At 65.2% G+C, this 56,190-nt stretch carries 57 protein-coding genes, 1 tRNA gene and 2 pseudogenes (1 of these 60 only partly in view); 36 read left to right on the top strand and 24 right to left on the bottom strand.

All coding sequences use genetic code 11. The annotated features are described in order from the left end of the window. Together CH276_RS27590 and CH276_RS27595 are read right to left on the bottom strand one after the other, a co-directional pair. On the bottom strand, window positions 1-945 hold a 945-nt coding region (locus CH276_RS27590; RefSeq protein WP_141214793.1), incomplete at its 3' end, for a DUF222 domain-containing protein. Between the two features lie 80 nt (window positions 946-1,025). Beyond that, complete coding sequence (locus CH276_RS27595; protein WP_094629241.1) at window positions 1,026-2,009, bottom strand: LysR family transcriptional regulator; 984 nt, start codon at window positions 2,007-2,009, stop codon at window positions 1,026-1,028. Between the two features lie 78 nt (window positions 2,010-2,087). Here CH276_RS27595 and CH276_RS27600 point away from each other — a divergent pair, with 78 nt between their 5' ends. After that, a complete protein-coding gene (locus CH276_RS27600; protein WP_094629242.1) occupies window positions 2,088-2,504 on the top strand; it encodes a DUF5997 family protein in 417 nt (138 codons plus the stop codon). Here the strand turns inward: CH276_RS27600 and CH276_RS27605 are convergent. From CH276_RS27605 to rhtB, 3 genes are read right to left on the bottom strand one after another with little or no spacing between them, the layout of a single operon-like run. Next, window positions 2,501-2,884 (bottom strand): YchJ family protein, encoded by a 384-nt coding sequence (locus CH276_RS27605; protein ID WP_094629243.1) that lies wholly within the window; start codon window positions 2,882-2,884, stop codon window positions 2,501-2,503. The two genes, CH276_RS27600 and CH276_RS27605, sit on opposite strands and share 4 nt — an antisense overlap. Then, window positions 2,881-3,027 (bottom strand): hypothetical protein, encoded by a 147-nt coding sequence (locus tag CH276_RS28685; protein WP_155290785.1) that lies wholly within the window; start codon window positions 3,025-3,027, stop codon window positions 2,881-2,883. Before CH276_RS28685 ends, CH276_RS27605 begins: the two co-directional genes overlap by 4 nt. Before the next feature lie 11 nt (window positions 3,028-3,038). Continuing rightward, complete coding sequence (rhtB, locus tag CH276_RS27610; RefSeq protein ID WP_094629244.1) at window positions 3,039-3,665, bottom strand: homoserine/homoserine lactone efflux protein; 627 nt, start codon at window positions 3,663-3,665, stop codon at window positions 3,039-3,041. Between the two features lie 81 nt (window positions 3,666-3,746). Between rhtB and CH276_RS27615 the strand changes: the two genes are divergently transcribed. The 12 genes from CH276_RS27615 to hisI all read left to right on the top strand — a co-directional run bounded on the left by CH276_RS27615 (window position 3,747) and on the right by hisI (window position 12,720). Further along, on the top strand, window positions 3,747-4,214 hold the full coding sequence (locus CH276_RS27615; protein ID WP_032394344.1) for an SRPBCC family protein: 468 nt from the start codon (window positions 3,747-3,749) through the stop codon (window positions 4,212-4,214). Between the two features lie 21 nt (window positions 4,215-4,235). Then, window positions 4,236-4,754, top strand: a complete 519-nt coding sequence (locus CH276_RS27620; protein WP_094629245.1) for a DinB family protein — start codon at window positions 4,236-4,238, stop codon at window positions 4,752-4,754. An 89-nt stretch (window positions 4,755-4,843) separates the two neighbouring features. Beyond that, entirely contained in the window at window positions 4,844-6,196 is a 1,353-nt protein-coding gene (hisD, locus tag CH276_RS27625; RefSeq protein WP_094629246.1) for a histidinol dehydrogenase, read from the top strand. Further along, window positions 6,193-7,323, top strand: a complete 1,131-nt coding sequence (locus tag CH276_RS27630; RefSeq protein WP_094629247.1) for a histidinol-phosphate transaminase — start codon at window positions 6,193-6,195, stop codon at window positions 7,321-7,323. The genes hisD and CH276_RS27630 overlap by 4 nt, the downstream gene beginning before the upstream one ends. Next, window positions 7,320-7,943 (top strand): imidazoleglycerol-phosphate dehydratase HisB, encoded by a 624-nt coding sequence (hisB, locus tag CH276_RS27635; protein ID WP_032394340.1) that lies wholly within the window; start codon window positions 7,320-7,322, stop codon window positions 7,941-7,943. The genes CH276_RS27630 and hisB overlap by 4 nt, the downstream gene beginning before the upstream one ends. Window positions 7,944-8,004: 61 nt before the next feature. Next, window positions 8,005-9,123, top strand: a complete 1,119-nt coding sequence (locus tag CH276_RS27640; protein WP_094629265.1) for an MFS transporter — start codon at window positions 8,005-8,007, stop codon at window positions 9,121-9,123. Further along, on the top strand, window positions 9,120-9,749 hold the full coding sequence (hisH, locus tag CH276_RS27645) for an imidazole glycerol phosphate synthase subunit HisH (protein ID WP_094629248.1): 630 nt from the start codon (window positions 9,120-9,122) through the stop codon (window positions 9,747-9,749). The genes CH276_RS27640 and hisH overlap by 4 nt, the downstream gene beginning before the upstream one ends. After that, complete coding sequence (locus CH276_RS27650; protein WP_032394338.1) at window positions 9,746-9,952, top strand: hypothetical protein; 207 nt, start codon at window positions 9,746-9,748, stop codon at window positions 9,950-9,952. The genes hisH and CH276_RS27650 overlap by 4 nt, the downstream gene beginning before the upstream one ends. Window positions 9,953-10,008: 56 nt before the next feature. Continuing rightward, window positions 10,009-10,743, top strand: coding sequence for a bifunctional 1-(5-phosphoribosyl)-5-((5-phosphoribosylamino)methylideneamino)imidazole-4-carboxamide isomerase/phosphoribosylanthranilate isomerase PriA (gene priA / locus CH276_RS27655; protein WP_032394337.1), 735 nt, complete (start codon window positions 10,009-10,011; stop codon window positions 10,741-10,743). Window positions 10,744-10,750: 7 nt separating this feature from the next. Beyond that, window positions 10,751-11,581 (top strand): inositol monophosphatase family protein, encoded by an 831-nt coding sequence (locus CH276_RS27660; RefSeq protein ID WP_032394336.1) that lies wholly within the window; start codon window positions 10,751-10,753, stop codon window positions 11,579-11,581. Next, a complete protein-coding gene (gene hisF / locus CH276_RS27665) occupies window positions 11,578-12,351 on the top strand; it encodes an imidazole glycerol phosphate synthase subunit HisF (RefSeq protein ID WP_032394335.1) in 774 nt (257 codons plus the stop codon). Before CH276_RS27660 ends, hisF begins: the two co-directional genes overlap by 4 nt. A 15-nt stretch (window positions 12,352-12,366) precedes the next feature. After that, the gene (hisI, locus tag CH276_RS27670; protein ID WP_094629249.1) at window positions 12,367-12,720 is read left to right on the top strand and encodes a phosphoribosyl-AMP cyclohydrolase; all 354 of its coding nucleotides are present in this window, start codon (window positions 12,367-12,369) and stop codon (window positions 12,718-12,720) included. Here the strand turns inward: hisI and CH276_RS27675 are convergent. Together CH276_RS27675 and CH276_RS27680 are read right to left on the bottom strand one after the other, a co-directional pair. Further along, complete coding sequence (locus tag CH276_RS27675) at window positions 12,711-13,217, bottom strand: MarR family winged helix-turn-helix transcriptional regulator (RefSeq protein WP_094629250.1); 507 nt, start codon at window positions 13,215-13,217, stop codon at window positions 12,711-12,713. The genes hisI and CH276_RS27675 overlap by 10 nt on opposite strands. Window positions 13,218-13,400: 183 nt before the next feature. Continuing rightward, a complete protein-coding gene (locus tag CH276_RS27680; protein ID WP_094629251.1) occupies window positions 13,401-13,862 on the bottom strand; it encodes a peroxiredoxin in 462 nt (153 codons plus the stop codon). A 56-nt stretch (window positions 13,863-13,918) separates the two neighbouring features. On the opposite strand from CH276_RS27680, the gene CH276_RS27685 reads away from it, so the two are divergent. The 13 genes and pseudogenes from CH276_RS27685 (at window position 13,919) to CH276_RS27740 (ending at window position 30,648) form a co-directional block, all read left to right on the top strand. Further along, a complete protein-coding gene (locus CH276_RS27685) occupies window positions 13,919-15,487 on the top strand; it encodes an anthranilate synthase component I (protein ID WP_045194974.1) in 1,569 nt (522 codons plus the stop codon). Beyond that, complete coding sequence (locus tag CH276_RS27690; protein WP_094629252.1) at window positions 15,484-16,149, top strand: TIGR02234 family membrane protein; 666 nt, start codon at window positions 15,484-15,486, stop codon at window positions 16,147-16,149. The genes CH276_RS27685 and CH276_RS27690 overlap by 4 nt, the downstream gene beginning before the upstream one ends. 79 nt (window positions 16,150-16,228) lie before the next feature. Next, complete coding sequence (gene trpC / locus CH276_RS27695; protein WP_032394329.1) at window positions 16,229-17,038, top strand: indole-3-glycerol phosphate synthase TrpC; 810 nt, start codon at window positions 16,229-16,231, stop codon at window positions 17,036-17,038. 134 nt (window positions 17,039-17,172) lie between these two features. After that, window positions 17,173-18,444, top strand: a complete 1,272-nt coding sequence (gene trpB, locus CH276_RS27700; RefSeq protein ID WP_045199662.1) for a tryptophan synthase subunit beta — start codon at window positions 17,173-17,175, stop codon at window positions 18,442-18,444. After that, a complete protein-coding gene (trpA, locus tag CH276_RS27705; protein ID WP_032394328.1) occupies window positions 18,441-19,244 on the top strand; it encodes a tryptophan synthase subunit alpha in 804 nt (267 codons plus the stop codon). Before trpB ends, trpA begins: the two co-directional genes overlap by 4 nt. Beyond that, entirely contained in the window at window positions 19,241-20,263 is a 1,023-nt protein-coding gene (gene lgt, locus CH276_RS27710) for a prolipoprotein diacylglyceryl transferase (protein ID WP_094629253.1), read from the top strand. Before trpA ends, lgt begins: the two co-directional genes overlap by 4 nt. A gap of 192 nt (window positions 20,264-20,455) precedes the next feature. Further along, window positions 20,456-20,746, top strand: a pseudogene (locus CH276_RS29385) (hypothetical protein); the annotation flags it as partial. A gap of 142 nt (window positions 20,747-20,888) precedes the next feature. Further along, on the top strand, window positions 20,889-21,152 hold the full coding sequence (locus CH276_RS29390; RefSeq protein ID WP_235387202.1) for a TM2 domain-containing protein: 264 nt from the start codon (window positions 20,889-20,891) through the stop codon (window positions 21,150-21,152). Window positions 21,153-21,333: 181 nt separating this feature from the next. Next, window positions 21,334-21,828: pseudogene (locus CH276_RS29340) on the top strand (NINE protein); the annotation flags it as partial. Window positions 21,829-22,095: 267 nt separating this feature from the next. Next, window positions 22,096-26,679, top strand: coding sequence for a glutamate synthase large subunit (gltB, locus tag CH276_RS27725; protein ID WP_094629266.1), 4,584 nt, complete (start codon window positions 22,096-22,098; stop codon window positions 26,677-26,679). After that, entirely contained in the window at window positions 26,672-28,177 is a 1,506-nt protein-coding gene (locus tag CH276_RS27730; protein WP_094629255.1) for a glutamate synthase subunit beta, read from the top strand. Before gltB ends, CH276_RS27730 begins: the two co-directional genes overlap by 8 nt. Window positions 28,178-28,299: 122 nt before the next feature. Further along, window positions 28,300-29,718, top strand: coding sequence for a pyruvate kinase (gene pyk / locus CH276_RS27735; RefSeq protein ID WP_082073683.1), 1,419 nt, complete (start codon window positions 28,300-28,302; stop codon window positions 29,716-29,718). Then, on the top strand, window positions 29,719-30,648 hold the full coding sequence (locus CH276_RS27740) for an acyl-CoA thioesterase (RefSeq protein WP_094629256.1): 930 nt from the start codon (window positions 29,719-29,721) through the stop codon (window positions 30,646-30,648). Here the strand turns inward: CH276_RS27740 and CH276_RS27745 are convergent. Next, window positions 30,614-31,132 carry a DNA-deoxyinosine glycosylase gene (locus tag CH276_RS27745; RefSeq protein ID WP_045194985.1) on the bottom strand — a complete coding sequence of 173 codons (519 nt, stop codon included), beginning with the start codon at window positions 31,130-31,132 and terminating at the stop codon, window positions 30,614-30,616. The two genes, CH276_RS27740 and CH276_RS27745, sit on opposite strands and share 35 nt — an antisense overlap. 57 nt (window positions 31,133-31,189) lie before the next feature. On the opposite strand from CH276_RS27745, the gene CH276_RS27750 reads away from it, so the two are divergent. Then, a complete protein-coding gene (locus CH276_RS27750; protein WP_141214795.1) occupies window positions 31,190-31,393 on the top strand; it encodes a hypothetical protein in 204 nt (67 codons plus the stop codon). Here CH276_RS27750 and CH276_RS27755 read toward each other — a convergent pair. After that, window positions 31,369-31,989: an anthrone oxygenase family protein gene (locus CH276_RS27755; protein ID WP_254923881.1), complete on the bottom strand. Its 621-nt coding sequence runs from the start codon at window positions 31,987-31,989 to the stop codon at window positions 31,369-31,371. The genes CH276_RS27750 and CH276_RS27755 overlap by 25 nt on opposite strands. A 19-nt stretch (window positions 31,990-32,008) precedes the next feature. Here CH276_RS27755 and CH276_RS27760 point away from each other — a divergent pair, with 19 nt between their 5' ends. Beyond that, window positions 32,009-32,998, top strand: coding sequence for an AraC family transcriptional regulator (locus tag CH276_RS27760; protein ID WP_094629267.1), 990 nt, complete (start codon window positions 32,009-32,011; stop codon window positions 32,996-32,998). Here the strand turns inward: CH276_RS27760 and CH276_RS27765 are convergent. The 3 genes from CH276_RS27765 to CH276_RS27775 form a co-directional block, all read right to left on the bottom strand. Beyond that, window positions 32,983-33,714 carry an AAA family ATPase gene (locus CH276_RS27765; RefSeq protein ID WP_094629257.1) on the bottom strand — a complete coding sequence of 244 codons (732 nt, stop codon included), beginning with the start codon at window positions 33,712-33,714 and terminating at the stop codon, window positions 32,983-32,985. The two genes, CH276_RS27760 and CH276_RS27765, sit on opposite strands and share 16 nt — an antisense overlap. 3 nt (window positions 33,715-33,717) lie before the next feature. After that, entirely contained in the window at window positions 33,718-33,894 is a 177-nt protein-coding gene (locus CH276_RS28690) for a hypothetical protein (protein ID WP_176460594.1), read from the bottom strand. Between the two features lie 64 nt (window positions 33,895-33,958). Further along, a tRNA-Leu gene (locus CH276_RS27775) sits at window positions 33,959-34,035 on the bottom strand. Window positions 34,036-34,155: 120 nt separating this feature from the next. Between CH276_RS27775 and CH276_RS27780 the strand changes: the two genes are divergently transcribed. Together CH276_RS27780 and CH276_RS27785 are read left to right on the top strand one after the other, a co-directional pair. Further along, window positions 34,156-34,788, top strand: coding sequence for an ANTAR domain-containing response regulator (locus tag CH276_RS27780; protein ID WP_032394317.1), 633 nt, complete (start codon window positions 34,156-34,158; stop codon window positions 34,786-34,788). Between the two features lie 173 nt (window positions 34,789-34,961). Next, window positions 34,962-36,296: an ABC transporter substrate-binding protein gene (locus tag CH276_RS27785; protein WP_032394316.1), complete on the top strand. Its 1,335-nt coding sequence runs from the start codon at window positions 34,962-34,964 to the stop codon at window positions 36,294-36,296. Between the two features lie 144 nt (window positions 36,297-36,440). Here the strand turns inward: CH276_RS27785 and CH276_RS27790 are convergent, their stop codons facing one another. From CH276_RS27790 to CH276_RS27805, 4 genes are read right to left on the bottom strand one after another with little or no spacing between them, the layout of a single operon-like run. Continuing rightward, entirely contained in the window at window positions 36,441-37,241 is an 801-nt protein-coding gene (locus tag CH276_RS27790) for an ABC transporter ATP-binding protein (RefSeq protein ID WP_032394315.1), read from the bottom strand. Further along, window positions 37,238-38,335 (bottom strand): ABC transporter ATP-binding protein, encoded by a 1,098-nt coding sequence (locus CH276_RS27795; protein WP_094629258.1) that lies wholly within the window; start codon window positions 38,333-38,335, stop codon window positions 37,238-37,240. The genes CH276_RS27790 and CH276_RS27795 overlap by 4 nt, the downstream gene beginning before the upstream one ends. Next, entirely contained in the window at window positions 38,328-39,317 is a 990-nt protein-coding gene (locus tag CH276_RS27800) for a branched-chain amino acid ABC transporter permease (protein ID WP_032394313.1), read from the bottom strand. The genes CH276_RS27795 and CH276_RS27800 overlap by 8 nt, the downstream gene beginning before the upstream one ends. 7 nt (window positions 39,318-39,324) lie before the next feature. Further along, complete coding sequence (locus CH276_RS27805) at window positions 39,325-40,665, bottom strand: branched-chain amino acid ABC transporter permease (RefSeq protein WP_052049316.1); 1,341 nt, start codon at window positions 40,663-40,665, stop codon at window positions 39,325-39,327. A 261-nt stretch (window positions 40,666-40,926) separates the two neighbouring features. Here CH276_RS27805 and polA point away from each other — a divergent pair, with 261 nt between their 5' ends. After that, the gene (gene polA / locus CH276_RS27810; protein WP_032394312.1) at window positions 40,927-43,668 is read left to right on the top strand and encodes a DNA polymerase I; all 2,742 of its coding nucleotides are present in this window, start codon (window positions 40,927-40,929) and stop codon (window positions 43,666-43,668) included. 77 nt (window positions 43,669-43,745) lie between these two features. Here the strand turns inward: polA and trxA are convergent, their stop codons facing one another. The 3 genes from trxA to CH276_RS27825 form a co-directional block, all read right to left on the bottom strand. Further along, window positions 43,746-44,117, bottom strand: a complete 372-nt coding sequence (gene trxA, locus CH276_RS27815) for a thioredoxin (protein WP_032394311.1) — start codon at window positions 44,115-44,117, stop codon at window positions 43,746-43,748. Between the two features lie 87 nt (window positions 44,118-44,204). Then, entirely contained in the window at window positions 44,205-45,203 is a 999-nt protein-coding gene (locus CH276_RS27820; RefSeq protein WP_094629259.1) for a helix-turn-helix domain-containing protein, read from the bottom strand. A gap of 209 nt (window positions 45,204-45,412) precedes the next feature. Next, window positions 45,413-45,919, bottom strand: coding sequence for a 2'-5' RNA ligase family protein (locus tag CH276_RS27825; protein WP_094629270.1), 507 nt, complete (start codon window positions 45,917-45,919; stop codon window positions 45,413-45,415). Window positions 45,920-45,929: 10 nt separating this feature from the next. On the opposite strand from CH276_RS27825, the gene CH276_RS27830 reads away from it, so the two are divergent. Further along, window positions 45,930-47,027, top strand: a complete 1,098-nt coding sequence (locus tag CH276_RS27830) for an isocitrate/isopropylmalate dehydrogenase family protein (protein WP_094629269.1) — start codon at window positions 45,930-45,932, stop codon at window positions 47,025-47,027. A gap of 12 nt (window positions 47,028-47,039) precedes the next feature. On the opposite strand, the gene CH276_RS27835 is transcribed toward CH276_RS27830, so the two are convergent. Further along, a complete protein-coding gene (locus CH276_RS27835) occupies window positions 47,040-47,870 on the bottom strand; it encodes a class I SAM-dependent methyltransferase (protein ID WP_094629260.1) in 831 nt (276 codons plus the stop codon). Window positions 47,871-48,085: 215 nt separating this feature from the next. On the opposite strand from CH276_RS27835, the gene rpsA reads away from it, so the two are divergent. Further along, window positions 48,086-49,564, top strand: coding sequence for a 30S ribosomal protein S1 (rpsA, locus tag CH276_RS27840; RefSeq protein ID WP_027497255.1), 1,479 nt, complete (start codon window positions 48,086-48,088; stop codon window positions 49,562-49,564). A 156-nt stretch (window positions 49,565-49,720) separates the two neighbouring features. On the opposite strand, the gene CH276_RS27845 is transcribed toward rpsA, so the two are convergent. Then, complete coding sequence (locus CH276_RS27845) at window positions 49,721-49,930, bottom strand: hypothetical protein (RefSeq protein WP_032394307.1); 210 nt, start codon at window positions 49,928-49,930, stop codon at window positions 49,721-49,723. Between the two features lie 129 nt (window positions 49,931-50,059). On the opposite strand from CH276_RS27845, the gene coaE reads away from it, so the two are divergent. Beyond that, window positions 50,060-51,277, top strand: a complete 1,218-nt coding sequence (coaE, locus tag CH276_RS27850; RefSeq protein ID WP_094689140.1) for a dephospho-CoA kinase — start codon at window positions 50,060-50,062, stop codon at window positions 51,275-51,277. A gap of 45 nt (window positions 51,278-51,322) precedes the next feature. On the opposite strand, the gene CH276_RS27855 is transcribed toward coaE, so the two are convergent. Then, a complete protein-coding gene (locus tag CH276_RS27855) occupies window positions 51,323-51,868 on the bottom strand; it encodes a DUF402 domain-containing protein (RefSeq protein WP_094629262.1) in 546 nt (181 codons plus the stop codon). 77 nt (window positions 51,869-51,945) lie between these two features. Here CH276_RS27855 and uvrB point away from each other — a divergent pair, with 77 nt between their 5' ends. Next, window positions 51,946-54,108, top strand: coding sequence for an excinuclease ABC subunit UvrB (uvrB, locus tag CH276_RS27860; RefSeq protein WP_094629263.1), 2,163 nt, complete (start codon window positions 51,946-51,948; stop codon window positions 54,106-54,108). Between the two features lie 161 nt (window positions 54,109-54,269). Continuing rightward, on the top strand, window positions 54,270-55,136 hold the full coding sequence (locus CH276_RS27865; RefSeq protein ID WP_032394303.1) for an SCO6745 family protein: 867 nt from the start codon (window positions 54,270-54,272) through the stop codon (window positions 55,134-55,136). Window positions 55,137-55,142: 6 nt separating this feature from the next. On the opposite strand, the gene CH276_RS27870 is transcribed toward CH276_RS27865, so the two are convergent. Then, window positions 55,143-56,000 carry an ABC transporter permease gene (locus CH276_RS27870; protein WP_032394302.1) on the bottom strand — a complete coding sequence of 286 codons (858 nt, stop codon included), beginning with the start codon at window positions 55,998-56,000 and terminating at the stop codon, window positions 55,143-55,145. Further along, window positions 55,997-56,190 carry the final stretch of an alpha/beta fold hydrolase gene (locus CH276_RS27875; protein WP_094629264.1) on the bottom strand. Its footprint extends 2,662 nt past the window's final position, so the window shows 194 of its 2,856 coding nt (coding positions 2,663-2,856); the start codon falls outside the window, past its right edge — the gene reads right to left on this strand; the stop codon is at window positions 55,997-55,999. The genes CH276_RS27870 and CH276_RS27875 overlap by 4 nt, the downstream gene beginning before the upstream one ends.

Genomic DNA, 56,190 nt, shown 5'->3' on the forward strand with positions numbered 1-56,190 from the left:
GCAGACGCCACTCGGTGTGGGCGAATCCGGTTCGGCTGCTGCAGGATCGGGACGCGCACCGTCACTCTCGGCACCAGGGGTCGTGCTGTCCTTGCCGCCACAAGTGCTGTCGGTCTCGTCATGCACGACCGATGTCGGGTCGGCGGGGTTGTTCACTCCCGGTTTCGCAGCTTTGGAGAACAAGGCTTCGAGGTAGGCCCGTAGTTCGGGGTCGACGCAGAATTTTCCTTCGGACATTCCGTCGGCACCTTGCTCGCCGAGGTAGAAGAACGCATCCCTGCGTTTCGGTGGTCTCGGTGGCTTCCCGTCCTCGTCTTCGTCCTCGTCCTCGTCGTGGTCGCCGTCGGGATTGAGGATCGAATCCAGGTGCGCCACCAACGGTGCGAAATCGTCGGGTCGCCTGGTCGAGGCGTAGCCCGCCAGTTGTTCGTCGGCGAGCTCGCGCGTCTGCGGATCGACATCCCGGGGCAGATGGCGGAAGAATTCGCGGATCATCTGCACATGCTTGGCATCGAGCAGCCCCGCCCGCAACGCTCCCGCGGTGTGCGGCAGCAACGGCGGCAGCACTTCCCCCGAGAAGGCGGTGCGGTCACCCAACTCCGCAGCCAGACGGACCCGTGCTCCGGCTGCTCGTGGGGTGATCCGCAGCATCCACGCCACCGACGACGGCACCGATCCCGGATACACATCGAGCCCGTGCTGAGAGATCAGCTCGTTGAGCCAGGTGTACAAGTACGCGGTCAGCGACCTGGTCGCCGTTTCCATCCGTTGGATCACCGCGCGCCGGTCGGCGTTCGTCCACGACACCGACGCCTGCCCGGCCAACTCCGCGATCGCGGATTCCACTCGGTCGACCAGCGCAGACAGTTCGGGATCGGACACCTCAGGGGCGGGCGGCACCGTCTCGATGCCGTCCACCTCTGATCCGCCGTCCCCCGAAAGCATGAACGGAATCTATCGCGACCTACTGACACACTTTCGAACACACGTTCTCATGGATTCGGGGGCGGAGCGAGATGCAGACGTCAGCGACGCTTCCCGCTGCGTCGGGCGTTCGTCTTCGTCTTGGCAACGGGGCGAGCGGGTTTGGAGGGGTGCGCTTTCTTCTTCTTGACCGGTGCCTCGTCCGACGGTCCGCGTGAACTGCGGGTCGAGCGGCCGCGGACGATACCGATGAATTCCTCGATGCGGTCGTCCTCGCGTTCGGCGACCCAGGCCAGTGCAATCTGTGACTGCTCGACATCGGTCACCGGGCGGTAGACGAGGTCCTTGCGGGCATTGAATCGGGCGACCGAGTGCGGCACGATCGCCACCCCGAGCCCGGCGGCCACGTACTCGAACGTCTCGGCAACGGAATTCATCGGCGGCAGTTCCGGTCGACTCCCGGACACGAGTTCGGTTGCCACCGCTGCCCATTCGGGCACGGTCGCGGGTTCGGCGAGCAGATGCTCGTCGGCGAGATCGGTCGCGGTGACCGAATCGAATGCGGCGACCGCGTGGTCTTTCGGGACCACCACCACCTGCACTTCCTGGTACAGACCGATCGCGTTGAGCCCATCGCGATCGATCGGCGGACGAACGAAGCTCACATCGACCGTTCCGTCGCGCAGGGCCGACACCTGTGTCTGCGGCGTCGTCGCCACCACGGACAAGGTGACGTCGGGGAACCGATCCGCCCAGATGCGTGTCCACTTCGTCAGCGTCACACCTTCGGCGTATCCGATGGTGAAGGTCGTCGGCTCGGCAGCAGCGACCTGCGCGAGCTCCGAGAGCCGATCGTCCTCGGCGATCTCCACCAGGGCTCGCTCGAGCAGATCGCGGCCTTCGGCGGTGAGCTCGGTGGGGGATGCTCCGGGCACGAACAGGTCGACGCCGAGCTGTTCCTCGAGTTCCACGATCGTCTTGCTCAATCGGATCCGCGAGATTCCGAGCGACCGAGCAGCGCGCGCGAAATGCAGTTGCTGCGCCACCGCCGCGTACCAGCGCAGTGTCTGCACATCGATGTTCACGATGTCGAGCCTATGGGACGAGGAGGGCAGTGAGGGACGGTGGCGTCGAGAGCGCCGACGGCCGGATAAGCTGGTCCGGTGAGCCCGGAGAACAAACAGCAGACCATGAAGCCATTGACCGCGGCGAACAAGCTCGGCATCTACCTTCCCGCAGCACCCGAAGAATTCCAGAACTCGATGATCAGCCGGTCCGACCTGGACGCACTGCGCAGCGATCCGCCGCAGTGGTTGACCGACCTGCAGGCCAACGGCCCCTTCCCCCGCGACGTCATCGCCAAGAAGCTCGGCGTGTCCATCGCGGGGCTGGCCCGCGGCGGTGTCACCGAAGCGCTGACCACCGAGGCAATCGACGAACTCGTCGCCAGCCCGCCCCAGTGGCTCGTTCGCGAGCGTCGCACCCAGATTCAGGTGCGCAAGGATGCCGAACGCATCAAGGAAAAGCAGGAAGCGCGTCGCACCTCGGGCAACCGACCGACCAAGCTGCGCAACCTCTAACGCGAGACGATCCCGTCGAGGTAGCGCCACCGGCCGTCGATGCGGGCGAAGCGGCTGACCTCACTCATCGAGCCTGCCCCGTCGGGATGCTTGTACCGAGCTCGGAACTCGACCGTTCCCGCGTCGTCGAACATGCCACCGGCGTCGGTTGCGAGAATGTCGAGTCGATACCACCGCTGGTCGGGGTCCAATTCCAGCTCGGCCGGTGCGGTGTCGGGATGCCACGATGCGCGGAGATATGCCACATCGCCGACGGCGAACGCGGTGAATCGCGATCGCATCAGCTTCTCCGCCGTCGGCGCGCTCGCCTCCCCGCGCAGATACGGCTCGCAACAGGCATCGAACGTGTCACCACTCGAACACGGACACCGTCCGCTCACTCGTCGACAACTTCGACGGAATAGGTGCCCAGTTCGTGCTCGTCCCGTTTGCCGACGTCCTGGATCCAGGTGTTGGCCTCCAGAAGCGTGTCGAACAGTCCCAGTGGAATCGGGTCGCCGCCGAGGGCATTCTTCATGATCACGCGATATTTCCTCACGGAGTCACCCGCCGGACGGTCGCCAGAAACGTTGCGGCGGCAAAGAACAGCCCGGCGAACGTGCGATTCATCGTCTTCTGTTGACGCTGGGATTTCATCAAGCGCAACACCCGCGACGCCAGCGAGGTGTACCCCGTCATCACGAGCATGTCGACCGCGACCATCGTGGCGGCGATCAGCAGGTACTGGACGACGAGAGGCCGTGTCGGATCGAGGAACTGGGGGAGCACCGCGACCATGAAGACGACAGCTTTCGGGTTGCTGGCGTTGACGAGGAAGCCTCGGGCGAGCATCGTCGTGCCACGGTCGGCTACTGCCGGGGCGTCGGCGACCTCGGTCGGGGCTGCCCGCCACTGTCGAACTCCGAGGTAGACCAGGTATGAGACGCCGAACCATTTGATGACGGAGAAGGCCAGCGTCGAGCTCGCCAGAACGGCTCCCAGTCCGACGGCGACGACGCCGATCTGAATCAGCAGACCGATCTGCAGCCCGAAGATGTTCCAGTATCCGCGGCGCAGGCCGTAGCGGAGCCCGGTGGACATCGACGCGATGGCACCGGCGCCGGGGGAGAGACTGATGACGATGCTCGCGCCGAGAAAGGCGAGCCACACTGACCAGGACATGGGTTCATTGAACTACGGCCGTCAACTCCGATTCGGCCCGGTAGGTGTGTCGAACCGGGCGCTGTGGGGTAGACCGCGGACATGGCAGACATCAGAACCATCGACACAGGCCCGCAGCACGTCACCCGTCAGACCGAGGTGCGGGCACCGGCGTCCGAACTGTTCGACATGGTGGCCGATCCGAAGCGGCACGGCGAGCTCGACGGATCCGGCACCGTCAAGGACACTGTGCGCGGTCCCGATCGACTCAGCACCGGTGCGAAATTCTCCGTCGGCATGAAGCAGTACGGCGTGCCCTACAAGATCACCAGTACCGTCACCGAGTTCGTCGACGCCGATCGGCACAAGGTCGTCGAGTGGCAGCATCCGATGGGGCACAGCTGGCGCTGGGAGTTCGAGGAGAAGCAGCCGGGCCTGACCACGGTCACCGAGAGCTTCAAGTACGGCACCGCCAAGGTCCCGAAAATGCTCGAGCTGTTCAAGATGCCGCAGAAGAACGCGCAGGGCATCACGAGCACGCTGCACAACCTCGCTGCTCGCTACGCCTGACCCGAACCTATTCTGACCGGCATGCCGATCGATCCCGATACCAAGAACTGGACCTGGGTACTCGAGCGAGCGTGCCCGGACTGCGGGTTCGACTCGAGCGCCGTCGTGTACGACGACATCCCGGACCTCATCCGCGCCGACGTCGAGCGTTGGGAGGCGGTGCTGCAGCGCGACGACGCAGCACTGCGCCCCGACGACTCGACGTGGTCCGCGCTCGAGTACGCCGCGCACGTACGTGACGCGTACCGCATCTTCCGCACCCGGCTGGCGTTGGTGTTGGCCGAAGACGATCCCGAGTTCGCCAACTGGGATCAGGACGCCACGGCGCTGGCCGAGAACTACAACGCCCAGGACCCAGCGAAGGTGGCATCCGAACTCGGTGACGCTGCGCGCGCCCTCGCGGACGATTTCGCTGCCGTTCCGCCGGAGAACCGGCAGCGGACCGGTCGACGAAGTGATGGATCGAACTTCTCGGTCGAGTCACTGGCCGCCTACTACATTCACGACCCCATCCATCATCTGTGGGACGTGCGGGGCTGAGCCGAATTCGGTGGAACTATCCTGGGTGTTCGAACCACACTGTTTCGACCGAACCCCGGCACCGAACCGACTTCACGAAGGGGCCCACTATGCCTGCCCGCATCGAGCTCGCCCGCGTCGATCTACGCGGACGAACTCCATCCACCGCCGAACTACGCGGCGCACTTCCCCGAGGCGGAGTGGATGTCGATTCGGTGCTGCATCAGGTTCGCCCTGTCGTCGACGCCGTCCGAGAACGCGGCACCGAGGCTGCGCTCGAGTTCAGTGAGAAGTTCGACGGCGTCCGGCCGGATCGCGTTCGCGTCCCGCAGGAAGAACTGGTCAAGGCCCTCGCCGAGCTCGATCCGGATGTTCGAGCCGCCCTCGAGGTCGCCATCGAACGAACCCGTCTGGTGCACTCCGATCAGCGCCGAACCGACCACACCACACAGGTGGTGCCCGGCGGAACGGTGACCGAACGCTGGATCCCGGTCGATCGCGTCGGGTTGTACGTGCCCGGCGGTAACGCCGTGTATCCGTCGTCGGTCGTGATGAACGTGGTGCCCGCGCAGATCGCAGGCGTCGGATCTCTGGTGGTGGCGTCGCCGCCGCAGAAGAACTTCGGCGGACTGCCGCACCCGACTATCTTGGCCGCGGCCCAGCTGCTCGGCGTCGACGAGGTCTGGGCGGTCGGCGGCGGCCAGGGTGTCGCGCTGCTCACCTACGGCGGCGTCGACACCGACGGTGGCGAGTTGGCACCGGTCGATCTCATCACCGGTCCCGGCAACATCTACGTCACCGCCGCCAAACGACTGTGCCGCTCGCTCGTCGGAATCGATTCCGAGGCAGGGCCGACCGAGATCGCGATCCTCGCCGACGCCACCGCGGACCCCGTTCACGTGGCAGCTGACCTCATCAGCCAGGCCGAACACGACGTGATGGCGGCCAGCGTGTTGGTCACCGACAGCATCGAACTGGCCGATGCCGTGGACCAGGCCGTCAACGCACAGATGGCATCGACGCGGCATGCCGAGCGGGTGGCCACCGCGCTGAACGGCAGTCAGTCCGGCATCGTGCTGGTCGACGATGTCACGCAGGGATTGGCCGTGGTCAACGCCTACGCCGCCGAGCACCTCGAGATCCAGACGAAGGACGCATCCGACGTCGCAGCCCGGGTGCGCAGCGCCGGTGCCGTGTTCGTCGGAGCGTGGTCGCCGGTGAGCCTCGGCGACTACTGCGCCGGTTCCAATCACGTACTGCCGACGGCAGGATGCGCGCGCCACTCGTCCGGCCTGAGTGTGCAGACGTTCCTCCGCGGTATCCACGTGGTCGACTACAGCGAAGCCGCCCTGAAAGACGTTGCGGCGCATGTCATTGCGCTCGCCAACGCCGAGGATCTACCGGCCCACGGCGAGGCGGTGCGGCTGCGGTTCGAAGGGTTGCGTACCGGTGATGCGTCATGAGTGATGCTTTGGGACGGTCGATCTCGCTGGACGACCTCCCGCTGCGCGAGGCGCTGATCGGCAAATCACCCTACGGCGCGCCGCAGCTCACCGTGCCGGTTCAGTTGAACACCAACGAAAATCCGCACCCGCCGACGCAGGCATTGATCGACGATGTGGCCGACTCCGTTCGACTCGCCGCCGGGCAGCTGCATCGCTACCCGGATCGCGATGCCGAAGCGCTGCGGGCCGACCTGGCTCGATACCTCACCGAGCAGACCGGCTTTGCCGTCGACACCGCCAACGTGTGGGCGGCCAACGGCTCCAACGAGATTCTGCAGCAGTTGCTGCAGGCCTTCGGGGGACCGGATCGCACCGCGCTCGGATTCGTGCCGTCGTACTCGATGCACCCGATCATCTCCTCCGGGACGCAGACCGAATGGATTCCGGCCAAGCGTCGGGCAGATTTCTCTCTGGACGTCGACTACGCCGTCGGTGCGATCGAAGAACGCAGGCCCGACGTCGTGTTCGTCACCAGCCCCAACAATCCGACGGGCCACAGCATCGACGAGGCGGATCTACGCCGAATCCTCGATGCCGCACCGGGAATCGTGGTGGTCGACGAGGCCTACGCGGAATTCTCCTCCGCTCCCAGTGCCATCGGGCTGATCGAGAGCTACCCCGGCAAGATCGTGGTCAGCCGAACCATGAGCAAGGCGTTCGCGTTCGCCGGTGGTCGGTTGGGATATCTGGTGGCTGCCCCGGCCGTAGTCGACGCAATGTTGTTGGTGCGCTTGCCCTATCACCTCTCGGTCGTCACGCAGGCGGCTGCACGAGCGGCGTTGCGGCACGCCTCGGACACACTCGGGAGCGTGGCCGAGCTCTCCGCCGAACGAGATCGGGTGGCAGCGGCTCTGGGAGACCAGGGTTACGAGGTGGTGCCGTCCGACGCCAACTTCCTGCTCTTCGGCCGGTTCGCCGATGCGGCCGCGACCTGGCAGCGGTACCTGGACGACGGCGTGCTCATCCGGGACGTCGGAATTCCCGGCTATCTGCGCGTCACCATCGGATTGGCGCACGAGAACGACCGATTCCTCACCGTCAGCGCAGCACTCGCATCGACCGAAACAGCAGAGGCACCGAAGTGACCACACCCGCACCCCGCATCGCCAAGATCGAGCGCACCACCAAGGAATCCGACATCTCGGTGGAGCTGAACCTCGACGGCACCGGCATCGTCGACATCTCCACCGGTGTGCCGTTCTACGACCACATGCTCACCGCGCTCGGAACCCACGCTCGGTTCGACCTGACCGTGCGGGCGAAGGGCGACATCGAGATCGAGGCGCACCACACCGTCGAGGACACCGCGATCGTGCTCGGCCAGGCTCTCGGCCAGGCCCTCGGTGACAAGGCCGGCATCACTCGGTTCGGCGATTCGTTCATCCCGATGGACGAAACACTGGTGCATGCGGCGGTCGACGTGTCCGGTCGTCCGTACTGCGTGCACACCGGTGAGCCCGATTACATGGTGCACTCCGTCATCGGCGGCTACCCGGGCGTTCCGTACTCCACGGTGATCAACAAGCACGTGTTCGAGACGCTGGCGTCGAACGCTCGGATCGCGCTGCACGTGCGGGTGATCTACGGCCGGGATCAGCATCACATCACCGAGGCCGAGTTCAAGGCCGTGGCTCGGGCATTGCGCCAGGCCACCGAGTACGACCCTCGCGTGACCGGTGTGCTGTCCACCAAGGGAAGTCTGTGACCGGTCGATCGGCGCTCGTGCGTTGAACGGCCTGAGCTCCGTCCGTGGTCTTCCGGCCGCGATGGCGATGGGCGCGGCATCGTTCGGCGGCTGGGGATTACTGCTCCCGGTGGTTCCCCTCGCGGTGTCCCAGTCCGGATCATCGGACGCGGTGGCAGCGGCCAGCACCGCGATCTTCATGGCCACGACGGTGATCACTCAGCTGTTCGTGCCGAGCATGTTGATGCGAGTCGGCCACCGCGCGGTTCTGGCCGCCGGGTGTCTGCTTCTCGGGTTGCCCGCCCTGCTGTTCATCGTCTCCGTCGATGCCGTACCGGCGCTGGCGGTGTCCGCGCTGCGGGGCACCGGTTTCGGAATGTTGACGGTTGCCGGCGCGGCCATCGTCGCCGAGCTCGCTCCGACAGCCCTGCTCGGCCGGGCCACGGGTGCGCAGGGGATCGCCGTCGCTCTGGCTCAGATGGTCACGCTGCCACTGGGTCTGGTGATTTTCGCGGCGAGTCCGACGGCCGTGTTCGTACTCGGTGCTCTCGTGCCCGCCGCAGGCCTGATCGGCGTCGTGCTCCTGCCACCCACCCGACCCGCCCCGCAGCCGCCCAGAATCGAGCGAGTTCGCCTCGACAAGCGCCGATTCCTGGTGCCCTGTCTCGTCGTGGCCTCGGTGTCCGCGGCCTACGGGGGAATCACCAGTCTGTTGCCGATCGCCGAATCGAACCGAGCCGCGATGATCGGACTAGCCCTGGCCGTCGTCAGTGCCTCGATGCTCGTCGGGCGTTACGCCGCGGGGTCGGTGGCCGACCGCATCGGGATCGGACGCTCGGTGTTTCCGGCGTTGGTGTCGGCGGCAATCGGTATCGCTCTGTTCGCGATCGCCGCGCTCGGCGGTATGCCCGCTGCGCTGTTCTTCGTCGCAGCCGTTCTGTTCGGAATCGGGTACGGCGCGTGCCAGAACGACAGTCTCGTGATGGCGTTCGACGCAGCCGGTCCGGCCCGATACAGCAGCGCGAGCGCCGTCTGGAACATCAGTTTCGACGCGGGTACCGGGGCGGGCGCACTCGCCCTCGGTGTCCTGGCGACGAGTGTGGGTTACACCGCGGGATTCACCGCAGCAGCAACGGCGGTGGTCGCAGTCGCGGCGGTGGCGCTCGTCGCGAGACCACGCCCCGATAGACTTCCCGCATGACTTCTGTGGTGTTGCTCGATTACGGCTCGGGCAATCTGCACTCGGCGAAGCGGGCTCTCGCCCGAGTCGGTGCCGATGTGACCGTGACCTCGGACTTCGACGAGGCACTGAATGCAGAAGCGCTGGTCGTTCCCGGTGTCGGCGCATTCGCCGCCTGCATGGAAGGGCTGCTGGCGGTGAAAGGCGAGCGCATCATCGGGCGACGCCTGGCGGGCGGACGCCCCGTCCTCGGCATCTGTGTCGGAATGCAGATCCTCTTCGACCGCGGGGTCGAGTTCGGGGTCGAGGCCGACGGGTGCGGGGAGTGGCCGGGAACGGTCGAGCGCTTGCAGGCCGAGGTGCTGCCCCACATGGGATGGAACACCGTCGAGGCACCGGAGAAGAGCGTGCTGTTCGACGGCATCGATCCCGACACCCGGTTCTACTTCGTGCACTCCTACGCCGCGCAACAGTGGGAGCTCGAACCCAGCGACACCATCGCCGCCCCGTTGCTCACCTGGGCCGATCACGGCGGCCGGTTCCTCGCCGCGGTCGAGAACGGCGCTCTCTCGGCCACCCAGTTCCACCCGGAGAAGTCCGGCGACGCCGGGGCCGCGCTGCTCGAGAACTGGGTCCGATCGGTGTGAGCGACCGCGAGTTCTCACTCGGGCGCTTGGCGGTTCGCGCACTCGGTGCGGCTGTGGCCGTGCTGGCCATCGCGACGGCACTGATCGCTGTGCTGCAGCCGAGTGCCGGGGTGGGCTTGGTCATCGCATTGGCCGGTGTGGTCGGCGCGATCGCGGCGATGGGTGTGGTGTCCACGCGCATGACGCGCAAGGAACTCCGGTAGGACCACAGGCGACCCGTTTTGAGTTCACGGACGCTCGGCCCGTAGCATAACCGCACGTGAGCCTGGTCTTATTGCCTGCTGTCGATGTCGCAGGCGGCGAAGCTGTCCGTCTCGTTCAAGGAGAAGCCGGAAGCGAAACGAAGTACGGGTCGCCCCGTGACGCGGCCCTCGCGTGGCAGAACGACGGTGCCGAGTGGGTCCATCTGGTGGATCTCGACGCTGCGTTCGGACGCGGATCCAACCGCGAGCTGCTGGCGTCGGTCGTCGGCGAGCTCGACGTCCAGGTGGAGCTGTCCGGCGGAATTCGCGACGACGAGTCGCTGCGCGCGGCGCTGGCGACCGGTTGTGCGCGAGTCAATCTCGGCACCGCAGCGCTCGAGGATCCGCAGTGGTGCTCCCGCGCGATCGGCGAGTTCGGTGATCGCGTCGCCGTCGGTCTGGACGTGCTGATCGTCGACGGCGCACCGCGGTTGCGCGGCCGCGGCTGGGTGAGCGACGGCGGCGATCTGTGGGAGGTTCTGGAGCGGCTCGAGCGCGACGGGTGCTCGCGCTACGTCGTCACCGACGTGACCAAGGACGGCACGTTGACCGGGCCCAACCTCGAACTGCTAGCCGACGTGTGCGCCAAGACCGACAAGCCGGTCATCGCATCGGGCGGCGTGTCCACGATTGCCGACCTGGAAGCGATCGCCGGACTGGTCGACCGCGGTGTCGAAGGTTCCATCGTCGGAAAGGCTCTGTACGCCGGACGTTTCACGCTTCCGGACGCTCTCGCTGCGGTGTCTCGGTAACGCAGGAATGACCCTTCCCGAGGAACCGACTCGTCTGCTCGAGATCGCCGGAGGTCTGCTCGACGGCATCCACGATCGGTTCGTCGCCGGCGTCGGCGCACCGAGTGCAGTGCAGAAGGGCCCCGACGACTTCGCCACCGCAGTGGATCTGGAGCTCGAGCGGCGGCTCGGTGCGGAATTGCACGAAGCCACCGGAATCGCTGTTCACGGTGAGGAGTTCGGGGGACCGGATCTGAACTCGGGACTCGTCTGGGTGCTGGACCCGATCGACGGCACCTTCAACTATTCGTCGGGATTGCCGTCGGCCGGAACGTTGTTGGCGTTGCTCGACGATGGCGAGCCGATCCTCGGGCTCACGTGGCTGCCGTTGGTGGACCAGCGTTTCGCCGCTGTGGCAGGCGGCCCCCTGTTGCTCAACGGTGCCGCACTTCCGGCGCTGCAGCCGAAAGCATTGCGCGAGTCCATGATCGGGTTCGGTGCGTTCAATGTGGCCAGCCGCGGTTCGCTGCCGGGTCGGTTCCGATTCCGCATCCTCGAAGAGCTGTCGATGCATTCCTCGCGACTGCGGATGCACGGTGCCACCGGAGTCGATCTCGCCTACACCGCCAGCGGAGTTCTCGGCGGCGCGGTGGTCTTCGGGCACCGGGCCTGGGACAACGCAGCCGGCGCACTGCTGGTACGCGCGGCAGGCGGAATCGTCACCGACCTCGCGGGCGAACCCTGGACGGTCGACTCGGCGTCGGTGCTCGCAGCCGGACCGGGAGTGCACGAAGAATTGCTGAAGGTGATCACCGAACTCGGTGATCCCGTCGACTACCTGGAAGGACCGGTGCGATGAGCGTCGCGGTCAGAGTGATCCCGTGCCTCGACGTCGACGCCGGACGCGTCGTCAAGGGAGTGAACTTCGAGAACCTCCGCGACGCAGGCGATCCCGTCGAGCTCGCGGCCGCCTACGACGCGCAGGGGGCCGACGAGCTGACCTTCCTCGACGTCACCGCGTCGACGTCGGACCGAGGCACGATGCTCGACGTCGTGAGCCGCACCGCCGAGCAGGTGTTCATCCCGCTCACCGTCGGCGGGGGAGTGCGCACCGTCGCCGACGTGGATCGACTGCTGCGAGCCGGGGCGGACAAGGTCAGTGTCAACACCGCAGCGATCGCGCGACCGGAACTGCTGCGTGAACTGAGCGAACGATTCGGTTCGCAGTGCATCGTGCTCTCGGTCGATGCACGAACCGTTCCCGACGGTCAGCAGGACACCCCGTCGGGCTGGGAGGTCACCACCCACGGCGGCAAACGCGGCACCGGCATCGATGCCGTCGAATGGGCAGTACGGGGAGCGGAATTGGGCGTCGGTGAGATCCTGCTCAATTCGATGGACGCCGACGGAACCAAAGCCGGATTCGATCTGCCGATGATCGCCGCCGTCCGGAGCGCGGTGCACGTGCCGGTGATCGCCAGTGGCGGAGCAGGCGCCGTGGAACACTTTTCGCCGGCAGTGCACGCCGGCGCGGACGCGGTTCTCGCCGCGAGCGTGTTCCATTTCGGTGATCTCACCATCGGCCAGGTCAAGGATGCGATGCGTGCCGAACGCATCGTCGTCCGATAGCGAAGAGGATTTCCGATGACACTCGACCCGAGTCTGTCCGCGCGGCTCAAGCGCAACGAGGCCGGACTGTTCAGCGCCGTCGTGCAGGAACGGTCGACCGGTCAGGTACTCATGGTGGCCTGGATGGACGACGAGGCGCTGGCACGAACCCTCGAAACCCGCAAGGGCACTTACTATTCCAGGTCCAGGCAGCAGTACTGGATCAAGGGTGAGACGTCGGGTCACACGCAGTACGTGCACGAGGTTCGACTCGACTGCGACGGTGACACCGTGCTCCTGGTCGTCGACCAGGTCGGCGCGGCGTGCCACACCGGCACGCACACCTGCTTCGATGCCGACGTCCTGTTGGGCCCAGACCCTCAGGCGTGACCGGTTCCGGCCGCGATTCCCTTGTCCAACTGCGTCAGCAGAGTCGAGCTCAGGGTCGCGAGCTGCTCGACCTCCGCGTCCGAGAGCCCCTCGAACACCAGTGACTGCACCGTGCCGACGTGCCCCGGTGCCGATTCCACGACCTTCGCCATGCCTGCGTCGGTCAGCACCGCATAGGACCCGCGGCTACCCGGGATCGACTCGCGCCGCACCCAACCGGCCTTCTCGAGCTTGGTCACCACGTGCGAGAGGCGCGAGAGCGACGCGTTCGCGTACTCGGCGAGGTCGCGGAGCTGGATCCGTCGCTGCGGATTCTCGCTGACCGTCGCGAGGACGAAGTAGTCGAAGTGGGTCAGCTGCGAATCGCGCTGCAGCTGAGCATCCAACGCTGCTGGAAGTCGAGTGACCAGGGCGACGAGCGACCGCCAGGCCTCCTGTTGACTCTCGGTGAGCCAACGGGGATCCACCGTGTGTTGCGGTGTCGCCGACGTGTCCATCCCAGGGAACCTCTCGATCTCTCGGTCGTTGCTGCAGGCTCCGATGATCTGTCTCGGTCGTTCCTGCAGGCTCCACTCCTATCCGTGGGTCGTTCCTGCAGGCTCCACTCCTGCCCAGATAGTTGTGGTCTGCACATGATGCCTCGAGGTTCCCCCACCCGAGGCATCGCGTCGGACAGTGCTCTAGGTGCGATGTGCCCGCAGGTAGTCGAGAGCCTTGTCTGCGTGGGCCTCGAACCGGACCTCGCTCGAGAAGGTCTCGAGGACCTTCCTGTCGGTGCCGATGACGAACGTCGCACGCTTGACCGGGGAGAGCTTGGCCAGCAGACCACGCTTGACGCCGAACGCGGTGGCGACGGTGCCGTCCTCGTCGGACAGCAGCGGGTAGTCGAAGGACTTGGCGGCGGCGAACTCTGCCTGCTTCGCGACCGCATCGGCGCTGATGCCGACCCGGGTGGCACCGACCTCGGCGAACTCGGACGCCAGGTCCCGGAAATGGCACGCCTCGGCGGTGCAGCCGGGGGTGAAGGCAGCGGGGTAGAAGAACAGCACCACCGGACCGTCCGCCAGCAATTCGGTCAGCGTTCGGGTCTCTCCGGTCTGGTCCGGCAGGGAAAAATCGGGAACGAGCTCGCCTGGTTTCATGCTCGGCAGGTTACCGCGAGCGCCGACGCTCGTGCCGAACCTGGGAGGATGGTGGCATGCACGGCGAGACGACCACCGACCCCAGCCCCACTCCCGACACCGAGAACTCGGACTCGACGACCTCGCGTGAGGTGTTCCGGCATCTCGCCGCCGAGCACCGCGTGGTGCCGGTGACGCGAAAAGTGCTCGCCGACTCCGAGACCCCGCTGTCGGCGTACCGCAAGCTCGGTGCCGACCGACCCGGAACCTTCCTGCTCGAGTCCGCACAGAACGGCAGTTCGTGGTCCAGGTGGTCGTTCATCGGTGCAGGCTCTCCGGCGTCGCTCACCGTCATCGACGGTGAGGCCGCATGGCGCGGCAACGTTCCTGCAGGGGTGCCGAGCGGCGGAGATCCTCTCGAAGTGCTGGCGCGGACTCTGGAGCTGTTGCACTCGGAGCGGCTGCCAGGTCTGCCTCCGTTGACCGGCGGCATGGTCGGTTACCTCGGATACGACTCGGTGCGGCGCATCGAGAAGCTGCCCGAGCATGCGCAGGACGATCTCGGTGTTCCGGAGTTGGTCATGCTGCTCGCGACCGATCTCGCGGCCGTCGACCATCACGAGGGCGCGATCACCTTGATCGCGAACGCGGTCAACTGGAACGGCACCGACGAGCATGTGGACGAGGCGTACGACGACGCGGTGCGCAGATTGGATCGCATGTGCGCAGACCTGTCGAAGCCCGCCGCCTCCACCGTCTCCACCGTGTCCAGGCCGAAGCCGCAGTTCCGGAGGCAGCGCACGTCCGAGGGCTTCGGTGCCGACGTCGCTCGCCTGGTGGAGGAGATCGAAGCAGGTGAGGCGTTCCAGGTGGTTCTCTCCCAACGTTTCGAGATGGACACCGATGCGTCACCGCTGGACGTCTACCGGATGCTGCGGGCCTCGAATCCGAGCCCGTACATGTACCTGATGCACGTACCGGGGGAGAACGATGAGACGGCCTTCTCCATCGTCGGATCGAGCCCCGAGGCATTGGTGACGGTGGTCGACGGTCTCGCCACCACGCATCCGATCGCGGGCACGCGGTGGCGAGGCACCTCCGAGGAGGAGGATGTGCTGCTCGAGAAGGATCTGCTGGCCGACGAGAAGGAGAACGCCGAGCACCTGATGCTCGTCGATCTGGGCCGCAACGATCTCGGGCGAGTCTGCGCTCCCGGCACCGTGCGAGTGAGCGATTACCGCCACATCGAGCGATACAGCCACGTCATGCACCTGGTGTCGACGGTCACCGGACGGTTGGCCGAGGGCAAGCGTGCCCTCGACGCGGTCAAGGCCTGCTTCCCGGCAGGCACCCTGTCCGGGGCACCGAAGGTGCGCGCGATGGAACTGATCGACGAACTGGAGCCGACCCGACGCGGCATCTACGGCGGCATCGTCGGCTACCTCGATTTCGCGGGAGACGCCGACACGGCGATCTCGATTCGCACCGCACTGATCAAGGACGGCACCGCCTACGTTCAGGCCGGGGCAGGCGTCGTGGCCGACTCGGTTGCGGAGTACGAGGACGACGAGGCGCGGAACAAGGCGATGGCGGTGCTGGGAGCCGTCGCCGCTGCGGAGTCGCTCCGTGAGGTCGGCGGCCGATGACCGAGCGATCCAATCGCCGCGGGTCGGCCGCTCTGCCCGTCGCCCTTCTGGTCGTTGCTGCCGTGTGCCTGTGGGGCGCGTCGAGGATGACGTGGGTTCGGGTGACGTCGTTCGACGGGCTGGGGGAGAGCCGAACCGACGACCTGCTCGGCAGCACCTGGGCCGCTGCCACGACCCCCCTGGCACTGGTGTTGGTGGCGGCGATCGCCGCCTCGTTCGCCGTGCGGGGGTGGGCCTCGCGGGTGCTGGCCCTGCTGATCGCCGTGGTGGCCGTGGCGGCCGCGATTCCGGCAGTTCGATTGCTCACTGCCGGGGCGTCCGATTCGGAGTCCGCGGCGCTGGCTGAGCTTCCGGCCCGCGCCCAGGTGTCGATGACGGACGTGTCGGTTCTGCCCGCGATCGTCACCCTCGTCGGTGCACTCTGCGCCTTCGCTGCGGCTGTGGTGTCGATTCGGAAAACGTTTGCCACGCAGGTACTCTCGTCCAAGTACGACGCCCCGGCGGTGCGTCGTGACGAGGTTGCTCGTCGTGCGCGCAGCAGTGCCTCCGGTGCCGGTGTGCAGGACGAGGGCGAGGACCTCACCGAACGCATGATGTGGGACGCGCTCGACGCCGGCGAAGACCCTACCGACGAGTCCGGTACCCGGCGTTCGTCGGATTGAATCGGCCCTCTACGCTAGATCCGACCCCGATGAGATTCCTCACATCGGACGTCGACGCTCAGAAAGGACTGGGGGCACCATGACTGTTCTCGACTCGATTCTCGACGGTGTGCGAGCCGACGTGGCCGCGCGTGAATCGGTGGTCGATTTCGCCGCCGTGAAAGCAGCAGCGAAGGCAGCACCGGCCCCCCTCGACGCGGCAGCTGCCCTCCGTGAGGACGGCATCGGCGTCATCGCCGAGGTGAAACGAGCGAGCCCGTCCAAAGGGGCGTTGGCCGACATCGGTGATCCGGCCGTTCTGGCCCGCGCGTACGAGCAGGGCGGCGCGCGCATCATCAGTGTTCTCACCGAGGAACGTCGCTTCCACGGGTCTCTGGCAGACCTCGATGCCGTGCGTGCCGCGGTGTCGATTCCCGTGCTGCGCAAGGACTTCATCGTCGGCCCCTATCAGATCCACGAGGCTCGGGCCCACGGTGCCGACGTCATCCTGCTGATCGTCGCGGCGCTGGAGCAGGATGCGTTGGCGTCCTTGCTCGACCGCACCGAGTCGCTGGGCATGACGGCGCTGGTCGAGGTGCACACCGAGGCCGAGGCGGACCGCGCCCTCGAGGCCGGTGCCAGCGTGATCGGCATCAATGCCCGCAATCTGAAGACGCTCGAGATCGATCGTGACAGCTTCGGCCGTATCGCTCCCGGGTTGCCCAGCGAGGTTATTCGTATCGCGGAGTCCGGAGTGCGTGGCACGGCGGATCTGCTCGCCTACGCCGGTGCAGGTGCCGACGCGGTACTGGTCGGCGAGGGCTTGGTCACCGCAGGAGATCCGCGTACGGCCGTCTCGGACCTGGTGACGGCGGGCACGCATCCGTCGTGCCCCAAGCCCGCACGCTGACCCTGCACCGCTGACCCGGCACCCGACCCGAACGCGGCGGCGGTCCGCCGTTGGGGCACACTGGACCGGTGAGCACCAGCAATTCTTCTTCCATCACGGACGCCCCGCAGGCAGTCCGTTTCAAAGGCGCTGATCTGCCGCAGAGCAGCATCGGCCTCACCGATCGCAGCGCGCACGAGCCCGATGTGGGCGGCCATTTCGGTGTCTACGGCGGCAGATTCGTGCCCGAGGCACTGATGGGCGTGATCGAGGAAGTCACCGCCGAGTACGAGAAGGTGCGCAGCGACAACGAGTTCCTCGGTGAACTCGACCGACTGCAGCGCGATTACACCGGTCGCCCCTCGCCGGTCTTCGAGGCGACGCGGTTGTCCGAGCACGCAGGCGGCGCTCGGATTCTCCTCAAGCGAGAAGACCTCAACCACACCGGTTCTCACAAGATCAACAACGTGCTCGGACAGGTGCTCCTGGCCAAGCGTATGGGCAAGACACGGATCATCGCCGAGACCGGCGCGGGCCAGCACGGGGTGGCCACCGCCACGGCGTGCGCGCTCCTCGGGCTCGAGTGTGTCGTGTACATGGGCGAGGTCGACACCGAACGGCAGGCCCTCAACGTCGCTCGGATGCGTCTGCTCGGATCCAGTGTCGTGGCCGTGAAGTCCGGATCGCGCACCCTCAAGGACGCCATCAACGAGGCGCTGCGCGACTGGGTCACGAACGCGGACAACACGTACTACTGCTTCGGCACCGTCGCCGGGCCACACCCCTTCCCGGTCATGGTGCGCGATTTCCAGCGCATCATCGGCCTCGAAGCGCGGCAGCAGGTGCTCGCGTCCACGGGTCGGCTGCCCGACGCCATCGCCGCCTGCGTCGGCGGTGGCTCCAACGCAATCGGCATCTTCCACGCCTTCATCGACGACGCCGATGTTCGGCTGATCGGTTTCGAGGCGGCGGGTGACGGTGTCGAGACCGGCCGCCACGCTGCGACGATCAGTGGTGGAACTCCGGGAGCCTTGCACGGTGCGTACTCCTACCTGCTGCAGGACGAGGACGGTCAGACCGTCGAATCTCATTCCATCTCAGCGGGATTGGACTACCCGGGCGTCGGTCCCGAGCACTCGTACTTGCACGACATCGGTCGGGCCGAGTACCGCGGCATCACCGATACCGAAGCCATGAACGCCTTCAAGCTGCTGTGCCGCACCGAAGGCATCATCCCGGCCATCGAGTCCTCGCACGCCATCGCAGGCGCGCTCACCCTCGGCAAGGAGTTGGGCAAGGACGCGATCATCCTGGTCAACCTCTCCGGCCGCGGCGACAAGGACGTCGACACCGCAGCCGAATGGTTCGGGCTGATCGACGGAGACGGCGAAGCGAACGTGGACGACGAAGCAGGTATCAAGCCATGAGCAACAACGACTCCCGCCTCTCGGGAACCTTCGCGCAGTGCCGTGCCGAAGGGCGCGCAGCACTCGTCGGATACCTCCCGGCAGGATTTCCGACGGTGCCGCGATCGGTCGAGGTGTTCAAGACGATGGTCGACGCCGGATGCGACATCGTCGAGGTGGGCATCCCGTACTCCGATCCGGTGATGGACGGCCCCACGATCCAGGCCGCGGCCGATGTCGCGCTGCGAGCCGGGGCCCGAGTCAAGGACGTCTTCGCCGTCACCGAGCAGGTTGCGGCAGCGGGTGGCCGAGCGGTGGTCATGACCTACTGGAACCTGGTCCTCAAGTACGGCATCGAGAACTTCGCGCGCGACCTCGCGAGTGCGGGTGGGCTCGGGATCATCACACCGGATCTCATTCCCGACGAGGCTCAGGAATGGATCGAGGTCTCGAACCGGTACGAACTCGACCGAATCTTCCTCGTCGCCCCGTCGTCCACCGAGGAGCGGCTGGTCAGCACCGTCGAAGCCAGTAGCGGCTTCGTGTACGCGGCCTCGACGATGGGCGTCACCGGTGCCCGCGACGCGGTGTCCTCGATGGCCCCCGCACTCTCGGCACGCATCCGTCAACACTCCGACATTCCCATCGGCGTGGGTCTTGGAGTGCGCTCGGGTGCCCAGGCAGCCGAGATCGCCCGCTACGCCGACGCCGTGATCGTCGGTTCGGCATTGGTCAGTGCCGTCGACAAGGGACTCGACGCCGTGCGCGACCTGACGACGGAACTCGCCGAGGGTGTCCGTTCGGCTAACGTAGCGTCGTGACTTCGACCGCGATCCTGGCCTACATTCCCAGTCCGCCGCAGGGGGTGTGGCACGTCGGACCGCTGGCTCTGCGGGCCTACGCCCTGTTCATCATCATCGGCATCGTCGTTGCCGTCGTGTGGGGTGATCGCCGCTGGGTGGCCCGAGGTGGAACCAAGGGAACAGTCCTCGACGTCGCGGTCTGGGCCGTCCCGTTCGGCCTGCTGGGCGGACGTCTGTACCACGTGGCAACCGACTGGAAGACGTATTTCGGCCCCGGCGGAAACCCGGTCGAAGCGTTGTACGTCTGGAACGGCGGGCTGGGAATCTGGGGAGCGGTGTTCCTGGGCGGCGTCGGTGCCTGGATCGCGTGCCGTCGACGCGGGATTCCGCTGCCGGCGTTCGGTGATGCAGTCGGTCCTCCGATTCTGCTGGCCCAGGCGATCGGCCGCATCGGCAACTACTTCAATCAGGAACTGTACGGACGCGCCACCACCCAGCCGTGGGGCCTGGAGATCTACGAACGGGTCGACTCCGACGGACGGCTCGATCCACTCAACGGGATCTCGACCGGATTCGTGGAAAAAGTGGTGCACCCGACGTTCCTGTACGAGCTGTTGTGGAGCGTTGCGGTCGTGGTGCTTCTGGTTCTCGTCGACCGCAAGTACACGATCGGCCACGGTCGACTGTTCGCGCTGTACGTGGCCGGATACTGCGCCGGACGGTTCTGGGTGGAACTCATGCGCGACGATTTCGCCACGACGATCGCCGGTATACGCATCAACACCTTCACCTCCGCCATCATCTTCGTTCTGGCGCTCGCGTACTTCGTGATCGCCACCAAGGGCCGTGAAGATCCGGCGACGCTGAAATCGAACGACGACGTGGATCGCGAGACCTCTTCCGAGGACACCGCATCGGATGCAGAAGGTTCGCGTTCGGCACCGATCGACAGCACCACGGACGCAAGCACCGTCGACGCGCAGCCCGGTCCGGCGTCCGACAAGAAAGCCGAGGAAGAAGGCAGTACGCGTGGTTGATTTCGACAAGACCCCTCAGCCCGACCCCGAACCGGATTCCACCGCCGATTCGAGCGACAACGGGTCGAATCCGACCGCGTCGTTCGGTACGCCTTTCGATTACGACGCCACCGCCGAAGCGTCGCTCTCGGAGGCACCGGGAACGTCGGAGTCCGCGCCCTCGCACGGTCCGACCGGTCCCACGGGCCCGGGGTGGGACACGTACTCGGGTATCGGAAACGGCCCCGGTTGGTCCAGCACGCCGAGCTACCCGGCACCGAGCCCGGACGGCAGTACCGACAACCCGCTCGGTGGATTTCCGGCACCCCCCGGCTACCCGCAGCAGGGGTACGGCCAGCAGCAGAGTTACGGTCAGCAGGGCTACCAGCAGCAGAATCACGGCCATCAGGGCTATCCGCAACCGAATTACGGGCAGCAGGGTTACCCGCAGCAGGGCTATCCGCAGCCGAACTACGGGCAGCAGGGTTACCCGCAGCAGGGCTATCAACAGCCGAATTACGGGCAGCAGGGTTACCAACAGCAGGGATACGGCCAGCAGGGATATGGCGTACCCGTCGGCTATCCGGGTGGATCCGCATTCGGCGTCGGCCCAGATGCACCGTACGGGCGCGATCCGGTGACCGGCGTGCCGCTGTCGGACAAGTCGAAGATCGTCGGCGGATTGCTGCAGCTGTTTCTCGGTTGGTTGGGAGTCGGCCGCTTCTACATCGGAAGTATCGGGATCGGCGTCGCGCAGTTGCTCTTGTTCTTCTTCGGATTTCTCCTCACGGCGGTGTTCGGCCTCGGAGTGATTCTGCTTCTGGGGCTCTTCGTATGGCACGTGGTCGACGGCGTCCTGATACTGGTGGGCAATGTGACCGATGCTCAGGGGCGAAAACTGAGAGACTGATGCCCTTGCTGGTAGTGCATCGGGAGTAAGGGAGTTCGACGTGAGTGAATCGGGTACATCGTCATCGGACGGATCCCCAGGCGACGGATCCACTCCGTCGGAGCCGACCATCTCGTTCGAGAAGGGCTCTCCCGCAGGTTCGGGTCCCGTATACGGGGCTCCCGACCCGAACTACAGCGCTCCGAACTACAGCGCTCCGAGCCACGGCACTCCCGATGCCGACGATCGGGGGCAGTTCGGACCTCCCCCCGGTGCCGGTTACCCACCACCATCGGATGGTTCCGGTCAGTACGGTGCGCCGCCGCCCCCGCCGTATGAGGGCGGGCAGTACGGCGCTCCCCAATACGGTGGTCCCCAATACGGCGCTCCCCAATACGGTGGTCCCCAGTACGCAGGCGGGCCCGGATACATGGACCCGATGGCTCCGTACGGTCGGCACCCGGTCACCGGTGAGCCGTTCTCCGACAAGCAGAAGCTGACGGCCGGTCTGCTCGGCATTCTGTTGGGCGCGTTCGGAGCCGGGCGCTTCTATCTCAACCAGCCGGGCATGGCGGTTGCGCAGATCGCCGTCACGTGGCTCACCTGCGGTATCGGCGGAATCTGGCCGTTGATCGACGGCATCATGATGCTCACCGGCAGCGTCCGTGATCAGCACGGTCGGCCGTTGCGCGACTGACCATCACATTCGTCGCAGCCGGCATTCGCGATTGCATCGATGCGAATGACAGCTGCTACGATTTCGCCATCCGGGAGAGATCCCGGTTTCTTTCGCGGGCCAGAGCTGTCCCGGTGAGTTCCCGACAGGCAGTTCAATTCGGCTCTTCCGACCGTTCCGGTCGACTCGAGCCGACCAGCCGGCGGGGTTGCCGAGACTTCCGGTGCAGCGTCGAACACACTGCACCGCCCTTCACGCACCCCACCGGCCTACGTGGAGGTGATCGTGGTGCTGTTTTCTCGGATGCCTGCGGAGCAAGGTCTGTACGACCCGAGCGCGGAGAAGGATTCCTGTGGCGTGGCGATGATCGCCGACATCGCCGGTCGCCGCTCCCACGCGATCGTCGCCGACGGGGTTCTGGCACTGGAGAATCTGGAACATCGCGGAGCTGCCGGTGCCGAGCCCAACAGTGGTGACGGCGCGGGAATTCTGATTCAGCTGCCGGTCGAACTCCTCGCCTCCCTTGCGCCGTTCGATCTGCCCGCGGCCGGTGCCGACGGCGACAACACGTTCGCGGCCGGAGTGTGTTTTCTGCCGCAGGGCATCCGTGAGCGAGCGATGGCCGTCGAGCGCGTCGAATCCGTTGCGGCCGAAGAAGGTCTGGACATCCTGGGCTGGGTTCCGGTCGAGGTCGATCCCGATCGAGCAGACGTCGGCCTCACCGCCCTCGGCTGCATGCCGTACATGAGCTACCTCTTCGTCACCACCCCCGAGGTCGACGGCACGCGTCCGGCCGGTCTCGCTCTCGACCGTCTCGTCTACGGGCTCCGCAAGCGTTCCGAGCGGGTCACCCCCGAGATCGAGGCCGAAGGCTCGGGGCTGTTCTTTCCGTCGCTGTCCTCGCGCACCATCGTCTACAAGGGCATGCTCACCACGATGCAGCTGCCGCTCTACTTTCCGGAACTTCGTAATCCTTTGTGCACGAGCGCCATTGCCATCGTGCACAGTCGCTTCTCGACCAATACGTTCCCGTCGTGGCCGCTGGCACACCCGCATCGTTACGTTGCGCACAACGGCGAGATCAACACCGTCAAGGGCAACCGAAACCGGATGCGGGCTCGCGAAGCGCTGCTGTCGAGTGACCTGATCCCCGGGGACCTCGAGCGTCTGTTCCCGATCTGCAACCCCGACGCCTCGGACTCGGTGTCCCTGGACGAGGTGCTCGAACTACTGCACCTCGGCGGCCGCAGCGTGCCGCACGTGGTGATGATGATGGTGCCCGAGCCGTGGGAGAACCACCGCACGATGGATCCGCGGGTGCGAGCGTTCTACCAGTTCCACTCGTCGATGATGGAGGCCTGGGACGGTCCGGCCTGCGTGACGTTCACCGACGGCAGCTACGTCGGAGCCGTGCTGGACCGCAACGGTCTTCGCCCCGGCCGCTGGTGGCAGACGGTGGACGGCCGAGTCATCCTCGCCAGCGAGGCAGGCGTGCTCGACGTGCCGCAATCCGAGGTCGTCGCCAAGGGTCGCCTCGAGCCCGGAAAGATGTTCCTGATCGACACCGTCGCCGGACGTCTGGTGCCGGACGAGGAGATCAAACTCCAACTGGCAACCGAACATCCGTACCAGGAGTGGCTGCATGCGGGTCTGCTCGAGATCAAGAGCCTGCCCGAGCGTGCTCACATCCAGTACAACCACGACTCGGTGGTGCGCAGGCAGGTCGCCTTCGGCTACACCGAGGAGGATCTACGCGTGGTGCTGACGCCGATGGCCGCGTCCGGGGGCGAGCCGCTCGGTTCGATGGGTACCGATACCCCGGCCGCAGTGATGTCGCAGCGGTCGCGTCAGCTCTACGACTACTTCATCGAACTGTTCGCCCAGGTCACCAACCCGCCGCTGGATTCGATCCGCGAGGAGATCGTGACCTCGCTCGCGCGGGTGATGGGTCCGGAGCAGAATCTGCTCGAGCCCACGGCGGCGTCGTGCAGGCAGATCGTGTTGCCGTGGCCGGTGCTCGACAACGACGAGCTCAACAAGATCATTCACATCAACGACGACGGTGATCATCCGGGACTGTCGGCCACGGTGTTGCGTGGGCTGTACGAGGTCGAGCGCGGCGGCGAGGGTCTCGCCGAGGCCATCGAGGAGTTGCGTGCCCGGGCGTCGGAGGCGATCGCTGCGGGGTACACCACGCTGATCATCTCGGACCGCGACTCCGACCACACGCGTGCGCCGATTCCGTCGCTGCTCGCGACGTCCGCGGTGCATCATCACCTGGTGCGCACCAAGGAGCGCACCAAGGTCGCGCTCGTGGTCGAGTCCGGCGACGCACGCGAGGTGCACCACCTCGCGCTGCTCATCGGCTTCGGTGCCGCAGCGGTCAACCCGTATCTGGCGATGGAGTCGATCGAGGATCTGGTCGGCGAGGGCGAGCTGACCGGAGTCGAACCGACGATCGCGGTACGGAACTATCTGTACGGGCTCGGCAAGGGCGTGCTCAAGGTGATGTCGAAGATGGGCATCTCGACCGTCGGGTCCTACACCGGCGCACAGGTTTTCGAGGCCGTCGGTCTCGATCGCGAGGTGGTGCGCGAGTACTTCAAGGGCACGGTCAGCAAGCTCGGCGGCGTCGGTCTCGACGTGCTCGCCGAGGAGGTCAAGCTGCGCCATCGTCGGGCGTACCCCGAGAATCCGACCGACCGCGTCCATCGTCGGTTGGAGATCGGCGGCGAATACCAGTTCCGCCGCGAAGGCGAGCTGCACCTCTTCACCCCCGAGACGGTGTTCCTGCTGCAGCACGCAACGCGTACCGGCCGATACGACGTGTTCCAGAAGTACACCGACGAGGTGGACCGGCTCGCACGCGAAGGCGGTGCACTGCGCGGTCTGTTCGAGTTCAAGGACGGCGTCAGGCCGCCGGTTCCGCTCGACGAGGTGGAATCGGTCGAGTCGATCGTCACGCGGTTCAACACCGGGGCCATGAGCTACGGATCCATCTCCGCCGAGGCGCACGAGACGATGGCCGTGGCGATGAACAATCTCGGCGGACGGTCCAATTCGGGGGAGGGCGGCGAGGACGTCGACCGGCTCTACGACCCGACGCGACGCAGTGCCGTCAAGCAGGTCGCCAGTGGTCGGTTCGGTGTCACCAGCGACTACCTGGTCAATGCCACGGACATTCAGATCAAGATGGCTCAAGGTGCCAAGCCGGGTGAGGGCGGTCAGCTGCCCGGGTACAAGGTGTATCCGTGGGTGGCCAAGACCCGACATTCGACGCCGGGCGTCGGCCTCATCTCGCCGCCCCCGCATCACGACATCTACTCGATCGAGGATCTCGCGCAGCTGATCCACGATCTCAAGAACGCCAACGAGAAGGCGCGCGTACACGTCAAGCTCGTCAGTTCCGTCGGCGTCGGCACGGTGGCGACGGGCGTGAGCAAGGCGCACGCCGATGTCGTCCTCATCTCCGGATACGACGGCGGAACCGGAGCTGCGCCGTTGACCTCGCTCAAGCATGCAGGCGCTCCGTGGGAGATCGGGCTCGCCGACGCCCAGCAGACGCTGGTGCTCAACGGCCTGCGTGATCGCATCACCGTGCAGTGCGACGGCGGTATGCGCACCGGGCGCGACGTCATCGTCGCGGCACTGCTCGGCGCGGAGGAGTTCGGGTTCTCGACGGCCCCGCTGATCGTGGCGGGGTGCATCATGATGCGCGTGTGCCACCTCGACACCTGCCCGGTCGGTGTCGCTACGCAGAACCCGGAGCTACGCAAGCGGTTCACCGGAAAGCCCGAGTTCCTCGAGGACTTCTTCAAGTTCATCGCCGAGGACGTGCGAAAGTACCTCGCGCAGCTCGGTTTCCGGAGTATCGACGAGGCCGTCGGTCGCGCCGATGTGCTCGAGACGGCAGCCGGAGTGGCGCACTGGAAGAGCAAAGGACTCGATCTCGCGCCGATCTTCGCGATGCCCGTCGACCGCCACGGAGCCCCGATGACGCAGCGTCGACGCCTTCGCGCGCAGGACCACGGTCTCGATCTCGCGCTGGATCGGACTCTGATCCAGTTGGCCGAGGGAGCGCTGGAGGACGCCCACCCGGTCACGTTGGAGTTGCCGGTACGCAACGTCAATCGCACGGTGGGAACGCTTCTGGGATCCGAGGTCACCCGTCGCTACGGCGCGGTCGGGTTGCCGGACGACACCATTCGCATCGCGTTCACCGGATCGGCCGGTCAGTCTCTCGGGGCCTTCCTGCCGCCGGGCATCACCATCGACCTGGTCGGTGACGCGAACGACTATGTCGGCAAGGGATTGTCGGGCGGCCGAATAGTCGTGCGACCGGCCGAGGATGCGCCGTTCGTCGCAGAGGACAACGTGATCGCAGGAAACACGATTCTCTACGGTGCCACCTCGGGCGAGGTGTATCTGCGTGGTAAAGCAGGGGAGCGGTTCGCGGTGCGCAACTCGGGAGCGATCGCTGTGAACGAGGGCGTGGGCGACCACGCGTTCGAGTACATGACCGGCGGTCGTGTCGTGGTTCTCGGGCCGACCGGTCGCAATCTGGCTGCGGGTATGTCCGGTGGCATCGCGTTCGTCCTCGGTCTCGATCCCGCGGACGTGAACCCGGCGATGGTCGAACTGCAGGCACCCGACCCGGACGATCTGGTGTGGCTACGCGAGACCGTCGAGAATCATCGGCGCTGGACCGGTTCCACCGTCGCGACCTCGTTGCTGGCCGACTGGCCCCGGCGGTCTGCGCTGTTCACCAAAGTCATGCCCGTCGACTACCAGCGAGTGCTGGAAGCGACAAGAATGGCGCGCGCCGAAGGGCGCGACGTCGATGCTGCGATCATGGAGGCTGCACGTGGCTGATCCACAGGGATTTCTGAAAGTCGTCAAGCGTGAGGCCGCCAAGCGTCCGATCGGCGAGCGCGTCAAGGACTGGAACGAGGTGTACTCGCACCAGCCGACGAGCGAGCGTGCCGCCGAGGTCTCCGATCAGGCGCGTCGCTGCATGGACTGCGGTATCCCGTTCTGCCACTCGGGAACTGCGGGTTGCCCGCTGGGAAATCTGATTCCCGAGTGGAACGACCTGGTGCGCCGTGGCCGCTGGGACGCGGCCAGTGACCGACTGCATGCGACCAACAATTTTCCGGAATTCACCGGGCGGGTGTGCCCGGCCCCGTGTGAATCGGCGTGTGTGCTGTCGATCTCCGAGGCGGCCACCGGCGGAAGCGTGACGATCAAGCGGGTCGAGCAGACCATTGCGGATCTGGCGTGGGAGGAAGGCAGCGTCGTTCCGCAGCCGCCGACGATCACCACCGGCAAGCGAGTCGCCGTCGTCGGATCCGGTCCCGCGGGATTGGCTGCGGCGCAACAGCTCACCCGCGCCGGACACGACGTCACCGTCTACGAGCGCGACGATCGTCTCGGCGGACTGCTCCGCTACGGCATCCCCGAGTTCAAGCTCGAGAAGTCTGTCCTCGATCAGCGCCTCATGCAGATGCGGGCCGAGGGAACGCATTTCGTCACCGAATGCGAGGTCGGCATCGACTTCACCGTCGAGCAACTACGCGAATCCTTCGACGCGGTCGTTCTCGCGGTCGGAGCTCTGCGGGCCCGTGACAATGCCGAGGTCATCGGTCGGGAACTCGACGGCATCCACTTGGCCATGGAGCATCTGGTGCCGTCGAACAAGGAGTGCGAGGGCGACGGTCCCACCTCCATCTCCGCTGCGGACAAGCATGTGGTCATCATCGGCGGTGGCGATACCGGAGCCGACTGCCTGGGAACGGCCCACCGACAGGGTGCTGCGTCGGTGACGCAGCTCGACTACAACCCGGCTCTGCCCGGGGCCCGCGACGACAGCCTCTCGCCCTGGCCGTCGTGGCCGCTGGTACTGCGGACCTCACCCGCACACGCCGAGGGTGGGGTCGTCCGTCATCAGGTCGCGGTCCAGCGATTCCTCGGTGACGAGCGCGGGCACGTTCGCGCGATGGTGCTCGCCGAGGTGGAGGTGCAGCGCGACGCGGACGGTCGTCGCATCGTCACACCCATCGGTGAGGAAGTCGAACTGCCGTGCGATCTGGCGTTGTTCGCCATCGGTTTCGAGGGTGTGGAGCATGGTCCGTTGCTCGACGAGTACGGCCTGACACTGACCGAGCGCGGTGCGCTCTCGTGTGGTCCGGATTGGCAGACCACCGCACCCGGAGTGTTCGTGTGTGGCGATGCGCACCGTGGTGCGTCGTTGGTCGTGTGGGCGATCGCGGAGGGTCGTTCGGCGGCTCACGGAGTCGATGCTTTCCTCACCGGACACTCGGAATTGCCGTCCCCAGTACACCCGACTGCACTGCCTCTCGCCGTCGTGTGACGCCCGTCTCTGAACCGGTACAGACCGTCCCAGCAGCAAGGTAGCGCGGCTACCGATCGGTAGTATTCGAGTGGACTCGTCTGCGATAGAGAACGCGGCGTCCAGCGGCTAGGCTCGCCTTCGTGAGCCGACGTACGAAGATTGTCTGCACCCTTGGACCCGCAACCGCAACCACAGAGCGCATCCGCGAACTCGTCGAGAGTGGAATGGATGTCGCGCGACTGAACTTCAGCCATGGTGATCACCCCGATCATCAGGCCAACTACGAGAGGGTTCGAGCAGCATCGGACGCCACCGGCAAAGCCGTGGGCATTCTGGCCGACCTGCAGGGACCGAAGATTCGTCTCGGCCGTTTCGCCGAGGGCTCGACCACCTGGGCGGCCGGCGAGCTGATTCGCATCACCGTCGAGGAGTGCGAGGGCACTCACGACCGGGTGTCGACCACCTACAAGGAGCTGGCCCAGGACGCCAAGGAAGGCGACCGCCTGCTCGTCGACGACGGCAAGGTCGGCCTCGTGGTCACCGGTGTCGAAGGCAACGACGTGTTGTGCCGCGTCACCGAAGGTGGACCGGTCAGCAACAACAAGGGCGTTTCCCTGCCCGGCATGGATGTGTCCGTTCCCGCCATGAGCGAGAAGGACATCGCCGACCTCGAGTTCGCCCTCGCCCTCGGTGTCGATTTCATCGCCCTGTCGTTCGTGCGTTCTCCCGCCGACGTCGAACTCGTGCACGCTGTGATGGACCGCGTCGGCCGCCGAGTTCCCGTCATCGCCAAGCTCGAGAAGCCCGAAGCCGTCGACAACCTCGAAGCCATCGTGCTCGCGTTCGACGCGATCATGGTCGCCCGCGGTGACCTCGGCGTCGAGCTGCCCCTCGAGCAGGTACCGCTGGTGCAGAAGCGCGCGATCCAGATCGCCCGCGCCAACGCCAAGCCCGTCATCGTCGCAACTCAGATGCTCGAATCGATGATCGAGAACTCCCGCCCGACGCGCGCCGAGGCGTCCGACGTCGCCAACGCAGTGCTCGACGGCACCGACGCGGTCATGCTCTCCGGTGAGACCTCGGTCGGCAAGTACGTGATGGAGACCGTGCGGACCATGGCCCGCATCGTCGAGACCGTCGAGACCGAGGGCGACAGTGTTCCTCCGTTGACACACGTCCCGCGCACCAAGCGTGGCGTCATCTCGTACGCCGCCCGTGACATCGGCGAGCGGCTCGACGCGAAGGCGCTCGTCGCGTTCACCCAGTCGGGTGACACCGTTCGACGGTTGGCTCGCCTGCACACCAAGCTGCCGTTGCTCGCCTTCACCTCGATCTCCGAGGTCCGTAGCCAGCTGTCGCTGAGCTGGGGCACCGAGACGTTCCTGGTCCCCGATGTGGGCTCGACGGACGCGATGGTGAAAGAGGTCGACAAGGCTCTGCTCGAACTCGGTCGGTACAACAAGGGCGATCAGGTCGTGATCGTGGCCGGTGCCCCTCCCGGCACAGTAGGCTCGACCAACTTGATCCATGTGCACCGAATCGGAGAAGAGGACCGGTAAGTGGTCGAAGCGGGGGGAACCGGCGTCAGCGAAAGCGCGCCGAGCACTACAGCTGTACGCAAGACCGATCTCGAGACGCTCCTCGATCTCCTCGCACTGGAGGAGATCGAGGAGGACGTGTTCGTCGGCGTTCACCCCGAGCAGGTGGGTAGCCGAACGTTCGGGGGGCAACTCGTGGCTCAGGGGTTGATCGCGGCCGGCCGCACCGTCTCGGGCACCTCGCGGGACGTGCACGCGATCAATGCGCACTTCATTCGCGGCGGCGACGTCAAGAAGCCCATCGAGTACCGGGTATCACGGCAGCGTGACGGTCGCGCCTTCGCCAACCGTCAGGTGACCGCCTTCCAGGACGGCAACGAGCTGTTCGTCATGCTCGCCGCCTTCCAGGATTTCGGCAAGGGACTCGAGCACAGCGTGGAGGTGCCCGAGGTTCCGTACCCCGATGCATTGCCTCCGCTCGGCGATCACTTCGTCGGGTACGAGGACCGGCTGCAGATGTTCGTCGACGCCCTCAAGCCGATCGACATGCGTTACGCGAACGATCCGGCGTGGATCATGCACGGCACCGGCGAGAAGCTCAACCACAATCGGGTCTGGATGAAGGCCGACGGCGATCTGCCCGACGACTCGATCTTTCACGCCGCGACCATGGGCTACGCGTCGGACACGACTGTGCTCGACTCGATCATCACCACCCACGGTCTGTCGTGGGGGCTCGATCGCATCGTCGCGGCGACGGTCAACCATTCCATCTGGTTTCACCGCCCGTTCCGGTTCGACGAGTGGGCTCTCTACGCCACCGAATCGCCGGTAGCGGCCGGGTCCCGTGGGCTGGCCACCGGACGCTTCTTCTCGATGGACGGCCAATTGTTGGCCACTGTCGTGCAGGAGGGTCTCATCCGGCACTTCCCGAAGCGGGAGCGGGCCTGAGGGCATTCGACCACTCCAGCGTTTTCGCGGCGAGATCGAGCGTGGCGAGCGCAGGGCTGGTCGACGGCAGTCGGGTGAATCTCACGTGGGGCGTCACCGTCCTCACGTGGCGACGGTAGCTCTCGGCCGCTTTCGCTCCGTTGAAGAACACCCTGTCGATGCCAGGGTTCTCGGCGAACAGATTCCCGAAATCGTTTGCCTCGATCGAGGATTCGACGATCGCCGAGTCCAGGCTTCCCTCTCGCGTGCACAGCTTCAGCACATCCCACACGGCGACGCCATGGCCGCGCAGACGCTCGGTGCGTTCGTCGTAGGGTAGCTCGGAGCCCGCACCGAACAGCGTTCCCATGATCGGCCAGAACGCATTTCGCGGATGCGCGTAATACTGCTGCGCGGCCAGCGACGCGACGCCGGGCATCGACCCCAGGATCAGGATGGTTGCGCCCGGTCCGACGATCGGCTCGAAACTGTGAACGACGTTCATTGCGCGATTACAGCAAATCCCCGCGGGGGCAGCGGACGGGGGACCACAATGGAGGTCATGTTGGATCCACGCGTACTCGACAACAACGAACTCGAAGCCGAACTCGCCGCACTTCGTCGGGGGCGTGACGCCGCGATGGACGAAGGCGCGCGGGATGTCTCCACCGCCGACACCGACCACCTCATCGCGCGGTTCGAGGAAGAAATCCGCAGGAGACATCAGGATTCGGTGTCCGATCAGCCCAGTGCCGATCTGCCCTGACCCACGATCAGGACAGCGCAGGCGGCAGTCGCCGCAATCGTCCTCACGTTGTTCCATCGCGTCCACGTGTCGGTGAAGTTCTGCCACACCTGAGCGCCGGCAGCACTGCCGGGATCCACGCCGGCCAACGTGTCGTTGAGGGGGACGTTCAGAACGGCCGTGATCGCGACGCAGCCGAGAATGTAGAGAACGGCACCGCTCACGACGAGCAGGGGTGAACCCCGACCGGCCGACACGGCGAGAATCGCTGCGAGAGTGCATGATACGGCCGTTCCGAAGAAGAGGCCGAGAAACACCGGACCGAGAATCGCCGCATTGAATCTCTGCATCGCGGCGATCGCGTCGGGTACCGGCAGTGTCGCCAGGCCGGGCAGCACGCTGACGGAGAACGCGAGCAGCACTCCTGCCATCGATCCGCATCCGACGGCGGATACGGTGGTGGCGACCGAGGACGCCCGCTCGATCACGACGGGTCTGTTCGGTGGATGTTCACGGTCGGTGATCCTTTCGTCGAGAATTGCTCTGTCGTCCACTGTTGCTCGGAACGGCAGGATGAACAATGCGCGAAACGCCGGATTCGATGTCCGATCGTCCATGTCGTGGGACAATCGATCGATGCGTGGACTCGACCCTTGGAAATCGCCCGATCCGCTCGGTGAGGCCCTGCACTTTCTACGGATGACCGGATCGTTCTACGTACGATCGGAGATGAGCGGTTCGTGGGGTCTCGACCTGCCCGCCATGGAGGATGCGCTGTGGTTTCACACGGTGGTGGACGGTCGGTGCCTGCTGGCGGTTCCCGATGAGCCGACGCGGGAGTTGGTGCCAGGCGATTTCGCGTTGGTCCCTCATGGGCGCGGTCATGTTCTCGCCGCCGACGCGGATGCGGCGACACGAGCGGTGAGTGTGTACGACCTCCCGCACGAGTACGTCAGCGACCGCTATGCGGTGATCACTCACGGTGAAGGAGCAGGACCGCCTGCCACTCTGGTGTGCGGGGCGGTGCGGCTGGATCACCCTGCGGCGCAACAGCTCGTCCGTCTGCTTCCTGCCGTGGTGTTCGTCGATGCGGAGCCAGGACCGCAGCAAACGAGGATGCAGAACGTCCTGGCGATGGTGGCGGACGAAGCCCGAGTTCTCGAGCCCGGGGGAGAAGCGGTCATCACCCGGCTGTCCGACATTCTGGTGATCCTGGCGCTGCGGTCGTGGATCGGCGGCACTGCGCGAGCGCAGTCGGGGTGGCTCGGAGCGTTGCAGGACGATCGAATCGGCGCTGCTCTGGCCCTGATTCATCGACATCCTCACCAGCGGTGGACCGTTGCGGCTCTGGCGTCGAGCGCGAACATGTCGCGTTCGGCGTTCTCGGCGCGTTTCACCGAGCTGGTCGGTCGATCCGTGATGAGCTACCTGGCCACGTGGCGAATGCAGGTCGCATATCAGACCCTGCGTTCCGAGGACGTCGCGCTGGCCGAATTGGCCCGGCGCAGTGGGTATCTCTCGGAGGCGGCGTTCGGGAAAGCGTTCAAGCGGGCGATGGGGGTCTCGCCTGGAAGTGTGCGTCGCCGTCCCGAGGTGTCGATGGCCGCGGTTCAGTCGAGCAGATGACGGAGATAGCTGTTCGGGTCTTCGAGGTAGCGACGCCAATGCTGGACCAATTCGAGTTCGTCCCAGGTGCTTCGGCGCAGACCGTGTTCGCCGACTTCGACGATGTCGGCACCGGGGGTCGACGCCAGAATCGGTGAATGGGTGGCGCAGACGATCTGCGCGCCCTCGTCGCCCAGCTCGGACATCAGTGCAACGAGCTGCAGGCTCGCGGTGAACGACAAGGCAGATTCCGGCTCGTCCAGGACGTAGAAGCCGGGTTCGGTCAACATTGCACCGAACATGGTCAGGAACCCTTCGCCGTGGCTCATCTCGCCGGTGTTCTCGTCCCAGAATCCCGGCATCCCGCTCAGGTTTTCGGCCATTTCGAACGCGGTCTCGGCGCGCAGAAAGAAGCCACGCTTCTGCTGTCGCGGACCACGAAGCATGCGAGAACCCCGCGGTGTGGTCTCGAGCTCGAGTACCTCACCGAGAGCGCTCGTCACCTCGTCGAGTCGACGCGACTGCTGCGCCGCCCGACCGCCGCGGGCATCGATTCCGAAACCCTCGGCGATCGCCTCGACCAAGGTGGATTTACCGGAACCGTTGTCGCCGACCAGAATTGTGACCGGTGCCAGGAATTCGAGTCCGTCACGGGCGAGGTCGGCGACTGCGGGCACGGTGAAGGGCCAATCCGCTCCGACGTCGTCGGTGTGGACGTACGCGCGCTCTACGAACATGGTTCAGGCAGTGACCAGGCGGTCGACGTAACCGGTCTCGTGTGCGGAGTCCGCGCTGCAGGTGTAGAAGACCCACTGCGCCGACAGGTCCGCCGAATCCCCGAACCGATGGTCGACCTTCGCTGCGCACAAACTGCCCGCACTGGTGTCGTGGCAACGAAGACTGCTGGGTATGTACATCACCCCACTGTAGGCGCGATCGACGAAGACGATTACCGACGTCGCGAACGGGGATGTATCCACGTGGTGCCCTCGGTGAGACTCGAACTCACACTGGACGGGTTTTGAATCCGTTTCCTCTGCCAATTGGGATACGAGGGCTGGCGTCTTTCAAGCAACGATTGACGAGTTTAGAAGATGCGCTTTCGGCGTCGCGCACCGGTACCCTTCAGATGCTCGACGGCCCCGATGGGCGATGACTGTCAAAGGAGACCGATACAGATGAACGCTCCTGGTGCGCACGGTACTGGCAAGCCCCCGCTTCGTGTGGTGGTGGCAGAGGACGAATCCCTGATCCGGCTCGACCTCGTGGAGATGCTCCGCGAAGAGGGCTACGACGTCGTCGGTGAAGCGGCCGACGGTCAGCAGGCGGTGGAGTTGGCCGTCGAACTGCGTCCCGATCTGGTCATCATGGACGTGAAGATGCCGCGTCGGGACGGAATCGATGCGGCATCGGAGATCGCCGAGAAGCGCATCGCGCCCGTCGTCATTCTCACCGCGTTCAGTCAGCGCGAGCTCGTGGAGAAGGCGCGCGATGCCGGAGCGATGGCGTATCTGGTCAAGCCGTTCACCAAAGCCGATCTGATGCCTGCGGTGGAGTTGGCCGCCAGTCGTTTCGGTGAGATCTCCGCGCTGGAATCCGAGATCGTGGATCTGCAGGACCGGCTCGAGACGCGCAAGCTCATCGAGAAGGCCAAGGGCATCCTGATGGAATCGCAATCTCTCACAGAACCGCAGGCGTTCAAGTGGATTCAGCGCGCCGCCATGGATCGCAGGACGACGATGAAGGCCGTCGCGGAGGTCGTGATCGACACGCTCGGTACCCCTGCGAACAAGCCTGTGGCAGAGAGCTGATCGGCCCTCGAAAGCTACGGCCACGTAAAACTTCGACTCCCTAGGTCACAGTCAGGTCACGAGCGTCGTTCTAGGCCTTGCGAATCAGCTCCGAGCATTAGCGTCTGACCCACACGTGAGCGACATGTAACTCAGGTGCGCTTCATCGACGAGCAATTTCAAGGAGAACCTAGATGGCAATTCGGACCTATGTCCGCACGGCTGCGGTGCTGAGCGTTACCTCGCTCGCACTGTTCGGCTGTTCGTCGAGCGACGACTCGGGCTCGACCGACTCCACCAGTGCCAGCGGCGGCACTGCAGCCGCGGAAACGACCGTCTCCACCGACTGCACGCCCGAGCAGGCCACTGCCGGGGCAACCCCGGATACGGCACCGCTGGTGGTGGGCACCCTTCTCCCCGAGACCGGAACCCTGGCCTTCCTCGGCCCGCCCGAAGTTGCCGGCGTCCAGTTGGCCGTCAACGACGTCAACGCCGCCGGTGGCGTCCTCGAGCAGCCCGTCACGCTCATCCCCGGTGACTCGGGCGACACGACGACCGATACCGCCAACACCACGGTCGACCGTCTGCTCGCCGGCGGTGCCGACGTCATCGTCGGTGCGGCGTCGTCCTCGGTCTCGCTCAAGGTCATCGACAAGATCGCCAGCGCAGGCGTCGTGCAGTTCTCGCCGGCCAACACGTCCGACCAGTTCGTCTGCTACCCGGACAAGGGTCAGTACTTCCGTACCGCACCCACCGACGTGCTGCAGGCACAGGCCTTGTCCCAGCTGATCGCCCAGGACGGTGCGCAGCGCGTCGCCATCCTCGCGCTCAACGACCCGTACGGTACGGGCCTGGCCGCGAACACCGCGGACAACCTCGAAGAGGCCGGCATCGCGGCGGACCAGATCCAGACCACGATCTACGACCCGAACGCACAGTCGTTCAACGCAGAGGTCGACGGCGTGAAGAACTTCAACCCGGACGCCGTGGCCATCATCGGCTTCGAGGAGTCCGCGAAGATCATCACCCGTATGCACGAGATCGGCATCGGACCGTCCGACGGCACGCTGGTCTACGGAGTCGACGGCAACATGGGTAACGCCCTCGGAGAGTCGGTGGCAGCAGGTCTGCTGGACACGATGCGTGGCACCACCCCGTTGACCGACGTCGGCACCGGATTCCAGGATCGCCTCAAGAGCGTGGATCCGGCCCTGGTGGACTTCAACTACGCAGGCGAGTCCTACGACGCGGTGGTCATCTCGGCACTCGCGGCCGAGCAGGCCAAGTCGACGGCAGGCACCGACATCGCTGCCAACATCAACAGCGTCACCAAGGACGGCACCAAGTGCACCAGCTACGCCGAGTGCCTTCCGCTCGTCAAGGCCGGAACCGACATCGACTACGACGGAATCACCGGCGCGCTGAACTTCAGTGACGCAGGAGAGCCCGCCACCGGTTCCTACGGCAACCTGGTCTTCGGACCGGACAACACCCTGACGACGGACGGTTACATCGTCGTCGGTGAGTGATCTGTAACTGTCACACAGCCTCTGGGCCCGAGTCCTCGATCAGGACTCGGGCCCAGTGGCTTGCGTATGTGCCGCACGTTCGACGGCAGCGAGAAGGCCCCGGTTCGATGTCGATCGAACCGGGGCCTTCGTCGTTGCGAGGAGCTACTTCTTCTCTTTGCTTCCTGCCAGCGTGCCGAGATACAGCTCGATCACCTTCGGGTCGTTCATCAACGCCGGACCGGTGTCGGTGTAGGCGTTACGGCCCTGATCGAGAACGTAGCCGCGGTCGCAGATCTGGAGGCAACGACGGGCGTTCTGCTCGACCATGATGATCGACACGCCCGCTGCATTGATCTTCTTGCAGCGGATGAACACCTCGTCCTGGAACATCGGTGACAGTCCGGCCGACGGTTCGTCGAGCAGCAGTACCGACGGCTCCATCATCAGTGCGCGTCCCATGGCGACCATCTGTCGCTCGCCGCCCGACAGTGCGCCCGCCTTGACCTTCTTGCGCTCACCGAGCAGCGGGAACAGTTCGCTGACGAACTCGAATCGCTCGCCGAACTTCTTGGGACGCAGATAAATTCCCATTTCGAGGTTCTCTTCGATGGTCAACGACGGAAAGACGTTCTGCGTCTGCGGAACGTAGCCGACTCCCTTTGTGACCAGGACGTGCGCTTCGGCGGAGGTGATGTTGTCACCTCGCAGTTTGACGCTGCCCTCACGGACGGCAACCAGCCCGAACAGGGTCTTGAGGAGGGTCGACTTCCCGGCTCCGTTGGGTCCGATGATGCCGACGATCTCCCCGTCGTTGAGGAAGAAGTTGCATTCACTGAGGATGTTGACGCCCGGGATGTACCCGGCCACCAAGCCGTCGGCGCGCAGCAATGCACCTTCGGCGAGGCGGGCGTGCTCCTCGGGTGTCGCGGCGAACTCTGCCGGCGTCAATGTCTGTTCGCTCATCGTTCGTCCTCCTCGGCCCGGTGCGAGCCGCCTTCGGTCACGTCGGTTACCACCGGGCGTACGAACTCCGGCTCCGAGAGGTCGCCTCCCGCTTCGAGTTCCTCGGCCTCGGCCTTCTTCAGTGCCTCTGCGAGCTCCGCGGTGGCACCGACCGGATTGCCGTCGGCATCGAATTCCAGAGCCTGATCGTGATGGCTACCGAGATACGCATCGACGACGGCTCCGTTGTTGGAGAGCTCCTCGGGGGTGGACTCGGCAATGATGCTGCCCTGTGCCATCACCACCACCCAGTCACTGATGTCGCGGATGACGTCCATGTCGTGCTCGACGAACACCACCGTCATACCGTCGTCGCGAAGCGACTTGATGTGCCCCAGAAGCGATTGCGTCAGAGCAGGATTGACCCCGGCCATCGGCTCGTCGAGCATGACCACCGACGGATCGGTCATCAGCGCACGCGCCATCTCGAGCAGCTTGCGTTGGCCGCCGGACAACGAGCCGGCCAGGTCGTCGGCCTTGGCGTCGAGCTTGAAGCGCCCCAATAGCTCGTAGGCGCGTTCGGTGATCTGACGTTCCTGGGCCTTCCACGTCCACGGCATGAACGTGTTGATCATGCGCTCGCCGCGCTGACCGGTTGCGCCCAGCCGAACGTTGTCCAGCACAGTCAGTTTCGACAGCGCCTTGGTCAACTGGAACGTACGGACGACACCTTTGCGTGCCACCTGGTGCGGATGCATCCGACCCAGTTCCTGGCCGTCCATCGACCAGGTACCGGTGTCGGGTCGATCGAATCCCGTGAGCAGATTGAACAGGGTGGTCTTGCCTGCGCCGTTGGGCCCGATGAGTCCGGTGATGCACCCACGCTGGATCTCCAGGTGCGCGACGTCGACGGCTTTCAGGCCGCCGAAGGTGCGCGAGACGCCGTCGACCACCAGGGTGGCGTCGGGCTTGGGGGATCCGGGCTCGTTGGCGACACCGGCGAACAACGCCGACCGCTGATCACTCGACAGTGCTTTGGCAGCACGTGATTCGAGGGTGCTTGCTTTCTTGCTCGGTGCCGCTGTTGCGGCGGCATCCTTGCTCGGGTCAGGCATTGAGTTGAACCTCTCGCTTGTTGCCGAGAATGCCCTGAGGTCTGAACACCATCAAGACGGCGATCAGAATTCCCAGGAGCACGAACCGCGTGGCACCGACCTGCGCGCCGGTGAGGTTGAGCACCGGGTCGTCGCCGGAGATCAGCTGTCGCAGAATGGCATCGGGAATGGACAGCAGGAACCAGAAGAGCATCGCGCCCAGGACGGGGCCGAACACCGTTGCGGCACCACCGAGAATCAGGGCACCGAAGGCGAAGAACGTCTGCGCCGTCGAGTAGAAGTCCGGGTTGATGGACTGGGTTTGCAGTGCGTTGAACACGCCGCCCATGCCGCCGATGACACCACCGAGAACCAGCGCCTGCATCTTGTAGACGAACACGTTCTTACCCAGCGAGCGGGCCGCGTCCTCGTCTTCACGAACGGCCTTGAGCACACGTCCCCAGGGGCTGTGCGTCAGGAGGTAGACCACCCCGCACAGCAGCAGGACCAGCGTCCAGCCGACGAGCATGGCCCACAGGTCGTTACCCAGGAATCGCACGCCAATGAAGCTGTACGTCTTGCCACCCTCGAACGGACTCATGCTGGTGAACGGGCCGGCGAAGCCGGTGATGCCGTTGGTCGACTTGGTCACCGAATCCGTTGCGGTGGAACGAAACACGAGTCGCAGAATTTCCGACGCGGCGATGGTGACGATCGCGAGGTAGTCGGCTCGCAGTCGCAGAGTCGGGATGCCGAGCACCAGGGCGAGCAGTCCTGCCGCGGCGAGACCGACCAGAATGCCGAGCCAGAGCGGCTGTTCGTAGGTGATCGTGGTGATGCCGACGCCGTAGCCGCCGAGCAGTGCGAAGCCGATCTGGCCGAAGTTGAGCAGTCCGGCGTAGCCGAAGTGCAGGTTCAGGCCGATGGCGAGCAGGGCGTAGAAGATGGCGGACGGGCCGACCAGCTGAGCGAGTGAGATCTGAAGTGCGCCGATGATATCCATGTGAAGGTCACCCGATCCTTTGTCGCGAGCCGAGGATGCCCTGTGGACGGACGACGAGGATGAGAATCAAGACGAGCAACCCTCCGATGTATTTGAGATCGGGATTGATGACCAGCGTCGACCACTGCACGAGCAGACCGACGATGACGCAACCGAGGAATGCGCCGTAGGCCGTTCCCAGGCCACCCAGTGTGATGCCGGCGAACATGAGCAACAGAAGTTTGAAGCCCATCTCCCACTGGACGCGACCGCCGAGTTCGGAGAGCCCGAACAACACGCCGCCGAGGGCAGCCAGGCCGCCGCCGAGGCACCAGACGAACGTGACCACGCGCTCGACGTTGATGCCGGAGGATGCGGCCAGATCCCGGTTGTCGGCCACCGCACGCATGGCCTTGCCGATCTTGGTGCGCTGCAGCATCAGCGCGACGCCGACCAGGACGACGATGCTGATGACGATGCAGGCGAGGTTGACGTTGGTGATCGACAACGGACCCCAGTCGTTCTCGGTCTGCGCCTGGTAATCGTCGAAGGGCTCGGAGCGATCCGAGAAGAAGATCAGGATGAGATAACGCAGTGCGATCGCCAGGCCGATGGTGACCACCAGCTGAGCGATGAGGCCTGTTCGCCGTTTGCGCAACGGCCGCCAGATCAGGGCATTGTTGAGCCAGCCGATCGCGACTCCGACGACTATCGCGAGCAGCGTGGCCGGGATCAGTTGTATGCCGACACTGACGTTGAAGAACCACGCCGCGACGGCACCGAGTGTGACGAGTTCTCCGTGTGCGAAGTTCGTCAGACCGGTGGTGCCGAAGATCAGACTCAGCCCGACCGCGGCGAGCGCGATGACGAGGCCGAAACGGAAGCCGTCGACGGTGGTGCGAACGAACTTCTCGTAGAACGGAATGGTGGTGGCGGTTCTGGCCTCACCGAACGAGAAGATGACGGTGTTGGAACGCCCGGCCTGCACATCGCGCTGGACCTCGCCCTGGACGCTGACGCCGTCGGGGAGCGTTTCCTGAACCACCTGGAACGTGTAGGTGCCGGGAGACAGTTCGAGGGTCCACCGGCCCCCGGTTTCACTGGTGGTACGGGCGACTTCGGAGCCGGACGCGTCGAGCGCCGCGACGTCGACGCCGACGAGTCGTTCGCCCCCGTTGTTCAGGGATCCGGCGACGCTGACCGCGTCCGCCGGTGGTGCCTGTTCGGCACTGGTCCCCGGCGCTGCCGGGGGAGTGGGGGTAGGTTCCTGGGCCAATGCCGGCGCACTGAACAGCAGCGCGGCAATGGAACTCAGAACGGCGAGTAGGAGTGTTCGCTGAAGGAGCCGAACGGCAGATCTTGCGCGCAACCTCGGCGGTTGCACCTTTCTGGTCCATCGAACATTTGGAGCCACGCACGTCCTCCGGACGGTTGTCGTTGTGCCACGGGTATGTGGGTTTCCTGCAATTGTCGGACTCTATCCGCTGAAACGACGCAAAATCGGCGACTGAGATTTCCGGAAAGTATCGGTTGTGTTTCGCGGTGCGCGGCGTGCGCATCGAGTGCGATCGCGTCGTGGCGCGTGCATCCGGCTACGAGTTGTCGGACTGTCTCCCTAGACTGGTCAACCGTGAGCCCAGTAACGGAGAAAAGTGCAGCGCCCGCAGCCGAGACCGATGCGAAAGCGGGCGGAGAGCGGCCCACGTTGCTGCTCATCGACGGCCACTCGATGGCGTTCCGTGCCTTCTTCGCGTTGCCCGCGGACAACTTCAAGACCACGAGCGGTCAGTCCACCAATGCGGTGTACGGGTTCACCTCGATGTTGATCAACCTGCTGCGGGACGAGAAACCGACGCACATCGCGGCGGCGTTCGACGTCTCGCGGCAGACCTTTCGCGCCGAGCGGTACCCCGAGTACAAGGCCAACCGCAGCAAGACGCCCGACGAGTTCGCCGGTCAGGTCGACATCACCAAGGACGTACTCGGGGCCATGGGTATCCCGGTGATGGCCGAGGCGGGCTTCGAGGCCGACGACATCATCGCCACTCTGGTGACCCAGGCAGAGGCACTGGGGTACCGCGTTCTGGTGGTCACCGGCGATCGCGATGCGCTGCAGTTGGTGACGGACAACGTCACGGTGTTGTATCCGCGCAAGGGCGTGTCGGATCTGACTCGGTTCACCCCCGCCGAGGTCGCCACCAAGTACGGTTTGACGCCATCGCAGTACCCGGACTTCGCGGCCCTGCGCGGAGACCCGAGCGACAACCTCCCCGGCATTCCCGGGGTCGGCGAGAAGACGGCGACCAAGTGGATCATCGAATACGGTTCCCTCACCGCTCTTGTCGACAACGTGGACAAGGTCAAGGGCAAAGTGGGAGATGCACTGCGGGCCAACCTGTCGAGTGTGGTGCTCAACCGCGAGCTCACCGAGATGGTCCGCGATGTGCCGTTGCCCTACACCCCCGATCAGCTCGAACTGGCTCCGTGGGATCGCGAGAAGATCCACGCCTTGTTCGACGACCTGGAGTTCCGCATTCTGCGGGACCGATTGTTCGAGACGCTCGCGTCGGTCGAACCCGAAGCAGAAGAAGGTTTCGACGTCCGCGGCGGCATTGTCGCGCCCGGCGATCTGGCCGCATGGCTGGGAGAACACGCGGCCGACGGCCGACGGAGCGGGCTGTCCATCCTCGGCCCGCGTCGGCCTTTCGACAGCGACGCGACGTCGGTGGCGATCGCTGCGGCCGACGGGGAAGGCGCGTTCGTCACGACGACCGCTCTGGACGAATCCGACGAGCAGGCACTTGCCGCCTGGCTCGCCGATCCGGCGCAGCCGAAGGCTCTGCACGAGGCCAAGTGGGCTCTGCATGCAGTTCGTGGCCGCGGCTGGACCCTCGGTGGGTTGACCACCGACACAGCCCTTGCGGCGTACCTGGTGCGGCCCGGGCAGCGGTCGTTCAACCTCGACGACCTGTCGTTGCGCTACCTCAAACGCGAACTCCGGGTGGAGGATGCGGGTGAAGGCCAGATGTCGTTGCTCGATGCCGAGGACACCGCCGATGCGGCGTTCGCGGAGGGCGAGATTCTCAAGGCGCGGGCCGTCATCGACCTGGCCGATGCGTTGGACGCCGAGCTCGCCGCCATCGAGTCGACCACCCTGCTCTCCGAGATGGAGCTGCCGCTGCTGACGGTGTTGGCCGATGTCGAGGCAACGGGTATCGCCGTGAACGGTGATCACCTCCGCGCATTGCAGTCCGGATTCGCTGCGCAGGTGGACGAGGCTGCGAACTCCGCCTACGGCGTGATCGACAAGCAGATCAACCTCGGGTCACCGAAGCAGTTGCAGGTGGTGCTGTTCGAGGAACTCGACATGCCCAAGACCAAGAAGACCAAGACCGGCTACACCACCGACGCCGATGCGCTGCAAGGGTTGTTCGAGAAGACCGAGCATCCGTTCCTGAAGTTCCTGCTCGATCATCGGGACGCGACGCGGATGAAGGTGACGGTCGACGGCCTGCTGAAATCCGTCGCCGACGACGGACGCATTCACACCACGTTCAATCAGACGGTCGCGGCAACCGGGCGACTGTCGTCCACCGAGCCGAACCTGCAGAACATTCCGGTGCGCAACGAGGCGGGACGCCACATCCGTGACGGCTTCGTCGTCGGGGCCGGATACGACACGCTTCTCACCGCCGACTACAGCCAGATCGAAATGCGCATCATGGCGCACGTCTCCGGCGACGAAGGGCTGATCGAGGCATTCAACACCGGCGAGGACCTGCACAGTTTCGTCGGTGCCAGGGCCTTCGGAGTGCCGATCGAGGAGGTCACGCCCGAACTGCGTCGCCGCGTCAAGGCCATGTCGTACGGACTGGCCTACGGATTGAGCGCCTTCGGTCTCGCCGCGCAGCTCAAGATCTCCACCGACGAGGCGAAGCAGCAGATGGAGGCGTACTTCGCGCGGTTCGGAGGCGTCCGTGACTACCTGCGCAACGCCGTCGAGGAAGCGCGCAAAGTGGGATACACCTCCACGCTGTACGGCAGGCGCCGCTACTTGCCCGACCTCAACAGCGACAATCGTCAGCGCCGCGAGGTCGCCGAGCGGGCCGCTCTCAATGCGCCCATCCAGGGCACCGCCGCAGACATCATCAAGGTCGCGATGATCGACGTGCACCGATCGCTGGCGGAGTCGACGCTGAAGTCGCGGATGCTCTTGCAGGTGCACGACGAATTGGTACTCGAAGTCGTCGACTCCGAGCGCGAGGAAGTCGAGGCACTGGTACGCGACAAGATGTCCTCGGCCATCGAACTGTCGGTGCCCCTGGAAGTCTCGGTCGGCACCGGTCGCAGCTGGGACGCCGCTGCACACTGATTCGACCCATGGCCAGGCGAAGGGCCGCTCACCGAATTCGGTGAGCGGCCCTTCGCTCGATGTACGGCTGGGACGAACTACTCCGCCGCGGGAGCCTGCTCGGCGATCTGCTGGCGTACGACGTCCATGTCGAGTGCCTTGATCTGACCGACAAGGTCTTCCAGCGCCGGTGCAGGCAGTGCGCCGGGCTGTGCGTAGACGAGAATTCCTTCGCGGAACGCCATGATCGTCGGGATCGACTGGATCTGCGCTGCCGCAGCAAGACCCTGCTCGGCCTCGGTGTCGACCTTGGCGTGCACGACGTCGGGGTGCGCGTCCGACGACTTCTCGAAGGTGGGTGCGAACTGGCGGCACGGTCCGCACCAGGACGCCCAGAAATCGACCAACACCACGTCGTTGCTCGTCACGATCTCGTCGAAATTCTGCTGGGTCAAAGTCTGAGTGGCCACGCGGTCCCTTTCGTTTGATTGCGCTTCTGCTGTGTCTCAACGCAGGTACTCGCCGGAATCATCCCGACTGTGTAGGAGCGCGGCGGGTCAGGCTGGTTGGTAGGCAGCGCGGAACGTGCGGCGGTAGGAGTTCGGTGTGGTGCATCGCAACCGCACGAAGTGCTGCCGCAGAGCCGCGGCATTTCCGAAGCCGACCACCTCGGCGATCGAATCCATCGGAAGATCGGAGTTCTCCAACAGTTGCTGCGCTGCCAGTACTCGCTGGTCGTTGAGCCAGCGCGCCGGCGTCGTTCCGGTTTCGGCCGCGAACCTGCGGGCGAAGGTTCGCGCAGACATGTTCACCCGCGCCGCCAGTCGACCGATGGTGAGCTCGGAGTCGAGATTCTCGGTCATCCAATCCAGCAGCGGAGCCAGTGTCTCGGTGCGAGTGGCGGGCAGCGGACTGGTGACGAATTGAGCCTGCCCGCCGTCGCGATGCGGAGGAACGACCATCCGGCGGGCGATCCCGTTGGCCACGACGCTGCCCTGGTACTTGCGCACGATGTGCAGGCACAGGTCGATGCCGGCTGCCGTGCCTGCGCTGGTGAGCACGTTGCCGGCATCCACGTAGAGGACGTTCGGATCCACCTGTGCCAGGGGATATTTCGCGGCCAGCGAGTCGGAGTGCCGCCAATGCGTCGTGCAGGGTCTGCCGTCGAGAAGACCCGCTTTGCCGAGTACGAAGGCACCGTTGCACAGGCTCGCGACCATCGCCCCTCGTTCCACCGCCGCGCGCAGTTTGGCCAGCAGGGGTTCGATGGACGCGTCGTATTCGGTGCCGCACACGAAGCTGCCGTCGACCGCCGCCTCGGTGCCTCCCGCCGGAATGATGATCAGATCGGCGGTGTCGAGGCTGTCGAGATCGTGTGGCACGTCGATGGTGTAGCCGACGCGGGTGTGGATCGGTTGTGGGACACCTGCGATCAGGGAGAAGTCGTAGGTGGGCAGTCCTTCGTCCGAGCGATCGAATCCGAACACCTCGCAGGCGACGCCCAGCTCGAACTGTTCTGTCAACGGCATCAGCGCGACGACCACTCGTTTCAGCATGCACAGAAGTATGGCAGAAAGTCGTCGATATATGGCGTTACTGCCACTCGTGCACCGTCTCCGCAGGTTGGAAGCTAGCGACATGACAATTGTATTGGTAGTTGTGCTGCTGTTCCTGGCCCTCGACGCCCTCGTGGTCGCAGGTGTCGCTCCCGATACCCACGCGGAGGTGACTCAGTTCGGCGATTACCGGTTCTAGGGTGCGTGGATCAGCCGATTCGCCACTCCCGCTTGGCCTCGCCGTCCCATCGGCGCAGCGCGACCGCAGATCCGACCAGATCGTCGACGTCTACCGAGAGCAGGCGCACCGCCGCTCCTGCCTCCTCGGGCGTCAACCGTCGGGCCACCGTGACATGCGGTGTCCATCGGCCGGGGTCGAGGTGATCGAGCGAACGTTCGCCCACGGCCTCGTGCAGCCGGGCGTGCAGATCGAGCAACTCGCTCGACGGAACCACCAGTCTCGCCAGGGTGATCGATCGACCACCGAACACAACGAGTCCTCCGAGACGCACATCGAACGGATCGAAGCGGACCGCGTCGCCATCGTCCACCGCGGCCGGCATCGACGACGCCACCGCGACGGTGACATGCGGGCGGTTCGACTCACCGCGGTGGCTGTTCTGGCTCGGGAGGCCGGCGTCGGACAGCGCCGCCCACTCGCGGCGCACCGATGCGTCGAGGCCGGCGTCGAGGAGAAGTTCTGCGGACTGCACCATGGAGGCCATGATGTCTCAGACGGACGGTCCCCATGCAACGACGCTACGGATCGGAGCCATGACCGGCGACGGCATCGGCCACGAGATCGTTCCCGCAACGATTCGGGTGGTCGACGCGGCCCTCGCAGCCGCCGGTGGACCGGCCGTCGACTGGGTGCACCTGCCGCTGGGGCTCGGTGCCATCGACGAGCACGGAACGCCGATACCCGACAGCACGTTGGAAGAACTGTCCGCACTCGAATGCTGGATTCTGGGACCACACGACAGCGCGTCGTATCCGGAACCGTTTCGATCGCAGTTGACCCCGGGCGGACGAATTCGCAAGAACTTCGACCTGTTCGCCAACATCCGGCCGGCGAAGGCACTGCCCGGCGTACGGGCGGTGTCCCCGCGGATGGATCTGGTGGTCGTGCGGGAGAACACCGAGGGGTTCTACGCCGATCGCAACATGTTCGTCGGCAGCGGGGAGTTCATGCCCACTCCCGATGTGGCTCTCGCGGTCGGAGTGTTCACCCGCGCGGCCTGCGAACGCATTGCACGCGAAGCGTTCTCGTTGGCCGAGCGACGCAATCGACAACTGACGATCGTGCACAAGACCAACGTGCTATCGATGACGACGGGGTTGTTCCGCGATGCGTGCCGCGCAGTGGGAGAACAGTTTCCGCACGTCGAGGTCACCGAGGAGCACGTCGACGCCCTTGCCGCGCACCTGGTTCGACGGGGCGAGGACTACGACGTCATCGTGGCCGAGAACATGTTCGGCGACATTCTCTCGGATCTGACGGGTGAGCTGTCCGGGTCGCTGGGCACCGCGCCGTCGATCAACTCCTCGGAAACCCAGGCGATGGCGCAGGCCTCGCACGGATCGGCCCCGGACATCGCGGGCAAGAACCGAGCCAATCCGACCGCGCTCTTCCTGTCGGCCGCGATGCTGCTCGAATGGCTTGCCCCGCGGCATCGGGACGAACGGTTGGCCGCAGCCGCCGGCAGGATCCGACACGCCGTCGACGCCACGGTCGAATCCGGGGTCGCGACAGCCGACCTCGGTGGACAGGCGTCGACCAGTGCCTTCACCGAGGCCGTCGAGGCCCGGGTGCATCGGCGTTGAGCAGTGCGGTGTCTATCGGAGTGGTTTGCGGCTGCTGAAGATCGCGGTGCCGGGAAAGAGTTGCCCGCGCAATGGGCTCCACTGACCCCACTCGCGGTCGAGCCACTCCGGCCAGTCGGGTTCGACGATGTCGCGTACCTCGAGGCCTGCGGCGACCAGTTCGCGCACCCGATCGCCGATCGTGCGGTGATGCTCGACGTAGTTGGGGGTTCCGTCCGCGTCGTACTCGACGTACGGGGTTCGGTCGAAGTACGGAATCGTCGCGGTCAGCCCGGCCACGCCGGGATCGTCGGGGAACACCCAACGCATCGGATGATTGACGGCGAACACCCAGATGCCACCCGGTCGAAGAACCCGCGCCACTTCCTTCATCACATTGGCGGAGTCCGCGACGAACGGCACCGCACCGAATGCCGAGCAGACGATGTCGAAGCGCTCGTCGGCGAACGGCAAGGACTCGGCACTGGCCTGCACCAGCGGAACCGTCGAGCCGCCCGCGGCCATGGCATCGACGCCGCGCTGCAACATGCCCATCGAGATGTCGAGACCGATCGCGCGCGCACCCTGTGTCCCGAGCCAGCGGGCGCACGGTGCGCTTCCGCAGCCCACCTCGAGCACGTCCTTGCCCACGACGTCGCCCAGCAGATGCACGTCGCCCTCGTGTAGTCCCTCCGGGCACCAGACGAACTCTCCGGATTCGGTCGTCACCCCCAGGAACGCGCCATGGGTACGGTGGTAGGCCTCGGCGTCGGAATCCCACCAGAGGCGACTCGCGCGGTCGCTCGTGACCGAGTCGATTCGGCCGCGGCCGGGAGTGGACGACGGTGGGGAAAGATCGGTCACACGCCGACTCTAACCGGGTTTGTGCTGGTACTGCGGCATCGCGTACCCTGTTCAACGCGAGTGTGTTCATGCTGCGTCCAGGTCGGGTCCGCCCGGCGTCGGCGCATGCGGATCCGGCAACGGTTCCGCCGAATGTGCTCGTGTTGCACACGTTTCACCAAGTCCGACCGAACATCCATCAACCGATACCCAACCCGTCCGGAGCAACTCAACACATGCCCTCAACCACAACCTCACCGCAGGTAGCCGTCAACGATATCGGCTCCGCAGAGGATTTTCTCGCCGCCATCGACGCCACGATCAAGTACTTCAACGATGGTGACATCGTCGAGGGCACCATCGTCAAGGTCGATCGTGACGAGGTTCTACTCGACATCGGTTACAAGACCGAAGGCGTCATCCCCTCCCGCGAGCTCTCCATCAAGCACGACGTCGACCCCAACGAGGTCGTCTCCGTGGGAGATGAGATCGAAGCACTCGTCCTCACCAAGGAGGACAAGGAAGGCCGTCTGATCCTGTCCAAGAAGCGAGCTCAGTACGAGCGCGCTTGGGGCACGATCGAGGAGCTCAAGGAGAAGGACGAGGCCGTCAAGGGCACCGTCATCGAGGTCGTCAAGGGTGGACTCATCCTCGACATCGGTCTTCGTGGCTTCCTCCCCGCTTCGCTCGTCGAGATGCGTCGCGTCCGCGACCTCCAGCCGTACGTCGGCAAGGAGATCGAGGCCAAGATCATCGAGCTCGACAAGAACCGCAACAACGTGGTCCTGTCGCGCCGCGCATGGCTCGAGCAGACCCAGTCCGAGGTCCGCAGCGAGTTCCTGCACCAGCTCCAGAAGGGCCAGGTCCGTAAGGGCGTCGTGTCCTCCATCGTCAACTTCGGTGCCTTCGTGGACCTGGGTGGCGTCGACGGACTCGTGCACGTCTCCGAGCTGTCCTGGAAGCACATCGATCACCCGTCCGAGGTTGTCGAGGTCGGCACCGAGGTCACCGTCGAGGTTCTCGACGTCGACCTGGACCGCGAGCGTGTTTCCCTGTCGCTCAAGGCAACTCAGGAAGATCCGTGGCGCCAGTTCGCTCGCACCCACGCGATCGGCCAGATCGTGCCCGGCAAGGTCACCAAGCTGGTTCCCTTCGGTGCATTCGTGCGAGTCGAAGAGGGCATCGAGGGCCTCGTGCACATCTCCGAGCTGGCCGAGCGCCACGTGGAGGTTCCGGACCAGGTCGTGGGTGTCGGCGACGACGCACTCGTCAAGGTCATCGACATCGATCTCGAGCGTCGCCGGATTTCGTTGAGCCTCAAGCAGGCCAACGAGGACTACGCAGAAGAGTTCGATCCGTCCAAGTACGGCATGGCCGACTCGTACGACGAGGGTGGCAACTACATCTTCCCCGAAGGCTTCGACTCCGAGACCAACGAATGGCTCGAAGGTTACGAGAAGCAGCGTGAAGAGTGGGAAGGTCGCTACGCCGAGGCAGAGCGTCGCCACAAGATGCACACCGCTCAGATGGAGAAGACGGCCAAGGACGAAGCTGCCGAAGCCGCCAACACCAACTACTCCTCCGAGTCGGGTCAGGCTCCCGCCGATGCAGAAGGCGACGCTCCCGCAGCGTCGGCTCCGGCCTCGACCGGTGGGTCGCTGGCCAGCGATGCGCAGCTCGCTGCACTTCGCGAGAAGCTGTCGGGCAACGCCTGATAGATGTGGTCCACCCGTGAGGGTGTGACGCCGAGCCCCGGTTCTCTCCACGAGAACCGGGGCTTTCTCGTTCGAATCGGGTGATCGAAAACTCTGCGGAAACGACGATGGACCCGGTTCGGATGAACCGGGCCCATGGTGGAGGGGGAGTGCGAACTACGCGGCGGTGGCTGGACTCCACTGGCCGACGCTCTCCGTGCGCTTGCGCATGGTCGCGAAGCTGTGGCGGGCGGGGGTCAGGAGGTTGGTGAACCAGTTGCGCCGATGGTCGGCCAACGCCGAGGCTACTTCCGGGATCAGAATGCAATGAACGCCTGCATCCATGCCAAGGCGGTGCCGACCCGGTTGGATCTGATTGCTTCGCATGGTTGTCCTTTTCAATAGCTGTGGGTCGGCACATCGAGGTCGCGCTCGTCGAAGATAACCGACGGATCTGTGAAACCGGTGCATTTGAGGCTGGTGTGCTTCGGCGTGTTCGAGTGTCAGACTGGGTGCATGCTGAGACTGGGACTGACCGGTGGAATAGGTGCCGGAAAATCGACCGTTGCGAAGGTGCTGACCGAACTCGGGGGAGTGCTCGTCGACTCCGACGTGCTTGCCCGTGAAGTCGTGGAGCCGGGAACACCTGGGCTGCAACAACTGACCGATACCTTCGGAACCGACATTCTCGCACCCGATGGCTCGCTCGACCGTCCGGCATTGGCGGCCAAGGCATTCGGCGACGAGGAATCCCGCAAGAAGCTCAACGCCATCGTTCACCCGTTGGTCGGTGCGCGTACTGCCGAGATCATCGACGGAGCAGCGTCGGATGCCGTAGTGGTGCAGGACATTCCGCTCCTCGTCGAAGGATCGATGGGCCCGTTCTTTCACCTCGTGGTCATCGTGTGGGTCGACGCCGAGGAACGGGTGCGTCGTCTGACGGGACAGCGAGGCATGCCCGAGGCCGACGCCCGGGCGCGGATCGCAGCGCAGGCAACCGATGATGCGCGCCGAGCCGCGGCCGACGTGTGGATCGACAACACCGGTGCGCCGGGAAGCGTCGACGACGACGTCCGAGCCCTGTGGAACGACCGACTGATTCCCTTCGAGCGCAACATCAGGGAGGGGGTCATCGCGCGTGTTCATCCGGAACAGGTGACGGCCGACCCCGCGTGGGAATTGCAGGCCCGACGGATCGTCTCGCGCCTGGCTCTTGCCTGTTCCGACAAGGCGGTCCGTATCGATCACATCGGATCCACCGCAGTGCCCGGCCTCGACGCCAAGGACGTCATAGACATCCAGATCACCGTGCGCGGGCTCGACGACGCCGATTCCGTAGCCGAACAGTTGCGCGTGGCAGGGTTCCCGCGGCGAGAGGACGCCGACTTCGACCATCCCAAGCCCGCGTACGGAATCGGCGGCGAAGCCGATCCGGCCGTGTGGTCCAAGCGTTTTCACGGCAGTGCAGACCCCGGCCGACCGGCGAACGTCCACATCCGGGTGGACGGCTGGCCCAATCAGAGGTTCGCCCTGCTGTTCCGGGACTGGTTGCGGGCGGACGACAGCATCAGGACCGAGTATTCCGGAATCAAGCGACGCGCCTCCGAGGCCGCTGCCGGAATCACGGACTTCGCATCGGCGATCGAGGCCTACGAGAACGCAAAAGCACCGTGGTTCGATGTGGCATACCGCCGGGCATGGCAGTGGGCGGAGGAGACGAACTGGTCTGCGTGAATCGGGTCGGGTTGATCCTGGACCCTGAGAACCCTGGTCGGTGGATCAGGACGGTTTACCGTTCCACTCGGTCGGCATTCCGACGGACGCGAGCCACGCGTTCAGGTCGTAATGGTGTCGCGTCAGACCTTCGATGGCCGTGATCGATCTGGCCAGTGCCAGCTCGGCCGTCGGGGTGTCGACGTGTTGCGCCACCCGAGCGTCGAACAACTCGTCGACGTCGAGCAGGTCGTAATCGCGGCCGGTACGGACACTGAGGTCGAGATAGTGGTCGACGGATGTCCATCGGGTGGTGCCGGCGGTGTACTCGCCGATGTCGACGTAGTAGTCCTGATCGCGGGCGTGTGCAGGCAGGTAGTGGAACACCGAGGCTCGGAGCCCGAGCGCGGGCAGCAACCAGGACTCCAGGTAGTCGAAATGGGCGTGATCCGACGGGCGGGCCATGTACAGCCCCCACGGCTCGACGCGGTATTCGTCGACGACACGGACGAACCCCTTGGGATCCACGTTCGTCTTGGCGACGAGGTCGAACGTCTCGTGCTTGGGGGCATGAACGACGGCGTGCGCACCGGCTGACGTGTGAGCGACCATGCCTGTAGAAGCTACCGGGAACCAGCGTGTGGGTCTGTCCGACGGAACTTGTCGGTGGTCGCGTCTACGCTTGTGAAATGGCGTTTGCATCCGAACATCCCGTTGTCGCGCACTCCGAACACCGTCCGGTGGGCGCAATCGAGCGTACCGGACCGGCGTTCGAGGTCGTCAGCGAACACATACCGGCAGGCGATCAGCCGACCGCCATCGCCGAGCTCGAACGGCGGATCAAGGCGGACGAGAAGGACGTCGTCCTGCTCGGTGCCACCGGTACCGGCAAATCGGCCACCACCGCCTGGCTCATCGAGAAGCTGCAGCGCCCGACCCTGGTGATGGCACCGAACAAGACGCTGGCGGCGCAATTGGCGAACGAACTGCGAGACATGTTGCCCAACAACGCAGTCGAGTACTTCGTCTCGTACTACGACTACTACCAGCCCGAGGCGTACATCGCGCAGACCGACACCTACATCGAGAAGGACTCGTCCATCAACGACGATGTCGAACGTCTGCGGCACTCGGCGACGGCATCGCTGCTCTCGCGCCGAGACGTGGTCGTGGTGGCGTCGGTGTCGTGCATCTACGGTCTCGGCACCCCGCAGTCGTACGTCGATCGGTCGATCGAGCTGGAGGTCAACGTCGAAGTACAGCGTGACGCGCTGCTCCGGCTGCTGGTGGACGTGCAGTACACCCGCAACGACATGGCCTTCACCCGCGGATCGTTCCGGGTCCGCGGCGATACCGTCGAGATCATTCCGTCCTACGAGGAACTCGCGATTCGCATCGAGTTCTTCGGCGACGAGATCGAAGCGCTGTACTACCTGCATCCGCTCACCGGCGACATCGTTCGGCAGGTGGATTCGGTGCGCATCTTCCCGGCCACGCACTACGTTGCCGGTCCGGAGCGAATGGAACGAGCCGTCAAGGACATCGAAGCCGAACTCGAAGATCGGCTCGCCGAGCTGGAGAGCAAAGGAAAACTGCTCGAGGCTCAGCGGCTGCGGATGCGGACGCAATACGACCTGGAGATGATCAAGCAGGTCGGGTTCTGCTCTGGTATCGAGAACTACTCGCGGCACATCGACGGCCGTGGTGCAGGCACCGCGCCCGCGACGCTGATCGACTACTTTCCCGAGGACTTCCTACTGGTCATCGACGAGTCCCACGTGACGGTGCCGCAGATCGGAGCCATGTACGAGGGCGATATGTCGCGCAAGCGCAATCTCGTCGACTTCGGGTTCCGCTTGCCGTCCGCGACCGACAACCGACCGTTGACATGGGAGGAGTTCACCCAGCGCATCGGTCAGACGGTCTACCTCTCGGCAACTCCGGGAAAGTACGAGCTGGGCCAGACCGGGGGAGAGTTCGTCGAGCAGGTGATTCGTCCCACCGGACTCGTCGACCCCAAGGTCGTCATCAAACCGACCAAGGGGCAGATCGACGACCTGGTCCATCAGATCCGGGAACGCGCGGAGAAGGACGAGCGTGTGCTGGTGACCACGCTGACCAAGAAGATGTCGGAGGATCTGACCGACTACTTGCTCGAGCTGGGCATTCGTGTCCGCTACCTGCACTCCGACATCGACACGCTGCGCCGCGTCGAACTGCTCCGGCAACTCAGGTTGGGCGAGTACGACGTACTGGTGGGCATCAACCTGCTCCGTGAGGGACTCGACCTACCCGAAGTCTCGTTGGTGGCAATTCTCGACGCCGACAAGGAAGGCTTCCTTCGCAGCGGCACCAGTCTCATTCAGACCATCGGCCGTGCCGCGCGAAACGTCTCCGGTGAAGTCCACATGTACGCCGACAAGATGACCGATTCGATGACCTACGCCATCGAGGAAACCGAGCGTCGACGCGAGAAGCAGATCGCGTACAACAAGGAGCGAGGCGTCGATCCGCAGCCGCTGCGCAAGAAGATCGCCGACATTCTCGACCAGGTGTACCAGGAGGCCGAGGACACCGAGTCCGTCGTCGAGGTCGGTGGATCCGGTCGCAACGCCAGCCGCGGACGGCGAGCACAGGGCGAGGCGGGTAGGTCGGTCAGCACCGGTGTGTACGAGGGTCAGGACGTGTCGTCGATGCCCCGCGCCGAGCTGGCCGATCTGATCAAGAACATGACCGATCAGATGATGAACGCGGCACGTGAGCTCAAGTTCGAGCTCGCCGGCCGGCTGCGCGACGAGATCCAGGATCTGAAGAAGGAGCTCCGAGGCATGGACGCGGCCGGCCTCAAGTAGGTCGGGCGGGTGGCGCGAGTGGAGCCAGCGGAATGAGCCAGGGGGGCGCGAGTGGAGCCAGCGGAATGAGCCAGGGGGGCGCGAGTGGAGCCAGCGGAATGAGCCAGTGACGCGAGTGGAGCCTGCGGAGTGGTTCGAGATGGTTCGGTTACGGTTCAGTGATGGACGCAACCACCGCCGGCCGCACCTCTCGCGCGCTCGAATTGATCCACTCGATGACCTATTTCCTTCCGGAGACGCAGGATGCTCTGGTTGCAACCGGGTTGGCGCCGCGGGCCTGCTATTTCGCGGGTCGAGCTGCACCACTGGGGCGCGTCGGCGCGGGCGTCGTGACCGCCACGTTCTACAACTTCAATCGGGAGCTTGTGGCACCGCTCATCCCGGCGGCCTGGGACGTCACGTCACCCGACGAGATCATGGCCATCCGTTACGCCACTCTCGATGCCGCCTTCGGTCGACTGCTGGGCCCCGAGGTTCTCGAATCCGCGGACATGGCCGAGGCCGCGGACCTGGCATCGATCGCGGCCCGGGGGATTCCCGGTGACGACGGTCGACCCCTGTACGCGGCGTATGCAGAGCTCGACTGGCCGACAGCACCGCATCTGGTGCTCTGGCACGCACTGACACTGATCCGCGAATACCGCGGCGACGGGCATATCGCAGCGCTGCAGACCGCGGGTCTGAGCGGTTTGGAAGCGTTGATCACCCATACCGCCACCGGATACGGCTTCGAGAAGGAGTTCGCCCGCAAGCGTCGAGGGTGGTCGACCGAGCAGTGGGACGCGGCGGTCGCGTCTCTGGCCGATCGAGAGCTGCTCTCGTCCGACGGTGCACTGACCCAGGACGGCAAGGATCTCCGAACGTTGGTCGAGGACATCACCAACGACCTCGCTGTTGCGCCCTGGGCCGCCCTCGGCGAGGACGGTGCTGCTCGGCTGGTCTCGATCGCGACGCCGTGGCGCGAGTCGATCGTCGGCCAGGGCGTCATTCCCGCCGGCGTCTTCGGGCCCGCGCTCACGAAGAAGTGATCCGCCTCAGCTGGTGATGTCCTTGGTGCCGAAACGTCGCCACGCGATCAACCCGAACACTGCCGCGTACGTGATGGCGGAGAACGATCCGACCACCATGTCGTTCCAGTCGATGCTCGTTCCGAAAGCGTCGATCCACGAGTTCGCGTAGTGCCCGGGAAGGTAGTTGCGGAGCGATCCCAGCGCCGTGATCTGATCGAGGATCTGCATCAGAATCGACGTCATCACGGCACCACCGACGGCCCCGAGCGGGGCGTCGGTGAGTACCGACAGCAGCATCGCCAGGCCGGCCACCCACAGCAGGTTGATGCCGATGTACGCGACTGCGATCAGCAGCCGCACCAGCGAGGTGCCGTAGGGCAGTCCCTCACCCAGCGGGGTGATGAGTGATTCGGCTCCGTAGAGCACGGTTCCGATCAACAGCGACACCCCGACGAGCACGGCGATAGCCACGCCGGACAGCGTCGCCGACACCAGAGCCTTCTGCGTCAGCAGTCGACTCCTGGGCACGGGAATGGCCAGCAGGTACCGCAGACTCGACCACGACGCTTCGCTTGCCACCGAGTCGCCGAAGAACAGGGCCACCACCACGATCAGCAGAAATCCGACCGACATGAACAGAGCGAAGACCGTGAAGTTCATACCGCCGCGAGTGCCGAGCTCGATGAGCCCGTCGGCATCGGAGTCCGCATTCGAGCTGCCGACGGTGAAGGCGATGGCCAGGATCACCGGAAGCAGGGCCAGAAAGCCGATGGCCAGCTGAGTGCGGCGACGTCCCAGTTGCCTGCGCAACTCGGTACGGAACGGCAAGGTGCTGCCGCCGGTGTACCCGGCAGCGCGCCCGTCTGCGTGTGTGGTGCTCATGCGCGATCCTTGCTGGTGTCGGACCCTGGGTTGTCTCGGTGGACGAGGTCGAGGAAGACGTCTTCGAGGCGCGTCGACTGCGAGAATCCGCGCACCGAGACCCCCGAGGTGACGAGTTCTCTGATGACGACTGCGGCATCCGCATCGGTCAGGTCGACGGTCACAGTGCCGTCGTCGACGATCACCGCGC

Source organism: Rhodococcus sp. 06-470-2, from assembly GCF_002258235.1.
In the GTDB taxonomy this organism is placed as follows: Bacteria; Actinomycetota; Actinomycetes; order Mycobacteriales; family Mycobacteriaceae; genus Rhodococcoides.

What these genes read in the sequence shown, in the direction of transcription:
- rhtB (WP_094629244.1), bottom strand. Translation starts at nt 3,665, where the DNA reads ATGTCCTGGTCAGTGTGGCTCGCCTTTCTCGGCGCGAGCATCGTCATC.
- CH276_RS27615 (WP_032394344.1), top strand. Translation starts at nt 3,747, where the DNA reads ATGGCAGACATCAGAACCATCGACACAGGCCCGCAGCACGTCACCCGT.
- CH276_RS27620 (WP_094629245.1), top strand. Translation starts at nt 4,236, where the DNA reads ATGCCGATCGATCCCGATACCAAGAACTGGACCTGGGTACTCGAGCGA.
- hisD (WP_094629246.1), top strand. Translation starts at nt 4,844, where the DNA reads ATGCCTGCCCGCATCGAGCTCGCCCGCGTCGATCTACGCGGACGAACT.
- CH276_RS27630 (WP_094629247.1), top strand. Translation starts at nt 6,193, where the DNA reads ATGAGTGATGCTTTGGGACGGTCGATCTCGCTGGACGACCTCCCGCTG.
- CH276_RS27640 (WP_094629265.1), top strand. Translation starts at nt 8,005, where the DNA reads ATGGCGATGGGCGCGGCATCGTTCGGCGGCTGGGGATTACTGCTCCCG.
- hisH (WP_094629248.1), top strand. Translation starts at nt 9,120, where the DNA reads ATGACTTCTGTGGTGTTGCTCGATTACGGCTCGGGCAATCTGCACTCG.
- CH276_RS27660 (WP_032394336.1), top strand. Translation starts at nt 10,751, where the DNA reads ATGACCCTTCCCGAGGAACCGACTCGTCTGCTCGAGATCGCCGGAGGT.
- hisF (WP_032394335.1), top strand. Translation starts at nt 11,578, where the DNA reads ATGAGCGTCGCGGTCAGAGTGATCCCGTGCCTCGACGTCGACGCCGGA.
- hisI (WP_094629249.1), top strand. Translation starts at nt 12,367, where the DNA reads ATGACACTCGACCCGAGTCTGTCCGCGCGGCTCAAGCGCAACGAGGCC.
- CH276_RS27675 (WP_094629250.1), bottom strand. Translation starts at nt 13,217, where the DNA reads ATGGACACGTCGGCGACACCGCAACACACGGTGGATCCCCGTTGGCTC.
- CH276_RS27680 (WP_094629251.1), bottom strand. Translation starts at nt 13,862, where the DNA reads ATGAAACCAGGCGAGCTCGTTCCCGATTTTTCCCTGCCGGACCAGACC.
- CH276_RS27685 (WP_045194974.1), top strand. Translation starts at nt 13,919, where the DNA reads ATGCACGGCGAGACGACCACCGACCCCAGCCCCACTCCCGACACCGAG.
- CH276_RS27690 (WP_094629252.1), top strand. Translation starts at nt 15,484, where the DNA reads ATGACCGAGCGATCCAATCGCCGCGGGTCGGCCGCTCTGCCCGTCGCC.
- trpC (WP_032394329.1), top strand. Translation starts at nt 16,229, where the DNA reads ATGACTGTTCTCGACTCGATTCTCGACGGTGTGCGAGCCGACGTGGCC.
- trpA (WP_032394328.1), top strand. Translation starts at nt 18,441, where the DNA reads ATGAGCAACAACGACTCCCGCCTCTCGGGAACCTTCGCGCAGTGCCGT.
- CH276_RS27745 (WP_045194985.1), bottom strand. Translation starts at nt 31,132, where the DNA reads ATGAACGTCGTTCACAGTTTCGAGCCGATCGTCGGACCGGGCGCAACC.
- CH276_RS27750 (WP_141214795.1), top strand. Translation starts at nt 31,190, where the DNA reads ATGTTGGATCCACGCGTACTCGACAACAACGAACTCGAAGCCGAACTC.
- CH276_RS27755 (WP_254923881.1), bottom strand. Translation starts at nt 31,989, where the DNA reads ATGGACGATCGGACATCGAATCCGGCGTTTCGCGCATTGTTCATCCTG.
- CH276_RS27760 (WP_094629267.1), top strand. Translation starts at nt 32,009, where the DNA reads ATGCGTGGACTCGACCCTTGGAAATCGCCCGATCCGCTCGGTGAGGCC.
- CH276_RS27765 (WP_094629257.1), bottom strand. Translation starts at nt 33,714, where the DNA reads ATGTTCGTAGAGCGCGCGTACGTCCACACCGACGACGTCGGAGCGGAT.
- CH276_RS28690 (WP_176460594.1), bottom strand. Translation starts at nt 33,894, where the DNA reads ATGTACATACCCAGCAGTCTTCGTTGCCACGACACCAGTGCGGGCAGT.
- CH276_RS27780 (WP_032394317.1), top strand. Translation starts at nt 34,156, where the DNA reads ATGAACGCTCCTGGTGCGCACGGTACTGGCAAGCCCCCGCTTCGTGTG.
- CH276_RS27785 (WP_032394316.1), top strand. Translation starts at nt 34,962, where the DNA reads ATGGCAATTCGGACCTATGTCCGCACGGCTGCGGTGCTGAGCGTTACC.
- CH276_RS27790 (WP_032394315.1), bottom strand. Translation starts at nt 37,241, where the DNA reads ATGAGCGAACAGACATTGACGCCGGCAGAGTTCGCCGCGACACCCGAG.
- CH276_RS27795 (WP_094629258.1), bottom strand. Translation starts at nt 38,335, where the DNA reads ATGCCTGACCCGAGCAAGGATGCCGCCGCAACAGCGGCACCGAGCAAG.
- CH276_RS27800 (WP_032394313.1), bottom strand. Translation starts at nt 39,317, where the DNA reads ATGGATATCATCGGCGCACTTCAGATCTCACTCGCTCAGCTGGTCGGC.
- CH276_RS27820 (WP_094629259.1), bottom strand. Translation starts at nt 45,203, where the DNA reads ATGCTGAAACGAGTGGTCGTCGCGCTGATGCCGTTGACAGAACAGTTC.
- CH276_RS27825 (WP_094629270.1), bottom strand. Translation starts at nt 45,919, where the DNA reads ATGGTGCAGTCCGCAGAACTTCTCCTCGACGCCGGCCTCGACGCATCG.
- CH276_RS27830 (WP_094629269.1), top strand. Translation starts at nt 45,930, where the DNA reads ATGTCTCAGACGGACGGTCCCCATGCAACGACGCTACGGATCGGAGCC.
- rpsA (WP_027497255.1), top strand. Translation starts at nt 48,086, where the DNA reads ATGCCCTCAACCACAACCTCACCGCAGGTAGCCGTCAACGATATCGGC.
- CH276_RS27845 (WP_032394307.1), bottom strand. Translation starts at nt 49,930, where the DNA reads ATGCGAAGCAATCAGATCCAACCGGGTCGGCACCGCCTTGGCATGGAT.
- coaE (WP_094689140.1), top strand. Translation starts at nt 50,060, where the DNA reads ATGCTGAGACTGGGACTGACCGGTGGAATAGGTGCCGGAAAATCGACC.
- CH276_RS27855 (WP_094629262.1), bottom strand. Translation starts at nt 51,868, where the DNA reads ATGGTCGCTCACACGTCAGCCGGTGCGCACGCCGTCGTTCATGCCCCC.
- uvrB (WP_094629263.1), top strand. Translation starts at nt 51,946, where the DNA reads ATGGCGTTTGCATCCGAACATCCCGTTGTCGCGCACTCCGAACACCGT.
- CH276_RS27865 (WP_032394303.1), top strand. Translation starts at nt 54,270, where the DNA reads ATGGACGCAACCACCGCCGGCCGCACCTCTCGCGCGCTCGAATTGATC.
- CH276_RS27870 (WP_032394302.1), bottom strand. Translation starts at nt 56,000, where the DNA reads ATGAGCACCACACACGCAGACGGGCGCGCTGCCGGGTACACCGGCGGC.